Source organism: Duganella paludis (genome assembly GCF_054461335.1).
In genome coordinates this window covers 3,625,306-3,681,377 of sequence record NZ_CM136922.1, presented here as the reverse complement: position 1 = coordinate 3,681,377, position 56,072 = coordinate 3,625,306, and the positions used below count along the sequence as shown (strand labels likewise).

Annotated in this window: 50 protein-coding genes (2 of these 50 only partly in view); 12 read left to right on the top strand and 38 right to left on the bottom strand. The window is 64.4% G+C overall.

Going from position 1 to position 56,072, the window contains the following annotated elements; all coding sequences use genetic code 11:
- Window positions 1–958: the 5' portion of a DUF3108 domain-containing protein gene (locus tag ACXZ1M_RS16350; RefSeq protein WP_459048723.1), read on the bottom strand. The gene continues 215 nt to the left of window position 1, outside the view; the window shows 958 of its 1,173 coding nt (coding positions 1–958); it begins with the start codon at window positions 956–958; its stop codon lies off the left edge, out of view.
- 119 nt (window positions 959–1,077) lie between these two features.
- Between ACXZ1M_RS16350 and ACXZ1M_RS16345 the strand changes: the two genes are divergently transcribed.
- Window positions 1,078–1,797, top strand: a complete 720-nt coding sequence (locus tag ACXZ1M_RS16345) for a PhaM family polyhydroxyalkanoate granule multifunctional regulatory protein (protein WP_459048722.1) — start codon at window positions 1,078–1,080, stop codon at window positions 1,795–1,797.
- A 6-nt stretch (window positions 1,798–1,803) separates the two neighbouring features.
- Here the strand turns inward: ACXZ1M_RS16345 and ACXZ1M_RS16340 are convergent, their stop codons facing one another.
- The 7 genes from ACXZ1M_RS16340 to ACXZ1M_RS16310 all read right to left on the bottom strand — a co-directional run bounded on the left by ACXZ1M_RS16340 (window position 1,804) and on the right by ACXZ1M_RS16310 (window position 10,527).
- Window positions 1,804–2,019 carry a hypothetical protein gene (locus tag ACXZ1M_RS16340; protein WP_459048721.1) on the bottom strand — a complete coding sequence of 72 codons (216 nt, stop codon included), beginning with the start codon at window positions 2,017–2,019 and terminating at the stop codon, window positions 1,804–1,806.
- Between the two features lie 148 nt (window positions 2,020–2,167).
- Window positions 2,168–3,886, bottom strand: a complete 1,719-nt coding sequence (locus ACXZ1M_RS16335; RefSeq protein WP_459048720.1) for a tetratricopeptide repeat protein — start codon at window positions 3,884–3,886, stop codon at window positions 2,168–2,170.
- A gap of 23 nt (window positions 3,887–3,909) precedes the next feature.
- Window positions 3,910–4,632, bottom strand: a complete 723-nt coding sequence (locus tag ACXZ1M_RS16330) for a sensor histidine kinase (RefSeq protein ID WP_459048719.1) — start codon at window positions 4,630–4,632, stop codon at window positions 3,910–3,912.
- Window positions 4,633–4,717: 85 nt separating this feature from the next.
- Window positions 4,718–6,421, bottom strand: coding sequence for an FAD-dependent 5-carboxymethylaminomethyl-2-thiouridine(34) oxidoreductase MnmC (gene mnmC / locus ACXZ1M_RS16325; protein WP_459048718.1), 1,704 nt, complete (start codon window positions 6,419–6,421; stop codon window positions 4,718–4,720).
- Window positions 6,418–6,978, bottom strand: a complete 561-nt coding sequence (locus ACXZ1M_RS16320; RefSeq protein ID WP_459048717.1) for a DNA-3-methyladenine glycosylase I — start codon at window positions 6,976–6,978, stop codon at window positions 6,418–6,420. The genes mnmC and ACXZ1M_RS16320 overlap by 4 nt, the downstream gene beginning before the upstream one ends.
- Window positions 6,979–6,982: 4 nt before the next feature.
- Window positions 6,983–9,823, bottom strand: a complete 2,841-nt coding sequence (locus tag ACXZ1M_RS16315; RefSeq protein ID WP_459054027.1) for a diguanylate cyclase — start codon at window positions 9,821–9,823, stop codon at window positions 6,983–6,985.
- A 206-nt stretch (window positions 9,824–10,029) separates the two neighbouring features.
- Complete coding sequence (locus tag ACXZ1M_RS16310) at window positions 10,030–10,527, bottom strand: winged helix-turn-helix transcriptional regulator (RefSeq protein ID WP_459048716.1); 498 nt, start codon at window positions 10,525–10,527, stop codon at window positions 10,030–10,032.
- Window positions 10,528–10,923: 396 nt separating this feature from the next.
- Here ACXZ1M_RS16310 and ACXZ1M_RS16305 point away from each other — a divergent pair, with 396 nt between their 5' ends.
- Window positions 10,924–11,214 (top strand): hypothetical protein, encoded by a 291-nt coding sequence (locus tag ACXZ1M_RS16305; protein ID WP_459048715.1) that lies wholly within the window; start codon window positions 10,924–10,926, stop codon window positions 11,212–11,214.
- A 112-nt stretch (window positions 11,215–11,326) separates the two neighbouring features.
- Here the strand turns inward: ACXZ1M_RS16305 and ACXZ1M_RS16300 are convergent, their stop codons facing one another.
- The 3 genes from ACXZ1M_RS16300 to ACXZ1M_RS16290 are packed head-to-tail and all read right to left on the bottom strand — an operon-like array spanning window position 11,327 to window position 15,387.
- Window positions 11,327–12,337: a Csu type fimbrial protein gene (locus tag ACXZ1M_RS16300; RefSeq protein WP_459048714.1), complete on the bottom strand. Its 1,011-nt coding sequence runs from the start codon at window positions 12,335–12,337 to the stop codon at window positions 11,327–11,329.
- Entirely contained in the window at window positions 12,334–14,613 is a 2,280-nt protein-coding gene (locus ACXZ1M_RS16295; protein ID WP_459048713.1) for a fimbria/pilus outer membrane usher protein, read from the bottom strand. Before ACXZ1M_RS16295 ends, ACXZ1M_RS16300 begins: the two co-directional genes overlap by 4 nt.
- Before the next feature lie 45 nt (window positions 14,614–14,658).
- Complete coding sequence (locus tag ACXZ1M_RS16290; RefSeq protein ID WP_459048712.1) at window positions 14,659–15,387, bottom strand: fimbrial biogenesis chaperone; 729 nt, start codon at window positions 15,385–15,387, stop codon at window positions 14,659–14,661.
- 184 nt (window positions 15,388–15,571) lie between these two features.
- Here ACXZ1M_RS16290 and ACXZ1M_RS16285 point away from each other — a divergent pair, with 184 nt between their 5' ends.
- A complete protein-coding gene (locus ACXZ1M_RS16285; RefSeq protein WP_459048711.1) occupies window positions 15,572–16,360 on the top strand; it encodes a response regulator transcription factor in 789 nt (262 codons plus the stop codon).
- A 9-nt stretch (window positions 16,361–16,369) separates the two neighbouring features.
- On the opposite strand, the gene ACXZ1M_RS16280 is transcribed toward ACXZ1M_RS16285, so the two are convergent.
- Together ACXZ1M_RS16280 and ACXZ1M_RS16275 are read right to left on the bottom strand one after the other, a co-directional pair.
- Window positions 16,370–17,587, bottom strand: a complete 1,218-nt coding sequence (locus ACXZ1M_RS16280; protein WP_459048710.1) for a M48 family metalloprotease — start codon at window positions 17,585–17,587, stop codon at window positions 16,370–16,372.
- Window positions 17,588–17,656: 69 nt separating this feature from the next.
- The gene (locus ACXZ1M_RS16275) at window positions 17,657–19,648 is read right to left on the bottom strand and encodes a hybrid sensor histidine kinase/response regulator (RefSeq protein ID WP_459048709.1); all 1,992 of its coding nucleotides are present in this window, start codon (window positions 19,646–19,648) and stop codon (window positions 17,657–17,659) included.
- A gap of 150 nt (window positions 19,649–19,798) precedes the next feature.
- Here ACXZ1M_RS16275 and ACXZ1M_RS16270 point away from each other — a divergent pair, with 150 nt between their 5' ends.
- Window positions 19,799–20,560, top strand: a complete 762-nt coding sequence (locus ACXZ1M_RS16270) for a substrate-binding periplasmic protein (protein WP_459048708.1) — start codon at window positions 19,799–19,801, stop codon at window positions 20,558–20,560.
- Window positions 20,561–20,568: 8 nt separating this feature from the next.
- Here the strand turns inward: ACXZ1M_RS16270 and ACXZ1M_RS16265 are convergent, their stop codons facing one another.
- The 3 genes from ACXZ1M_RS16265 to ACXZ1M_RS16255 all read right to left on the bottom strand — a co-directional run bounded on the left by ACXZ1M_RS16265 (window position 20,569) and on the right by ACXZ1M_RS16255 (window position 24,965).
- Entirely contained in the window at window positions 20,569–21,678 is a 1,110-nt protein-coding gene (locus ACXZ1M_RS16265; protein WP_459048707.1) for a catalase family protein, read from the bottom strand.
- Between the two features lie 70 nt (window positions 21,679–21,748).
- Window positions 21,749–22,861 (bottom strand): HupE/UreJ family protein, encoded by a 1,113-nt coding sequence (locus ACXZ1M_RS16260; protein WP_459048706.1) that lies wholly within the window; start codon window positions 22,859–22,861, stop codon window positions 21,749–21,751.
- Window positions 22,845–24,965 carry a DUF3500 domain-containing protein gene (locus ACXZ1M_RS16255; protein WP_459048705.1) on the bottom strand — a complete coding sequence of 707 codons (2,121 nt, stop codon included), beginning with the start codon at window positions 24,963–24,965 and terminating at the stop codon, window positions 22,845–22,847. The genes ACXZ1M_RS16260 and ACXZ1M_RS16255 overlap by 17 nt, the downstream gene beginning before the upstream one ends.
- 181 nt (window positions 24,966–25,146) lie before the next feature.
- Between ACXZ1M_RS16255 and ACXZ1M_RS16250 the strand changes: the two genes are divergently transcribed.
- Window positions 25,147–26,379, top strand: coding sequence for an MFS transporter (locus ACXZ1M_RS16250; RefSeq protein ID WP_459048704.1), 1,233 nt, complete (start codon window positions 25,147–25,149; stop codon window positions 26,377–26,379).
- Window positions 26,380–26,385: 6 nt separating this feature from the next.
- Here the strand turns inward: ACXZ1M_RS16250 and ACXZ1M_RS16245 are convergent, their stop codons facing one another.
- Entirely contained in the window at window positions 26,386–28,029 is a 1,644-nt protein-coding gene (locus ACXZ1M_RS16245) for a right-handed parallel beta-helix repeat-containing protein (RefSeq protein WP_459048703.1), read from the bottom strand.
- A gap of 142 nt (window positions 28,030–28,171) precedes the next feature.
- On the opposite strand from ACXZ1M_RS16245, the gene ACXZ1M_RS16240 reads away from it, so the two are divergent.
- Window positions 28,172–29,116, top strand: coding sequence for a dihydrodipicolinate synthase family protein (locus tag ACXZ1M_RS16240; RefSeq protein ID WP_459048702.1), 945 nt, complete (start codon window positions 28,172–28,174; stop codon window positions 29,114–29,116).
- Complete coding sequence (locus ACXZ1M_RS16235; protein WP_459048701.1) at window positions 29,113–29,790, top strand: GntR family transcriptional regulator; 678 nt, start codon at window positions 29,113–29,115, stop codon at window positions 29,788–29,790. Before ACXZ1M_RS16240 ends, ACXZ1M_RS16235 begins: the two co-directional genes overlap by 4 nt.
- A gap of 247 nt (window positions 29,791–30,037) precedes the next feature.
- On the opposite strand, the gene ACXZ1M_RS16230 is transcribed toward ACXZ1M_RS16235, so the two are convergent.
- From ACXZ1M_RS16230 to ACXZ1M_RS16175, 12 genes are all read right to left on the bottom strand, one after another.
- Complete coding sequence (locus tag ACXZ1M_RS16230) at window positions 30,038–30,811, bottom strand: enoyl-CoA hydratase (RefSeq protein ID WP_459048700.1); 774 nt, start codon at window positions 30,809–30,811, stop codon at window positions 30,038–30,040.
- Between the two features lie 67 nt (window positions 30,812–30,878).
- On the bottom strand, window positions 30,879–32,075 hold the full coding sequence (locus ACXZ1M_RS16225) for an acetyl-CoA C-acyltransferase (RefSeq protein ID WP_459048699.1): 1,197 nt from the start codon (window positions 32,073–32,075) through the stop codon (window positions 30,879–30,881).
- Between the two features lie 10 nt (window positions 32,076–32,085).
- Window positions 32,086–34,488, bottom strand: a complete 2,403-nt coding sequence (locus ACXZ1M_RS16220) for a 3-hydroxyacyl-CoA dehydrogenase/enoyl-CoA hydratase family protein (protein WP_459048698.1) — start codon at window positions 34,486–34,488, stop codon at window positions 32,086–32,088.
- A gap of 18 nt (window positions 34,489–34,506) precedes the next feature.
- Window positions 34,507–36,297 carry an acyl-CoA dehydrogenase C-terminal domain-containing protein gene (locus ACXZ1M_RS16215; protein ID WP_459048697.1) on the bottom strand — a complete coding sequence of 597 codons (1,791 nt, stop codon included), beginning with the start codon at window positions 36,295–36,297 and terminating at the stop codon, window positions 34,507–34,509.
- Window positions 36,298–36,339: 42 nt separating this feature from the next.
- Entirely contained in the window at window positions 36,340–36,963 is a 624-nt protein-coding gene (locus tag ACXZ1M_RS16210) for a TetR/AcrR family transcriptional regulator (protein WP_459048696.1), read from the bottom strand.
- A 218-nt stretch (window positions 36,964–37,181) separates the two neighbouring features.
- Window positions 37,182–37,553 (bottom strand): RNA-binding S4 domain-containing protein, encoded by a 372-nt coding sequence (locus ACXZ1M_RS16205; RefSeq protein WP_459048695.1) that lies wholly within the window; start codon window positions 37,551–37,553, stop codon window positions 37,182–37,184.
- Window positions 37,550–38,716 (bottom strand): cardiolipin synthase ClsB, encoded by a 1,167-nt coding sequence (gene clsB / locus ACXZ1M_RS16200; protein ID WP_459048694.1) that lies wholly within the window; start codon window positions 38,714–38,716, stop codon window positions 37,550–37,552. The genes ACXZ1M_RS16205 and clsB overlap by 4 nt, the downstream gene beginning before the upstream one ends.
- Window positions 38,717–38,726: 10 nt before the next feature.
- Complete coding sequence (locus tag ACXZ1M_RS16195; protein WP_459048693.1) at window positions 38,727–39,542, bottom strand: endonuclease/exonuclease/phosphatase family protein; 816 nt, start codon at window positions 39,540–39,542, stop codon at window positions 38,727–38,729.
- 66 nt (window positions 39,543–39,608) lie between these two features.
- Window positions 39,609–40,061, bottom strand: coding sequence for a dihydroneopterin triphosphate diphosphatase (gene nudB / locus ACXZ1M_RS16190; RefSeq protein WP_459048692.1), 453 nt, complete (start codon window positions 40,059–40,061; stop codon window positions 39,609–39,611).
- Between the two features lie 47 nt (window positions 40,062–40,108).
- Entirely contained in the window at window positions 40,109–41,908 is a 1,800-nt protein-coding gene (gene aspS, locus ACXZ1M_RS16185) for an aspartate--tRNA ligase (RefSeq protein ID WP_459048691.1), read from the bottom strand.
- 38 nt (window positions 41,909–41,946) lie between these two features.
- On the bottom strand, window positions 41,947–42,573 hold the full coding sequence (locus ACXZ1M_RS16180; protein WP_459048690.1) for a DUF502 domain-containing protein: 627 nt from the start codon (window positions 42,571–42,573) through the stop codon (window positions 41,947–41,949).
- Window positions 42,574–42,603: 30 nt separating this feature from the next.
- A complete protein-coding gene (locus tag ACXZ1M_RS16175; RefSeq protein WP_459048689.1) occupies window positions 42,604–42,900 on the bottom strand; it encodes an FmdB family zinc ribbon protein in 297 nt (98 codons plus the stop codon).
- A gap of 242 nt (window positions 42,901–43,142) precedes the next feature.
- Here ACXZ1M_RS16175 and ACXZ1M_RS16170 point away from each other — a divergent pair, with 242 nt between their 5' ends.
- A complete protein-coding gene (locus tag ACXZ1M_RS16170; RefSeq protein WP_459048688.1) occupies window positions 43,143–43,343 on the top strand; it encodes a hypothetical protein in 201 nt (66 codons plus the stop codon).
- A 79-nt stretch (window positions 43,344–43,422) separates the two neighbouring features.
- On the top strand, window positions 43,423–43,788 hold the full coding sequence (locus tag ACXZ1M_RS16165; protein ID WP_459048687.1) for a YXWGXW repeat-containing protein: 366 nt from the start codon (window positions 43,423–43,425) through the stop codon (window positions 43,786–43,788).
- A gap of 3 nt (window positions 43,789–43,791) precedes the next feature.
- Here the strand turns inward: ACXZ1M_RS16165 and ACXZ1M_RS16160 are convergent, their stop codons facing one another.
- The 5 genes from ACXZ1M_RS16160 to ubiE all read right to left on the bottom strand — a co-directional run bounded on the left by ACXZ1M_RS16160 (window position 43,792) and on the right by ubiE (window position 48,322).
- Window positions 43,792–44,385 carry a methyltransferase domain-containing protein gene (locus ACXZ1M_RS16160; RefSeq protein WP_459048686.1) on the bottom strand — a complete coding sequence of 198 codons (594 nt, stop codon included), beginning with the start codon at window positions 44,383–44,385 and terminating at the stop codon, window positions 43,792–43,794.
- A gap of 5 nt (window positions 44,386–44,390) precedes the next feature.
- A complete protein-coding gene (gene ubiB, locus ACXZ1M_RS16155; protein ID WP_459048685.1) occupies window positions 44,391–45,959 on the bottom strand; it encodes a ubiquinone biosynthesis regulatory protein kinase UbiB in 1,569 nt (522 codons plus the stop codon).
- Window positions 45,960–46,580, bottom strand: coding sequence for a ubiquinone biosynthesis accessory factor UbiJ (locus ACXZ1M_RS16150; RefSeq protein ID WP_459048684.1), 621 nt, complete (start codon window positions 46,578–46,580; stop codon window positions 45,960–45,962).
- A gap of 81 nt (window positions 46,581–46,661) precedes the next feature.
- Window positions 46,662–47,573: a Tim44 domain-containing protein gene (locus tag ACXZ1M_RS16145; protein ID WP_459048683.1), complete on the bottom strand. Its 912-nt coding sequence runs from the start codon at window positions 47,571–47,573 to the stop codon at window positions 46,662–46,664.
- A 14-nt stretch (window positions 47,574–47,587) separates the two neighbouring features.
- Window positions 47,588–48,322 (bottom strand): bifunctional demethylmenaquinone methyltransferase/2-methoxy-6-polyprenyl-1,4-benzoquinol methylase UbiE, encoded by a 735-nt coding sequence (gene ubiE, locus ACXZ1M_RS16140; protein WP_459048682.1) that lies wholly within the window; start codon window positions 48,320–48,322, stop codon window positions 47,588–47,590.
- A gap of 107 nt (window positions 48,323–48,429) precedes the next feature.
- On the opposite strand from ubiE, the gene ACXZ1M_RS16135 reads away from it, so the two are divergent.
- The gene (locus ACXZ1M_RS16135) at window positions 48,430–48,804 is read left to right on the top strand and encodes a lysozyme inhibitor LprI family protein (RefSeq protein ID WP_459048681.1); all 375 of its coding nucleotides are present in this window, start codon (window positions 48,430–48,432) and stop codon (window positions 48,802–48,804) included.
- Here ACXZ1M_RS16135 and ACXZ1M_RS16130 read toward each other — a convergent pair whose 3' ends face one another.
- From ACXZ1M_RS16130 to ACXZ1M_RS16120, 3 genes are read right to left on the bottom strand one after another with little or no spacing between them, the layout of a single operon-like run.
- On the bottom strand, window positions 48,805–50,106 hold the full coding sequence (locus ACXZ1M_RS16130) for an alpha/beta hydrolase family protein (RefSeq protein ID WP_459048680.1): 1,302 nt from the start codon (window positions 50,104–50,106) through the stop codon (window positions 48,805–48,807).
- A gap of 8 nt (window positions 50,107–50,114) precedes the next feature.
- Complete coding sequence (locus ACXZ1M_RS16125; RefSeq protein ID WP_459048679.1) at window positions 50,115–51,380, bottom strand: LLM class flavin-dependent oxidoreductase; 1,266 nt, start codon at window positions 51,378–51,380, stop codon at window positions 50,115–50,117.
- On the bottom strand, window positions 51,380–53,614 hold the full coding sequence (locus tag ACXZ1M_RS16120) for a TonB-dependent receptor (RefSeq protein WP_459048678.1): 2,235 nt from the start codon (window positions 53,612–53,614) through the stop codon (window positions 51,380–51,382). The genes ACXZ1M_RS16125 and ACXZ1M_RS16120 overlap by 1 nt, the downstream gene beginning before the upstream one ends.
- Before the next feature lie 199 nt (window positions 53,615–53,813).
- Between ACXZ1M_RS16120 and ACXZ1M_RS16115 the strand changes: the two genes are divergently transcribed.
- Complete coding sequence (locus ACXZ1M_RS16115) at window positions 53,814–54,866, top strand: LacI family DNA-binding transcriptional regulator (protein ID WP_459048677.1); 1,053 nt, start codon at window positions 53,814–53,816, stop codon at window positions 54,864–54,866.
- Between the two features lie 9 nt (window positions 54,867–54,875).
- On the top strand, window positions 54,876–55,781 hold the full coding sequence (locus ACXZ1M_RS16110; protein WP_459048676.1) for a sulfonate ABC transporter substrate-binding protein: 906 nt from the start codon (window positions 54,876–54,878) through the stop codon (window positions 55,779–55,781).
- 40 nt (window positions 55,782–55,821) lie between these two features.
- On the opposite strand, the gene ACXZ1M_RS16105 is transcribed toward ACXZ1M_RS16110, so the two are convergent.
- On the bottom strand, window positions 55,822–56,072 hold the 3' portion of the coding sequence (locus ACXZ1M_RS16105; protein WP_459048675.1) for a gamma-butyrobetaine hydroxylase family protein. 199 nt of this gene lie beyond the right edge of the window; only the last 251 of its 450 coding nucleotides appear in the window; its start codon lies off the right edge, out of view; its stop codon occupies window positions 55,822–55,824.

Genomic DNA, 56,072 nt, shown 5'->3' with positions numbered 1-56,072 from the left:
AGCGGAACATGGTGGCTTCCTTTTCCTCGCCCACCTGGATGTCGATGTCGCCGCCGAACTGATTCAAATCGGCGCGGCCGATGCCGCCCAGCTGGAACGGCACCGTGGCCTTGTCCTGCGCGCCAATCAACAGCGGGTAGCTGCGTTCCGATGCCGAGAAGCTGATGGTGCCGGCGTCGCGATTGAAATGGGTCGCGGTTTCGGGACGGCGCGCGCGCTTTTCGGTGGCGGTGATGGGGGCGATGCCGTAGTCGTCGATTTCGCCCTCGCTGCGCAGCACCAGCAGGTTGATACGCGTGACCAGCAGGCTCACGCCCGCCTCCACCGAAGCCTTGTAGCGGCTGCCGTCAGTATGCCACGTCATGGTCGCGGCCCCCGTCCATTTGGTGCCGTCGGCGTCGACCCGGTCGACCGTCATCTCGAAGATGGCCGATGGCGGCAGATTGACCTTGTAGCGGCGGCCGGCCTGGCGCGGCGCGGCTTCCGGCACGGCCACGGCCGGCGTCTCGCCCTGCGCCATCGCCGGTGGCGGCGTGCCGGTTTGCGCCTGCTCGGCCCCGGCCTGCTGTACCTTGTCCAGCGCTGCGCCGACTTCCGACGCCACTTGTTCCACCACGGTCGACGCGCCGGCGGCGGACGGATCGCCGGCGCCGCCCACATCCACCGCCGGCCTTGCGGCCACCGGCTCCAGCACCGACTGCGGCTTGCGGCGGGCGGCCGGCCGGCGCGGCGCGGCAGCCAGCGGCTGCACCTCCTCCACCGGCTTGCTCTCGACCCGCTTGGGCAACGCCAGCCGCAACTGCGCGCTCATCAGCGACGGCGGCAGCTCGGAAGCGCGATGCGTCTGCGCGCTCAGGCGGCCTCCCACCCAGTCGATGGCGGCATAGTGCAGCGCCAGCGTAGCGGCGCACAACACCAGGACACGCCGCTGTCGGGCAAGGAAGGAAGCAATCGTCATGGCCGCTAGTGTAAACGGGATCGGCAATATCGGCGCGACCACTGTGGAATGTTGTCAAAACCTTTTGAATGCAAAACAAATATCTGCTACGCTAACCGCACATCCCACAGGAGAATCTCATGCCGCAACCACAAATGCCGAACATCCCTGGCGCTGGAGTGATGAACGACACTCTGGACTTCGTCAAGAACCTGTGGGGCAGCATGAGCGTGCCGGGGCTGACCGCGCCCACCCTGTCGGTGGAGGAGCTGGACAAGAAAATCAACGACCTGAAAGCCGTCGAGTCCTGGCTCAACCTGAATATGAGCATGCTGCGCGGGACCATCCAGGCGCTGGAAGTCCAGCGCGGCACCATCGCCACCTTGAAATCGGTGGGTGCCAGCCTGGCCTCCGCCGTCAACACCGGCGTGAACGACAAGTCGATCTTCGACGCCAATCCTTACGCCTCGGCCTTCTTCCACCATGCCCGCGAGGCCGACAAGACCAAGGCCGCGCCGCCACCGCCACCTGCGGCCGAAGCCAAGGCGCCGCCTGCGCCCGAGCCCAAGCCCGAGGCGCCCAAGCCGGCCGCCGGCGCTGGCGCCGCCGCCCAGCCGAACGCCTGGTGGAATATGCTGCAGGACCAGTTCAAGCAGGCCGTGTCCACGGCCATGGCGTCCGAATCCATGATGACCGACGCCGCCGTCAAGTTTGCGGCAGCGGCCACCGGCGCCGCCGCGAAACCAGCAGCCGCTCCGGTAACGCCGGCAGCGGCCAAGGCCGCGCCGGTAAAGAAGCCGGCCGCCAAAAAGCCGGCCGCGAAAAAAGCCGCAGCCAAGCCGGACCCGCAAAAACCGTAGGGGAAACTACGCCAGCCGCTGTATGCGGATGGCGTCGATCAGGCCGTCGGCCTGACGCTGCACTTTCTCGATATCGATCAGGCCCTCATCTTCAAGCTGCCTGGCGCTGTCGTGCGCGGACTGGAAACTGTCCATCGTATCACCCTTGGCGGCGACCGGACGGATCCAGGCCACGCTGCCAACCTTCATTTTTTTATACACTTCCCTGGCGATGTCGCGCATATTTTTTGTGCCCTTAATTTGCCCTCAATATTGACAGCGAATCAAGCGCAGACGGGACTGCGCTGAAATCAGTGTAATCATTTGGCGTGGTTGAAACAAGCGCGCTGTTGCGTGGCGCCGTCAGTTTTCGTATCTGCAGGTGTACTGCTCAGCCGCCGCTCCAGCGCGGCTCCGGCACCGGGCCGTTGGCGGCCTCGTACTCGCTGGCGGCAGCGGCGGCCACCGCGCCGGACACCGGCGCCAGGAGCGCCAGCTGCTCCATCAGCTGCGCAAAGCGCTGCTGTCCGGGCGCGATGGCGTCGACATGCATCAGCACCGTAATGGCTTCGTCGGCCAACGGTTTGTCGTAGCCCATTTCCTGCAAATGGGAGATCAGGATCTGCGCCGAATTGAAGAGGATGCGCATATTGTGCGGCAGCTTCTTGCGCGCGTCGCGCATCCACACCACCGCTTCCGGCAGTTTGCCGGTCTTCCACAGCAGCACGCCCTTGTTCATCAAGTCCGCCGCTTCCTGGCGCGAGTTCTTGATCAGCTCCTGCCCCTCTTCGGTCATGCGCGCCTTGTCGAAGATCTTCTGCACGTCGTCCAGCAACGGCGCGTTGTCGTGGTTGTTGCGGGTGACGTAGCACAGCAGGTTGACCGGCGCTTCCTTGACGCCCACCGCGAACAGCAGGGTCGCCATGTCGAGGCAGGTGTCGGTGTCCGGACGCTGGCGGTCTTCGTCGGCCAGCATGGCTTCCAGCTCGTCGCCGGACTTGCGCGCGCGGCGGAAGTCGCCGCTCTCGTGATACACCAGGCCCTCGGTGATCTTGGCGCGCAGCGTCACCTGGTCGCCGCCGAACTGGTGGACCGCCGCATTGAGCAGGCGGATCGCTTCCTTGGTGTCGTTCTTCTGGCCACACACGCGCGCCAGGCCGAGGTAGGCGTCCACGGTTTTACGCACCGAGAATTCGCCGATCTCGATGCACTTGCGGAAGGCCTTTTCCGCCACCGGAATGTTCTCCAGCTTGAGCGCGGCCTGGCCCAGCGCGCGCTGGCGCGGCACGGAATTGGGCGACAGCTTGGCAGCCTTCTGCAGCACGTCGAAGGCTTCCTCGGTCTTGCCTTGCAGCTGGAACGATTCGGCCAACTGGTCGAAAGCATCGATGTAAAAGCGGTTGTCGGCGATCACGGCCTGGAACATCAGGCGCGCCGCATCGAGGTCGCCGTTGGCCATGCGGATCTTGCCCAGGCCGCAGCGCGCCCAGTTGTACTCGCGCTCCTGCAGCACATCCTCGTAGACCACGCCGGCGCGATCGGGATCGCCGCTCTTGAGCAGCAGCGTGGCGCGCATGCGTTGCAGGTCGATGGCGTGCAGCGGGTGATGGGCGATCTGCTCTTCGCACAGCTTGGCCGCGCGCAGGTAGTCCTTGTCGGCGAAGGCCTGGTCGATTTCGCGGAAGATCTGCTTGCGCACCCATACGCGGTTCAGGCGCGTGAGCAGCACGCCTTCGGTGATCGGCTTGATGATGTAGGCGTCCGGCTGGTGCTCGGCCGCGCCCATCACCGACTCCACGCTTTTTTCGGCGGAGACCATCAGCCATACGCTGGAAGGCAGCATCAGGTTGCGGATACGCGCTTCCTCCAGCACCTGCTGGCCGTTCTTGCCGTCGCCGAGGTTGTAATCGCACAGCACCACGTCGTAGCGGGTCTTCGACAGCAGCACCATGGCTTCACCACCGCTGGAGGCCTGGTCGATATGCTTGGCGCCGAGGTTGCGTAGCGATTCGCGCAGCAACTGGCGGATGCCGACGAAGTCGTCGATGATCAGGTAGCGCTTTTCAGCCCAATCGATGCCGCTGGCGGCAGGATTGGCGGAATTGCTCATGATTTCCAGGGCTCCGCTCATGGTCATGGCAGGCGCAGTACGAAGCAGCCGCCGCCCAGCGTGCCGCCGTTTTCCAGCACGATGCCGCCCTGGCGTTGGCGGTGCTTGTGCATCTTCGCCACTTCGCTGGAGAAGTACAGGCCAAGGCCGCTGCTGTTGCTGAGGAAGTCGATGTGTGCGCGTTGCGGGTCCATGGCGCTGATGCCCGCTTCGAGCAGCGCGGCCGGGAAGCCGCTGCCGTTGTCCTCGACCCGCAGTTCCAGGTAGTCGCCGTCGACGCTGATGGCCAGGCGCACGCGGTCGCGCGTGTAGCGGATGGCGTTGTTGATGGCGTGGACCAGCACACCGATGACCAGGTCTTCGTCCAGCGTCCAGATGGCGTGCTGCGGGAATTCCACGTCCAGGGTGATGCCGCGCGATTGCAGCAGCGTGCGGGCCTGGCCCGAGACCTGCTCCACCAGTTCGCGCACGCTGCGCGGAGCGGGATCGAATGGGTAGCCGGGTTTGCCGACGTCCTTGTAGAGCGCCAGCAGCTGGATCAGGTTGTCGTTGAGGCGCTTGGTCTGGTACAGCATGTGCGACATCTGGCCGTACTGCGGATCGCTGCTGGAGGGATGGGCGGAAATCAGGTTCTCCAACGTGCCACTGAGGACGCTGATGGAGTTCTTCATATCGTGCACGGTCGATGCCAGGAACATGAACAGTTCCGGCGAGCCTTCGTGCTGGGGCGCTTCTTGTTCATCCATTGCGGGGCCTCTCCATCGACGGCTCGATTATAGCCTGTAGGCCCTTGGGTCGCCAATGCAGGGCGTGTGCGTGAACGCAACAGGCTTATTGGCTGCGGCGGCGTTGTTTGAGCAGGAAGCGGCCTGGGTCGAGGGCGTCGACCAGCGTTGCTTCCAGCGGTGGCGGCGTGCCTTCGAGCCGGGACACCAGCAGTTCGGCCATCAGCGGCGCCCAGATCAGACCTCGGGAGGCGTAGCCCAGCAGGCAGTGCAGGCCCGGATGGCGCGGGACTTCGTTGAGGAATTCGATGCGGCCAGTGTGGTCGTAGTCTGGCAGCGCGCCGGCCAGCGGCAGGCGGTCCGGCGCGGCGCAGCGGAAGCCGACGCGGCCCGCCAGCGGCGCGCTGTGGGCCAGCGCGGCAACGGCGTCGCCGGGGATGATCTCGGCCAGGCGCGTGAGGTTTTCCATCTGGCTGTCGGCGCGCAGGGCGGGATCGCTGTCGTTGTCGTAGGTGGCGCCGGCGCAGACGATGCCATGCGACGGCGGCGTGACATAGGCTTCGCGGCAGACCACCAGCGGCAGCACGGGCGGCGGCTGCGTGGCGTCCAGCGCAAGGTGCGTGACCTGGCCGCGCAGGGCGGACAGCGGCAACGCCGCCGCCTGCGCAAGCCCGCCTGCGCTGGTGCCACAGGCGACGATGATGGTCGGCGCTGCGGCGATGGATGCGCCGCGCGCGCCATGCACGTGCCACTCGTCGCCGACGCGCTGCAGGCTCAGTGCCTCGGTGTTGAACACGCGCTGCAAGCGGTCGCCGCATGCCGCCAGCATCGCTTCGCACAAGGACGACGGTCGCACCCAGCCACCCTGCTCGAACAGCCAGCCGCCGTGTGGCGTAGCCGCGCCGATCAAGGTGCTGGCTTCCTGCGCGTCGGCCCAGCGGGAAAATTCCGTCGGGTAGTTCCATGTGGCCAGCGCTTCCTGCTGCACGGCCGCATGGCGCTCGTCGCGCGCCAGTTGCAGCACGCCACACGCTTGACCTTCAAACGCGCTTCCAACACCACCAAGACGACGCCACTCGTGTAGCGCGAACAAGTAGGCGGCGCGGCTCAGGCGCGTGGGAATGTTGTCGTCCTTGGACAGCAGCGGCATGAAGATGCCGGCCAGATTGCCAGACGCCTCCTGCGCCGGCTGGGCGTGACGCTCGATCAGCGTCACCTGCCAGCCGCGCGCGCACAGCCGATGCGCCGCCGATGCGCCGGCCAGTCCAGCGCCAATCACCACCGCGCGCCGGTCCGGCTGCGAGGCCATTGCCGTCGGCATCGCCATCGCCGGCTTCTGCCTGCGGCCACGATAGACCGCCGCGACGTCCGGCGCACCAGCCGCATCGTCTATCTCGTCGTCTGCGAGCCGGCAAACGAATCCTGCTGCCGTGAGCGCCCACACCAGCGCCTCGTCGGCCGCGCGTGCGTGCAGCTCGGCACCTTGTACTGCAAGCCTTGCGAACGTGCGCGCCGATGCCGGCGTGGTGCCGGCTGAGATGTGGTATTGGTCCACGCGCGCCATGATCTGCGGCAGCGTGGCATCGACAGCGCCGACCAGCAGGTCAAGCGTGACATCGTCGTTCAAAATGATGCGATGGAAGCCAGGCACATTCAGCGGCCACGCGGCGCGCAACCCGGCGTCGGCAATCGCCTCGGCCGGCGGCAGGTCCGCCAGCATGCCGATGTAGTGCAAACGCCCGCCTTGCGCGCGCGCCGCCGCAAAGCGCTCTTCACCAAACTCCGTGTCGAGCACCACGCGCGTATTCACTTGCGCTTCTTCCTGCAAAAACAATCAGGCGCATGATCATCCACCATGCCGATGCCCTGCATATACGCGTAAATAATCGTCGAACCGACAAACTTGAATCCCAGCTTGGCCAGATCCTTGGAGATCCGGTCCGACAGCTCCGTCTTGGCCGGACGCGGCTCCTTGCCGCGCACCATCGGCTTGCCGCCGACATACGACCAAAGCAGCTGATCCAGACTGCCGCCCCCCTCCACCAGCCGCAGGTAAGCCTGCGCGTTGGTGATCGCCGCCGCCACCTTCAAGCGATTGCGCACGATGCCGGCGTTGGCCAGCAGCTCCGCCACCTTCTCCGGCCCATACGCCGCGATCTTCTTCGCATCCCACTGGTCGAACGCCGCGCGGTAGTTCTCGCGCTTATTGAGGATGGTCTCCCAACTCAAGCCGGCCTGCGCTCCTTCAAGATTGAGCATCTCGAACAGGCGGCGTTCGTCGTGACACGGCACGCCCCACTCGGTGTCGTGATATTCCAGATACAGGGGATTGGCCGGATTGGCCCAACTGCAGCGTGTCTTTTCCATGGTCTCAACCAAGTTCCAGGTCGCTGGACAAACCGATGCGGCGACGCTCGCCGCCCAGCACCAGCGGGCCGGTCAAATTACTCACCACGCGCACCTCGCCGTCGGCCACCGCCTGGTCGAGGCGCTGCATCAAGCGCGGGAACACACCGTCGGCGCGCGTGGCAGCAGTGCTGTACAGCGCCGCCCACGCGTCGCGGCCGGAACGCTTGGCGATATACAGGCCCTGGTCGGCCAGCTCCACCACCTGCGACCAGGACAACAGGCGCGGTTGCTCCGGCAGGAAGGGGAAGCAGGCGAAGCCGATCGAGCAGGTCTTGGACAAACGGCCGCCGTCCGGCAGCTCGAAGTCGCGCTCGGCCACCGCGCGGCGCATGCGTTCGGCCACGCCGGCCGCCTCGTCGCGATGGGTGGCGCGCGCCAGCACCAGGAATTCCTCGCCGCCCCAGCGAATCACATAATCCGATTCGCGGAACACCTCGCGCAGGCGCTCCTGCATCTGCACCAGGATCGAATCGCCGGCGGCATGGCCATAGCGGTCGTTCACTTCCTTGAAGTGGTCCAGGTCGACCATGAAGAACACCAGATCCTTCGGCGTCTGCATATCGCATTCGGTCAGCTCGCGGTGCTGGCCGGCCTCGTAGCCGCGCAGGCTCATGGCGACGTCGGCATCGACGTTCTGCAGGAAGAAGCGGCGGTTGCGCAAGCCGGTCAGCTGGTCGGTCAGGCTGACTTCCTCCAGCGCCTTGTAGGCCTGTTCCAGTTCCACGTTCTTTTCCAGCAGCTGCGCCTGCGTCGCCGCCACTTGCTGGTAGGCGCGCGCGTTGTCCAGCGCGATGGCGCCGTACGCGCACAGCGTGCGGAAGATCAGGCGTTCGCGCTCGCCGTAGGAGCGCGCCTGCAGCGACTGCACCGTCATCGCGCCGAGCACCCGCGTGCCCACGCGCAGCGGCGCAAACAGCAGGCTCAGTGTCGGCAAGGTGCCGGGGATCAGGTTGGGCGTGACGCCCTGCTCATCAAGCTCGATCAGGATCTCGCGCTGCTCGCGCACGCAGCGCGCCGAATTGGCGCCGGAGGTGGCCAACGGAATACGGATCGGCAGCAGCGCCTTGCCCGCCTCCACGCCGAAGGCGCACACCAGCGTCTCGCCGTCCGGCTCCAGCAGGAAGATCGAGAAGTGAGTGGCGTCCAACAGGCCGTGCACGTGGCGGTCCAGCGCGCGGAATACAGCCGCCGCATCCAGGTGGGCGGTGATCTCCTGGCCGATAGCGCTCAAGTGCTCCAGCGTGGCGCTGGTCTGTTGCAGCACCTCGGCGCGCTGCGCCTCGGCCGCCGCCAGCTGACGGTGATGCTCGCCCTCGGTCTGCGCGCGCTCGGTCTGGTACTGCACCTGCATGGCGATGGCGCGGTTGGTGGCTTCCTTGCTGTGGGTCTGGTCGCGCGCGGCATTGGCGCGCAGAGCGATGGTGTAGGCCTGCTGGTGGTCGCCGATGGCGGCATACTCGCGCGCCGCCGCGTCGAGCAGCGCGCCCGGCACGGTGTAGCCTTCGATGGTGGCGGCGATCTCCAGCGCCAGCTGCAGGTAATGCAGCACGGCGTTGGGCGCCATCAGCGGCGCCGGCGCCGGCAGGTCGTGGCGCGCGTGGATGTCGGCCAGCACGTTGAGCGCGGCGATCTGGCTCGAGGCGTCGCCGTGGTCGCGCGCCAGCACCAGCGCGCCCTGGGCGGCGGCCAGCGCCTCGTCCGGACGCGCCAGGTGCGACAGCGCGTGCGCCTGGCCGCGCCGCGCGCTGCTCTGGAAGTCGCTCTGGCACAGGGCGTCGCCGCGCGCGGCCAGGCGGGTGAAGCTGTCCAGCGCCGCCACGTGGTTGCCCAGGTCCAGCGCCAGGTCGCCCTGGTACTCCAGCGCCACCGCGTAGGCGCGCGATCCGGACAGCGGCGCCAGCGTGTTGAGCGCCTCGCGCAGCAGGCTTTGCGCGGCGTCGCGCTGGCCCAGCTGGCGCAGAGTTTCGGCGGTCTGCATCAGGCACATGCCGATGCTCAGCGGCCAGCCGGTCGGACGCGCCAGGTCCAGCCCGCGCTGCATCCAGTCCAGCGCCGCTTCGTGCGCGTTCAGGCTGGTGAAGCCGTTGCCGATATTGGTGGCGACGATGATGGCGCGGCGGATCTGGCCGGTGGCCAGCGCCGTTTCAAAGCTCAGCATCAGGTGGCCGATGGCGCGGCCGTATTCGCTGCGCTGGAACGCGCAGGTGCCGAAGAAATCGCTGATCCAGCCGGCCGCGATCGCCGGCGTATTACTCAGGTCGGCGCCGAAGCGGCCCTGCCAGCGTTGCTGCGCGGCCTGCCAGTCGCCGAAGGCGTCGCAGATGCCGGAGGCGGCGTCGATCACGTCGATGCGCATCGGGTCCTGCGCCACGCGGGCGGCGGCGGCGGCCTGGCGCAGCCAGCTGTCGCCGGCGGCGCTGTCGCCACGGTCGTTGGCCACCCAGGCCAGGGTCCAGCAGGTGTCGGCGCGGCAGGCGGCCACCGCCACGGCGGACGCCACCGGTGCCGCCTGTTCGCACAGCAGCAGCGCCTGTTCAAGATGGTATTGGGCGGTGTCGAGTTCGCCGCGCAGCCATTCCTGCTCGGCGCCGATCAGTCGCAGGCGGGCGCGTTGCAGCGCCACCTCGGCCGGGGGCAGCAGGTCCAGCAGCGCGATCACGTCGGTGGATAATTGCGCGGCGCGCGCAGGGTCGCGCTGGCGCAAATGCCAGGCCAGCGCCGTCAGCAGCCGGGGCCGCTCCGGGCCTTGCACTTCCAGCAATATTGCATTCCATTGCGCCAACTCGTCGTTGAGCGCGAACATGTCCACCAAGTGACTTTCCTCTACTGTGTTGCAGCAGCGCGCCTCGCGCCGTTACCGCATTATTCCACAGTTTGCAGAGAGGCCTGACGGCCTCCCTTAAGTGCCTGATATCAAAGCGTTTTTAGTTCCCGTTAGAAACTTGTTTAACGAAAGCAACACCAAGCGCCGCCTTGCCAATGATCGTTTTGGCAAGGCGGCGACGGTGCTCAGGTGCCGGCCGGACGGTTGATCTGCACCAGGCGGGTCCGCATTCCCTCCGTGGCGGCCGGGCCCGGTGCGAACATATAGTCCTCGTCGTTGATGGCCAGGCCGCTGTTGGCGTCCACCAGCACCTGGTCGGCCGGCTTGCCGGTCTCGCGGCTCACCACCAGCAGGCTGGCGCCTTCCGGCGCCAGGTGGTCGTTGCCCCAAGCGACGAAGGCCAGCAGCACCGGCTTGAAGTCACGGCCGGCCTTGGTCAGCAGGTATTCATAGCGTGGCGGCCGCGCGCTGTACTGGCGGCGCTCCATCAGCCCGCCTTCGACCAGCCCGGCCAGGCGGCGCGTCAGCATGTTCGGGGCGATCTTCAGGCTCTTTTCGAACTCGTCGAAGCGGGTCAGTCCATAGAAGGCGTCGCGCAGGATCAGGATGCTCCACCACTCGCCTACTTTACCCAGGCTGCGAGCGATCGGACACGGCATGCTGCCAAAGTCGGTATGTTTCATTTTTCTACTCCTCAAAGGGTGCTCGGGGGGTTACTTGCAAGTTAGATGCAATAAAGTGTGACTTTTTTAGGTGATGCGACCTGCGTGACAATGTGTGTATATTTGAGCGTCAATTTGGTCTCCTCTTTTGTCCTGCGGTTTGACATATTTCTCCTATGAAAACTCCCGGTTTTTGGCACTTTTCAGACTGGCTCAACTGAGGCTCGAAACGGCCCCGAAATCTCTCCGAAAATCACTTTGTTTCCACAAGTAAATTTCTGTGTAGAATGTGAACATTCGCGAGAGTGTTCTTTCAGGATAAGATTCTTCCTGTAGATTAACTTTCGCGGCTGGTGATTACCTCAACGACGTAAGCACCTAAACAAAATGCCGCGCACCTCAAAAACGTGTGTAAATATGAAAACTTTCACTCAAATCATCGCAATCACGCTGTGCAGCCTGCCGCTGCTGGCCAATGCCGCCGGTAAATCCTCCAGCGCCGCCATGCAGGTGAGCTTTGAGGTCAAGGAATCCTGCACCGTCCAGACCGCCGACAAAGCCGCCAAGGCCGCGCCAGCAGTCACCTGCCAGCTCAAGACCCCTTACCAGCTGCGCGATGCCGCACCGGCCGCCGCTGCCGCCACCGACGCCAAAGCCGGCGCCATCCGCCAGGAAGCCGCTCCCGGCGAGTGGACCCTGTACTTCTGATTCAAATCCCGCTCAATTAAGCTCCGTCGTTCCCGCGCAGGCGGGAACCCATGTTGAGCTTGTCCCGCAAATGCCGCCTGGATTCCCGCTTTCGCGGGAATGACGGCGGTGTTCAAAACTGCACCGTCGCCGTAATCGTGTCCTTGTAATCCCCCGGCGACGGCGTGGTTTGCGACGGCACCCGGCCGAACACCTTCACCGTCGCGCTGCTGCCGTCTCCCGTCCCCGTCACCACCACCGTCCCGCTGCCGCCATCGCCCCAGTTCGTCCCATCGAGCGTGTTGGAGAGCTGGTAGGACACGGTTTCCGCATTGCTCAGCTTTTTCATCTTGCGCGCCGTCGTCGAGCCGGCATTGTCGCCATACGACAGCAAGATCCGGTAAGCCGTGCTGTTGCTGCAGCGGATGTTCATGTTCGCGGTCGAACGCAGGGTGCTGGTCAGCAGGCTGGCGTCGGGGAAGGTCAGCGCGCCGACGCTGATGTTGCAATCGTTGATCACCCGGCCGCGCACCTGGAACGGAATCGCCACCGTCGGTCCCAGCGCACAGGCCTGCGTCGCGCCGATAAAGAAGATGTACTGCATCAGCCCGCTGCCGCTGCCGAAATCCGAAGTCAGCGTCAGGTCGTCCGCGCCCACCGCGTTGGCCGACAGGGTGGCGTCGGCGGTCAGTTTGCCGTACAGCGGAATCACCTGCGACAGCGCGCCGACACCGCCGGTCTTGGTCATGGAAAAGGTGATCGGCGTGGACGCCGTGCTGGTGCCGACCCAGCCGCCCCAGATCTTGGACGCCGCATAGGTGGCGTCGGTGTAGATGTTGTAGTTGGCCTTGATCGCGCCGTTGCCGATCTGGCGCGGCGCCGTCACCGTGGTGGAGGAATTGCTGCCAGCGCCCAGGTACAGGCACACCGTCACGTTCGGCGTCAGCAGATTGGTGAGGAAGTTGGTCCAGGTGCAGGTGACGGTCATGTTGACCGAACTGGCGAACACGTCGCTGGAGGAAATCGAGCTGACGTTGGGAAACACGATGTCGCTGGGCGTGATGGTGCAATTGTCGGCGCGCGCCTGGCCGGCCAGCAGCGCCAGCAACAGGCCCAGCAGCATGGTCCAGCGGCGCGCCATCATTGCACGCCCCGGCAGCTGTACGGGCCCAGCGTCGGCATCGCGTTGCCCTTGACCGCGACATAGGGAAACTCGATCAGGCACGGCTTGCCGTCCAGCTCCAGGCGCAGATGGTTGAGCGGCTGCAGATGGTCGATGAAGGCCACGCCGTCGTAGCCGACCACCGTGCTGTCGCCGCTTTCCACGTGCAGCACCGACACGCCGGCCGCCAGCGGCTTGCCGGCGCCGTCATGCAGAATCACGCTGGCGGCCGAGTAGGTCTCCACCGGGAAGCGCACCAGCACGCCCGAGCCGCGCGCCGGCACCACGCCGCGGCCGGTGCTGGCGATGCGGGCGTCGAGCGGCAGCTTGCTCGGATCGATGCCGATCTGGTTGCTCAGGTAGGGATTCAGGTTGGGCACCAGCAGATAGCCGGCGCTGCTGGTCTTGCCGATCACCTGGTTTTCCTGCAGCACCGGCACGCCGCCGACGCCGTCGGTCGACACCAGCGCGAAGCCGCCGCCGACCTGGCGTGCCGCGTGCACGCTGCCATCCATCATCACCAGCGCGCCGGTGACATCGAGCGAGGTGTTGCGCCGGCCGCCGGTCTCCTGCACCAGCGCGGTGACCTGGCCGTAGTTGCCCAGATACGTGCCCTGCGCCGCGCGCAAGGTGGCGCCGTTGTTGTTGAGGGACTGCAGGCCCCAGCCGAAGCCGCCACCATAACCGGCCGAGCGCCCTATGGTGGTGGTGGTGCTGCGCACATCGTTTTGGCGGCTGCGGCTGACGCTGGCGGAAACGCGGTCGCCGAAGCTGCCGCTGACGCTGAAGAACACGCCGCGCGCCTTGTCGTCGAGGGCATCGCGGAAGGCGCTCACGCTGAAGAACAAGCCCCAGCCCAGGCTGGCCGAGTACGACAACGCCCTCACCCGCGCCGGCGGTACCAGCGGCGAGCGCAGGTTGATCATGCTCAGGCCCAGGCCGTGCCCGGCGAACAGCGACAGGTTCAGCGTCACGCGGTCGCTGGCGCGCACGCCGGCGGCGCCGTCCAGCGTGCCGAGGTCGCTGTAGCCGGCGCTGGCGCGCAGCGACTGCAGGTCGATGCTGAAGCGCGGGCTCAGATATTGGTAGCCGAGCGTGGCCTGGCCGCCGCGCCGGCTGGCGCCGTTGCCGTCGCCGCCGCTGCCGGCCAGCGAGGCGCTGACCACGCCGGCCTGCCCCAGCCGCCACAGCAGGCCGCCGCCACCATTGATCAGGCCGTTGCCGCCCTCGCCGTGCGTCTCCACCGTCAGGCTGTCGCCGACGCCGTGACGCAGCGAACCGCTGACCACCGGCGTGCGCGCATAGCCGAAGGAATCGGTGGTGTAACGCCGCCGCAGCACGCCCAGCTCGACCGAGTAATCGGTCAAGCCCTCGGCCAGCATGCGGGTATCGACGTACAGCGGCAAGGTGGTGCTGATGGCGCGCCCGGCCGGATCGCGCGTGACCAGCGTGGCCTGGCCGGCGCCGTTGATGCCGGCCACCTGGTTGATGATGAAGGGACCGGACGGCACCGCCGTCTCCACCTGGCGCACGCCGTTGATGTAGAGCGTGACCGCGCTCGGCACCACGGCCGAACCGGACAGCGCGGCGGCCGGGAAGGTCAGCAGGTCGGGCCGCAGGTCGAAGCTGCGCTTCCACTGCACGCCGCCCATGCGCAGCGAGCGCGACCAGGTCAGCGAGGAGGAGATCAGGTCGCCCACGGTCCAGGTTTCCAGGGTGTCGGGATCGGCGTGCACCCAGGCCGTATCGAAGCGCACGTACTGGCGCAGCTGGCGGCTGAGGTTGACGGTGCCGGTGCTGGTCAGCACGCCGTTGGCGTTGAAGTAGCGCAGCTCGTGGCTGATCACGCTGCTGCGGTTGCGGCCCAGCACGCTGAAGGCGTCATAGTTGAGCACCGCGCCCGGCGTCACCGTGGCGACGTCGGGCTTGCGCACGCTGCGCCCGGACAAGGCCAGCGGCGCGCGCAAGGCGTCGTCGATGCGCAGCGCAATGCTCTGGCGCGCGGCGTCGTAGGCGTAGCTCAGGCCCTTGATGCCGTCGAGGTCGAACTGCTCCAGCTGCTCCACGCCGAACAGCTTGGGATCGAGCTCGAGATCGCGCAGATTCTGCACGGAACTGCGCAGCCCCGAGCTCTTGCCACGGGTAAAACGCAGTATCAGGCCGGTCGATTCGCCGTTCAAGACTACCTCCAGAAAAAGCTCTTCCTCTTGCGGTGGCGGCGCCGGCGGCGTCTGCGCCAGCACGCCACTCATGAACATCCATGTCCAACACCATAGGCAGAACCAGCGCCGCGCCATCCGGGCTTAGTCCACCCTGGACACGGTACTGGCGCTCGACGGCCGGGCATTGATGTTGGCTTTCACCGCCAATGTCCCGTTCAGATCGGCATCGCCAGGCGTGGGCAAGCGCCATTCACGCACCTTTCCCGCCAGCACATACCCAAACAAGCCCGGCGCAATCACAAACTGCTGCCCGGCGGCGTTGCTCAGTTCCAGCGCGCCGATCTGTGCGCGCTGGGTGCCGCTATTACGGACCCGCAACATCCAACCACCTTCTTTCCGGTACACCGCCCAGGCCAGCGCCGGCGCCGCGCGGTCGTCCGCCGGCAGCACGAACAGCGGCACCGAGTAGCGCAAGCGGATATCGACGCCGCTGCCCGGCGTGTTCTCTTCCTTGGGAATTTCATCGATCAGGATGCGGTAGCACAGCTCGCTGACCGGCAGCTGGTCGCTGCGCCGCACCAGCCGGATCACCTGGCTGGTCTTCGGCGCGATCTGGATGATCGGCGGGCTGGCCACCACGTCCTGGGTCGGCGTCAGCACGTCGTCGCCGTCCTTCTGCTCCCACTGGTAGACCCGCACCTGGCCGTACACCGGCGTCTCGCCCAGGTTTTGCATATTGATGCCGGCCGCGCCCTGTCCGGCGCGCAGGTTGATCATCACCGGCGAAATCTGCAAATTCGCAGCGAGCGCCGGCCACGCCAGCACTTGTGCCATCATCAGCCCTGCGATCCATGCGCGTGCCCCAGTCATCCGGCCTCCAAGGTTGCCCTCGCTCAACTCGGTTCCATTATTAGTGATCTGAAAAAATCATGCTTTTGGTGGAAGAGACAACTATTTTGCAAGCGTAGAAAACTATCAAAAATATTTCCAGGATAGGCGTAATAAACAACAACAGGAAGTGATAAAATTTTATTAACCAGCCGCCGGGGGCGCCATGCCGACTACCCTAGAACACAACCGTGCCAAAATTCTCATCGTGGATGATTCCGCGTTTGAGCAGCGCATGCTGGTGGACCTGCTCAGTGAGCTGCCGTACAAGGTGTCGGTCGCCTTCAACGGGCTGCAGGGCTACCAACTGGCTGTGGCCAACCGGCCGGACCTGATCCTGCTTGACGTGCGCATGCCGAATATGGACGGATACACGGCCTGCCGCCTGCTCAAAGCCAATCCGGTGACCGAGGACATCCCGGTGATCTTCCTCAGCGGCGCCGACGCCGACGACGACCGCATCCTCGGCCTGTCGATTGGCGGCGTCGACTACGTCTCCAAGCCCTTCTCGCCGGGCGAACTGGCGGCGCGCATCCAGGTGCACCTGAACTTGGCCAAGCGCCAGCAGCAGGCGCCCGCCACCGAGGCCGACGATGAACAACCACTGGAAGCCGAAAGCGATCCTGACGCGGTGCTGGTCAACGCCGTCAAGCGCCTGATCACCGACAACCTGGCGGCGCTGCCGGGGCTGGCGGAAATCGCCCGCAGCGTCGGCACCTACCGGGAAAAACTGTCGCAGGTGTTCCGCGAACAAACCGGCATGACGGTGTTCGGCTTCATCCGCGAGGAACGCATCCGTCGCGGCGAGGAATTATTGAAGGACACCGATATCGACGTGCAGGACATCGCGCTGCTGATCGGTTTCAACAACGCAGGAAATTTCGCCACCGCCTTCCGCGAACGCATGGGCGTGACGCCCACCGCCTACCGCCACGCCATCCACAAGAAAGCTTAGTGGGGAAACTTAATTGAGGTCGCGCCGGCACTCGGCCGGCAGCACGCGCGCGGGGATCTCGTCGCTGGCGCATTGCCAGACCACGCGCTTGTTCTCATCCACGCTGGGCTTGAACGCGATGGCCTTGCCGCGATAATTGAGGTCGGATGGGAACACCCGCACCATGCCGTTACCGGCATCGACGGTGATGTCCTGCACCACATGGCTGGGATCATCCATGGCATAGCCGGCCTGCTCCAGCGTGGCCGGGCCGCGGCCGTTGGCGTAGAAATAGCGCTCCACCGCCGCCGTCGCTCCGTGTCCCACGCTGACCGCCTGCGCCATGCGCGCCTTGGCCGTGTATTCGCCGTAGGCCGGCACCGCCACCGCCGCCAGCACGCCGATCAAGGCCACCAGCGCCAACACCGAACCGGCACCGCCGACGCCCAGGCGCGGCACGCACAGCGCCAGCAGGTAGGCCAGGCCGTGGCGTCCCGGCGCCGGCGCCTCGTTGCCCTGCGCCAGCGCGCGCACCACCGCCATGCGCTTGACCAGCCACGGGTAGTCACCCACCAGTTCGTGGAACGACATCCAGAAGCCGCTGCTCTGCTGCGCCTGTGCGGTGTAGTTGCTCACGCTCAGCTGGCGCCAGCGCTTACCGCCGGCCGCCAGCGCGGCCAGCCCGACCTGCGCACTTTTCAGGTCGTCGCAGGCGTGGAAACCATGACGGTCGCAGGTGTACTCGCGGGCGCGCGCATAGGCCGCGCCCAGCAACGGCAACACCGCCGCCGGCGCCAGCAGCGCCGACCAGCGCAGGTGGTTGCGCTTGATGTGGCCGATCTCGTGGCCGATGTAGAAATTGATGGCGTCCGGACGGTCTTCCAGCGCATCGACCACGTCGGAATACAGGACGATGAAATTGGTGCCGAGGAAGCGCGTGGCAAAGGCGTTGAAGGCGCCGCCCATCTGCAGCAGGTAGGCTTCCGGCACTTGCTCCAGGCCCAGGCGCTGGCAGCACGCTTCGATGCGCTGATGCAGGTCGGGAAATTGCGCCGGCGTGATCTGCACCGCCGTGCCCTTGAGGTAGGACACCAGCGCCGATTGCGCGAAGCAGTAGCTGATGAAGAACAGCAGCAGGTACAGCAGCGCCATGCCGGCCGTGAAGATCACCAGCGCCGCCCAGATCAGCAGCGACAGGGCCGCCATGATGCCGAACAGCGTGTTTTCATTCCTGTAGATCAGATTCATGCGGCTCCCGGCGCGGTAAAAGTTTCCCGGAAGCTATTCTAATCGTCAATTTACGAAAAATGCAACTCTTTATGACAACGAAATTTGTAAATCCGCGATATTGATCGGTTTCACCAGGTGGGCAGCAAAGCCGGCCTCGCGGCTGCGCGTCTTGTCGTGCTCCTGGCCGTAGCCGGACAGGGCCACCAGTTTGAGGCCGGGACCGTCCGGCAGCTTGCGCAGGTGGCCGGCCAGTTCGAAGCCGTCCATGCCGGGCAGACCGATGTCGAGGATGGCCACCTCCGGCATGCCGGCGGCGGCCAGCGCGATCGCCTGGGCCGGATCGTAGGCCACGGTGGGCCGGTAGCCGAGCGCGCCCAGCAGGTCGGCCAGCGAGTCGGCCGCATCCTGGTTGTCGTCCACCACCAGCACGCGCAGGCCGGCGCCCTGCTCCGGCGGCGCGGCGTTGGTGTGCACCACCGGCGCCGACGCCTCGCCCACCACCGAATCCGGCAGGGTGAGGGTGAAGGTGCTGCCGCGCCCTTCGCCGGCGCTGTAGGCGCTGACTTCGCCGCCGTGCATCTGCACCAGGTTGCGCACCAGCGCCAGCCCGATGCCGAGGCCGCCCTTGGCGCGGTCCAGCTGGCGGTTGCCCTGCACGAACAGATCGAAAATATGCGGCAACAGCGCCGGCGCGATGCCGTTGCCGTCGTCGGTGACCTGGATCTGCACCGTATTGCCCTTGATGCGCGTGCCCAGCGTGACGTGGCCGCCGGCCGGCGTGTAGCGCGCCGCGTTGCTCAGCAGGTTGGACACCACCTGCGCCAGCCGCGCCGGATCGCCGTGCCAGCGCACGGTGGGCACGTCGACCAGCAGCCGGTGCTGCTTCTGCTCCAGCAGCGGGCTGGCCATTTCGATGGCCTTGTTGAGCACATCGGCCAGCGGCAACGTTTCCTTGCGCAGCTCGACCTTGCCGCTGGCGATGCGCGAGACATCGAGCAGGTCGTCCACCAGCCGCACCAGATGGTCGACCTGGCGCTGGATCACGGCCTGCTCCTGCACGGTGTCGCCGCCGGCGCCGCGCAGCTTCATCAGCTTGAGCGCGGTGACGATGGGCGCCAGCGGATTGCGCAGCTCATGGCCCAGCATGGCCAGGAATTCATCCTTGGTGCGCGAGCTCAGGTTCAGGTCGACGTTCAGGCGTTCGCTCTCAGCCATGGCCTCGGCCAGCGCGCGGTCGCTTTGCAGGCGGCTCAGGGCGCCGCACACGGTGGCCGTGTATTGTTCCAGGAACTGACGATAAGCATCATCCAGCGGCAGGCGCGGCGAGACTTCGAAGGCCAGCGCCAGCTCGGCGCATAGTTGCAGCTCGGCGCCACGGATCACCAGCACCTCGCCGACGCCGCCCAGGCCGCCCGCCGCGCGCGCCAGCGCCGCTTCGCCTTGCAGCAGGCGGATGCCGAGCAGGTCGCCGGGATTGTCGCCGACCGACAGCTGCACCACGCCGTGCACGTCCTGCTCGCAGCGGCAGTCGAGCAGACGACGCCCCAGCAGGTCAAGCGTGTGACGGCGGCGCTCGGCCAGCACCTGCGCGGTGGTTTCGGTGCACACCACCAGCACGCCGCCGACTTCGTCCAGTTCGTTGAACACGGGGGTGTAGGTGTAGCTCCAGAATACGTCTTCGATGCGGCCGTTGCGGTAAATGGGCACCAGGTTATTTTCATACCAGCGCGCCTCGCCGCCGCTGCGCACGTCGGCGATCTGCGGGCCGATGATGGGCCAGATCTCCGGCCAGCACGCACGCCCGGCCTGCCCCAGCGCCGCCGGATGCTTGCCAAGGCCGAAGCACGGCACGTAGGCATCGTTATAAATCTGCGTCAGCTCCTCGCCCCACCACAGGAACATCGGGTTCACCGCGTGCATCACCACGCTGACGGCGCTGCGCAGCGAGGCCGGCCAGCCGTCGATGGCGCCCAGCGGCGTGTCGTCCCAGCGATGCGCCTGCACCATCTCGCGCATGGGGGTGCCGCTGCCGATGAAGCGTGGCGAGGTGGAGCACGGCGTGACAGACTGGGCCAGCATAGAGATTTTTCCAAGATTGAAAGTCAGATACTATCAACTGTACCGTACGGCGGCGCACAATAGGTGTCTGTCCGGTAGGAAATCTCTGTACGCTTGACATTCCGCGCACATCTGGCAAATTGTAGCCATAGATCAAGAAAGGGTTGCGCCATGCAAGCGCGTTACGTGTTATCCGCCATTGCCGTGTTCGGCATGGCCGCGCAGGCCTCGGCATGTCAGCTCAGCATGGCGCTGGAGCAATGGCCGCCCTACCTGTACACCCAGCCGAACGCCGCGCCGGCGGGGCTGGATTGGGAACTGGCCCAGGCCATTTTCAAGGAAGCGGGCTGTACGCTCGAGTTGCGGCCGGAACTGCCGACCGCGCGCCGCCAGCGCCTGTTCGAACAGGGCAAGCTGGACCTCATGCTATCCGCCTCGCACACCGCCGAACGGCGCCGCTACGCGCGGTTCAGCATCGCCTACCGGCACGAGACCGTGGGCGTATTCTCGCGCGGCAACGCGCAGCGCCGCTACCAGCACGTCAACAGCTTCGACGTGCTGATCAAGGACCAGCTGTCGCTGCTGGCGCCCAAGGTGGGCTGGTACGGCGCCGGCTATGCGCGCGCGCAGCCCGGTCTGGCCGTGCAAGGCAAGCTCAGCACCTTCACCAATTTTCAACAGGGATTGCGCATGCTGGACGCCGGCCGGGCCGACCTGATCCTGGGCGACAGCGGCGCCCTGCGCCACGAGGCCAAGGCGCAAGGCATCACGATCAGCGCGCTGCCGTTGGTGGCGATGCGCGCCCCGGTGCATCTGATGCTGAACAAAGCCAGCACCACCCAGGCGGAACTCGACCGCATCAACGCCGCCATCACCCGCCTTGAACACCAGGGCGTGCTGGGCGCGATTCGCAGCCGCTATGGCGAGCCGTAGTCAGCGGCTCAGTGTTCGCGCCACTGGTCGAGGTTGTGCGGCTCGGCCACCGGTGCGCGGTTGCGCTCGGCGCGGAAGCGGGCCGAGGCGGCATACACGGCGCGCCGCACCCGCATGATGGAGCCGAGCGGCCGGTGCGCGGCAATGCAGTGCCAGGGATTGAACTGCATGCCATCGTCGACCAGCACCGACAGGCCATGCGTCCAGCCGGCTTGCGCGGGAGCGCTCAGGCGCGCCACGGTCACCCAGTCGCTGGTCCACTCCACTGTGGGGTCTTCGATCGGCATGGCGGCCAGGTCGGTGCATAGCTGCACGCGCAGCTCCCACTCGGCGCTGTGCTCGGTCATGAAATCGACCACGGCCGCGCGCACGCCGTTGGGCTTGTGTTCCAGATCGACCGGCTGGTCTTTGAGCGCGCGCAGTGCCGGCGATACCGGCACCAACGACAACTTGGCCATGTGGCGACCGTACAGGATCGGCACCACGGTAAAGAAGGTCTCGCCGAGGATATTGGTTTCGGCGTGGCCGCCCAGGCCTTTCAGCGTGGCGCTCTCGCCGCCGACCGCCTCCACCACTTTTTCCACGCCACGCAAGGCGGCCGACAACGCCTTCTTCAGGCCGGGGGCCTTGTCGGTGGTGGAGGCCAGCAGCTTGACGCTGCCGAGGAATTTCTTGGCCGTGGGCGCCTGGAAGATCGGGCCGTTGACCATCACAAAGTCCTGCGTGACATCACCTTCGCCGTCCTCCAGGCGTGCGCCCGGCACGCCGACGATCTTGATCGCCATGCCGCGTGGGGTCGAGACTTTATCGTCCAGCATGTCGCCGGGCGTGGTCGAGAGCCGCATCACCACCGGCCAGGCGGCGCCGGCATGGCTGAACAGCCCTTGCGCGTAATCGGGCGGCAGGTTGTCGAGCACGCGCAGCTCGCCGCGCAGGATGCCGTGGCTCTTGGCGTGCACGCCGCGATGGGCGTGGCCGGTGTCGTCGTCGACGGTGGCGGCGATGTGATGCATGGCCTCGATCAGGCCGGTGACCGTTTCGGCCTCGTCTTCTTCCGGTACTTCATACGACGGGTCGTATGACAGGGGTTGGTGCAAGTGGCGGGTAGGGAAATCCATGGGGCGTCCTTGTTGGGTGGCTCGCCCCATCTTCGCCCTGCCCGCTCCGCGCGTCTGTGGTGTGACGCACTCACACGCGCTGCGCCATCCAGATCACGGCCATGGCCGCCGACAGCAGCGCGGCCGCCTGCCGCACGCGCCGGTAGGATGGCCGGCGCGCCAGCAATATCAGCAACGGTGCGGCCAGCAGGATGATCAAGGTCTGCATCGCTTCGATGCCGAGGTTGAACGACAACACGCCGGCCACCAGCCGCGCGCCATTCAGCTGCAGCTCGCGGATGGCTGTGGCGAACGCCTGCCCGTGCACCAGGCCGAAGCCGAAGGCGATCCAGGCTTCGCGACGCGGGAAGATCGGCCGCCATGCATGTACCGCCGAAAACAGGATCGACAGTGCAATCGCAAATTCCACCGGCTGTTCCGGCAACTGGATGGTGCCCAGCGCGCCCAGCATCAAGGTGATCGAGTGGCCCAGCGTGAATGCGGTGACCACTTTCAGCAGGTAGACCAGCAGATGGCGCGCGCCGCCGTAACCGGCCCAGTTGCCATCCTTGACCAGCAAGGCGGCCGGCAGCAACAGCGTCAGCAGGAACAGCAGATGGTCGGTGCCTTCGGCGATATGGTTCATGCCCAGTTGGAACAAGTCGCCAACACCACTCCACCAGCGTGGATCGGCGCCGCGCACTTCCAGGCTGCGCTGGCCGTAGTGCAGCGTGCCCAGCACGTGCGACGGCGCATCCGGCCCGCTGCGCAAGGCCACCACGGTCAGATGGCTGGGCACCTGGTGCGCGATGGCGTCGTCGCCGAAGGTGAAGCGGTCCAGTGGAGCGCCGGCTGGCGGCCGCAGCGTCATGGTCGCCAGCAGATCGGCCGGTTGCTGCGACAACATCCAGCGCAGGCGTTCCACCTTGACCACCCACGCCCGCCCGTCCGGCGCCACCGGACGGATATGGGCCGCGAGGTAGGCGGCCATGTCGGCATCGCCCTGCGCGTAGGCTTTCGGCAGGCCGCCGGGCAGCGCCAGCTTCAGTTCATCCAGCGGTAGCACCAGCTCGGCGCGAATGAAGTCCTGGCCGCTTTCCAGCAACACTTCCGACTGCGGCGACGGATGCGCCACTGCCGCAGTCCACACGCCGGCCCACAGCAGGATGCAGGCCGCGATCAGGCGCTTAGAAACTGCCGCCATAGTCGTTGGTCTTGTCGCGCCAGATGGTGTGATAGTGGACGTCGGTGCCGTAAACGATGCCCTGCTGCACCACGAACTCGATCCACACGCGCGGGCCGTCGATGCGGATATACGAACGCTGCGCTTCCAGCGGCGACGCCAGCGAATTCGGATACGCGCTGAAGTCGGCCTTCACGCCGTTCTGGCCGACGCCGTAACCAACATAGGTGGCGGCCAGCGCATCGTCAGCCAGGTAGGCGCCCAGCAAGGCGGCGGCGACATCGGAGGCCTGCGTGTTGACCCACGCTTCAATCGCCGTCCGCACATAGGTCTGCTGCTTGGCGTTCATGGCCGAGTATTGCAGGCCACGGCCGCTGGTCGGATACACCAGCGATTTGAAGTTGCCATCGCTGTTGCCGGATGCGCCCATGATCACATCGGTAAAGGTGCCTGGCAGTTTGGCCGCTGCCGCACTGGCGCTGTCGGCGTAGATCGCTTCGGCCAGGTTGTAGACGGCGGCGCGCTGCTTCTCCATCGGCGCATGCTGCTTGCCGGCGCTGCCGGCGTTGGCTTTGACGTTCACCGTGCCGTCGGCGCCCACCGTCCAGTTGGGCGGCTCGACGCCGACGAAGTTCGGCGTGGCGCTGACCTTGCCGGTGTTGTAGGTGATGTTGTAGGCCAGATGGTGGCCGGCGATCTGCAAGATCCAAGGCGAGGTCGCCGACGGCGTGCCGACGAAGGCGATCGAATACAGGTCGGTGCCGTAGTCCAGCGCGAAGCCGGTGCCGCCCGCCCCTGCACCTGCGCCGCCGCCCGGCATTGTGCCCGCACCACCGCCCGGCGCAGCGCCGGCGCCGTCGGCCGGTGGCGTGAAGGTGCCATCCGTTGGCGGCGTGAACGTGCCGTCAGCCGGCGGTGTTCCCCCGCCGCCGCCACCTGCACCACCGCCGCTCGCCATGCCACCCGCCAGCACCTGGTCCGCCGCGCGCAGCTCGTTCAGCAGCGTGATGCCACTGGCGCTCAGCGCCTTGGCGATGACGGTATTGGCCGCCGCCAGCTGGGCCGCGCTCAGGGTAGTAGTATTCAACCGCAGCCCATGGCGCGAGCCCGGCAGGTTGGTCCACTGGTTGGCATTCGCCAGCGCATAGTCGAACAGCACGGTGGTCGACGAGGTGGCGGAAGTCGCCACCGTCTTCTGATCCGCCGCCAGCGTCGCCAGGAAAGCGTTGGCCGCATTCACCACCGCCGGCGTATTGGCGCCGGCGCTGACCACATTGACCGTCAGCGCCACGCTGGAGCTGGTGGCCGTGCCGGCGGTATTGCTGACCACCACCTTGTAGTTGCCCGCGCTGTTGGCGTTGGCGGTATTGATCTTGTAGATGCGCTCGGTCGCGCCGGCAAGCGCCACGTCATTGCGATACCACTGATACGAAAGACTGACACCATTCACCGCCACCCACAAGGTGGCACCGGCGCCGGCGTTGACGGTCTGCGCCACCGGCTGCACATTGATGGCCGGCGCCGTTACCGACGACGACACCGCAATCACGGCCGCCGAACTGGTGGTGGCGCCGGCGGTGTTGGTGACCGCCACGGTATAACTGCCCGCCGCCGATGCCGCGTAGCTCGGATGGGTGGCGCCGTCGATGGCGCTGCCGTCCTTGTACCACTGATAGCCCATTTCCAGACCGTCCGCCGTCACGGACAAGGTCTGGCTGGTGCCGGTGAGGATGGTTGCGCCGGAAGGCTGCGCGGTGATCACCGGCGCGCTGATGACCGTGATCACGGCATTCGCGCTGGTAACGGAACCGGCCGACGAAGTCGTCACCACATAGTAGGTGCCGGCTTCGGTGGCGGTGTAGTTGGCGGCGGTCGCGCCGGCAATGGCAGTGCCACCCAGATACCACTGATAGCTGAGGCCGCTACCCTCAGCCACCACCGACAGCACGCTGTTGGAACCGGCGGCAATGGTCGCGGAAGCCGGCTGCAGGCTGATGGCGAGGCCGCTGGTGCTGGTGGCGGCAGTGGTCGAGGTGTTCGGATCCGAACTGCCGCTGCAGCCCGACAGCAGCAGCGACAGGGAAGTGGCGTAGACGGCAAGCGCCCGGTTCGAGATGTGCGTCATGCGCTTTCTCCAAATGTAAGGAAAGCGAACTTTAGCCAAGCATTCAGCGAAAAACTCACCCGGCGTTGCCGTTTTGCCTAGATTTACGCCCTTTAACAAGCTGGGTTGTACCGTCCCCGACGGCAGTTGCTCAAACATGCTAAGGTTGACCCCTTTTGCCCGCAGTTTTGCGTCACTTACCATGCACCACGAACAGATTTCCGACACTCCCCTCATCACCGCGCCGCACGGCGCCGGCTTGGCCAACCTGGCGTTGGCCATCGGCGGCCTGGCCATCGGCACCGGTGAATTTGCCTCGATGACCATCCTGCCGGTGGTCGCCGGCGACCTGCACGTCAGCCTGCCCGACATGGGCCACATGATCAGCGCCTACGCGCTGGGTGTGGTGTTCGGCGCGCCGCTGATCACCATCTTCCTGGCCCGCATGCCGCGCCGCGCCATGCTGATCATGCTGATGTCGCTGTACGCGGTGGGCAACCTGCTGAGCGCCGCCGCGCCGGGCTACGGCTCGCTGATCGTGGCACGCTTCATCGCCGGCATTCCGCACGGCGCCTACTTCGGCGTGGCCGCGCTGGTGGCAGCCGCCATGGCGGTGCCGGAAAAGCGCGCGCAGGCGGTGTCGCGCGTGCTGCTGGGCCTGACCATCGCCAACGTGTTCGGCGTGCCGCTGGCCACCTGGGTGAGCCAGGGCTTCGGCTGGCGTTCGACCTTCCTGGTGGTGGGCGTGCTGGGTGCGATCACCGCCTTCATGGTGAGCCGCTACGTGCCTTACATTGCCGCCGGCAACGCCAGTCCGCGCCGCGAACTGGGCGTATTCCGCCGCTTGCAGGTGTGGGTGACGCTGCTGATGGTGTCGGTCGGCTTCGGCGGCCTGTTTGCCGTCTACACCTACGTCACGCCGACGCTGCTGGAAGTGACCAAGGTGTCGCCGGCCATGCTGCCGGTGTTGCTGGCCCTGATGGGCGTGGGCATGACGGTGGGAAACCTGGTGGGCGGCTGGTTTGCCGACCGCTCGCGCCTGTGGACCATCTTCGGCGCGCTGGTGTGGAATGCGACCGCGCTGGCGGCGTTCTACTACACCAGCAGCAATGTCTGGGCGGTGGCGCTGAATCTGTTCGCCATCGGCTGCGGCATCGCCGTCTGCCCTGCCGTGCAAACGCGTCTGATGGACGTGGCGGGCGATGCGCAGACCGTGGCGGCCGCGCTCAACCACTCGGCCTTCAACTGCGCCAACGCCGCCGGCGCCTGGTGCGGCGGCATGGCCATCGCCCACGGCATGAGCTTGCAATCGACCGGCCCGGTGGGCGCGCTGCTGGCCTTGGGCGGCATCGTGGTGCTGGGCGTGTCGGTGCTGCTGGAGCGGCGGCAGCGTTCGGCGCCGATGCCGCTGCCTGCGCCACAAGCGGCCGCCTGACCGTACTCAGCGCCGGTAGCTGCGCTCCGCGAAACCCGTCGTTGCGAACCAGTTGCGGGCGGCGGCTTCAGGATCGAAGCTGGCTGCGGGCTGGACGATATTGGCGGCATCGCCCTCAACAAACTGCGCGGCCTTGAATTCGCTGGTGGACTGGTAGCCGTAGAAGCGGTTGCCGCTCCAGCGGATGTCGTTGTGGCGCAGCGCCGGGTTCATCACGCGGAACAAGGTGCCCGCATTGCCGCCGTGATAGAACACATTGTTGCGGATATCGCCGGCGTTCATGCTGCCCATGCCGGTGTTCTCGGCCGCCGGCGACACCAATCCCGGCTGCGAGTTCAGCAGCAGATTACCGCGCACGATGGCGCTCTGCGAGCCGGCAAACACGATAACGCGGCGGCCGTCGTTGATGCTCAGGTTATTCTCCACCACCGTGCCGGACGATTGCGCCGGATTGCCCAGACCATCGTCGCCGCAACCGCAAAACAGCATGAAGCCGCCTTCGTTGTCGTGACTGTAGTTGGCGACGACTTGCGTGTCGCGCGTGCCGAGGTCGGCGTCGAAAGCCATGCCATCGCCCGGCTCCCATGGTTGCTGGTAGCGCACGTGATGGATTTCGTTGTACTGGAAGCGCGCGCCGTCGGTGTTGATGGCCCAGGCGCCGGCGCTGTTGCCGGCGGCGCGCAGCCAGATGTCGTGCATCAGATTGGCCTCGACCAGCGGCTTGCTCGCCGTGCGCACCACAATGCCGTCGCCGCCGATGTCGTGGATGTGATTGTTGCGGAACACGATGTTGCTGGACGGCGTGTAATCGTCGGCCGCCGCCGCGCTCAGCGCCACCTCCTTGCTCTTGTACGGAGCATAGTCACCACACGGCGCACCGCCGATGCGGCACATCCACGCCGAGCGCGTCGACAGGCCGATGGCGTCCACGTGGAAAATTTCGCTGTTCTCCACCAGCACATCGTCAAAGCGCGTCTTGCGCTGATTGACGCCGTGACGCGTGATATTGAACAGGATGCCGCCAGTCTCCTTGTAGACATGCTCGCTGCCCGGCGCATCCTTCAGATAGCCGCGCACATGGTGCACATACACATCGCGCACGCGATAGTGGCTGCCGACGCCAAAGTCCTCCAGCTGCACCAGCAGGCCAACGCGCGCGCCTTCGCTGAGGCCGTCATTGGTCAGCTCCAGCCCTTCGATCTCCCAATGCTGAAGGTTGCGCAAATGAATCGCCGCCCGCGCGACCGTACCGCCATCGCTGCGGCATAGCGAACGGTAGGGACTGATGCCGCGCGCCGTGCGCGCCGCCCGCGTGATGGCCTGATCGTGATCGGCCACCCCCTCGCGGCAGCCGGCCGCAATCGCCGCCCTGCCCGCCGCGCGGTCGCCATAGCTGCCCACCACAATCGGCTGGCCCGCCACGCCGGAGCTGCCCGCCTGCGGCACGAAGCTGCCGTAGCAGGTCACACCGCGCCTGAACAAAATCCGCGTGCCGGGCGCGAAGCGCATGGCGTTCAATTGCGCCAAGCCGCCCACCACCGGCGCGGCGCTGGCGCCGGAACAATCGACCTGCACCACAGGTGCTTCGGCGGCGCTGGCCGCGCCCAATTTGAATGCAGCGATCAAGACTACCCAGCTCAATTTGCTCATGGCATCGATCCATCATAGACATTAAGTTAACGATACCATACATCCCGCCAACCCCTGCGAAATTTTCAGATTGTATAAAATATCCAAAATAGGTATGATCGCTGCACTCCCCCTCCATCCAACGCAGCCCGAAGGAAACACCATGAGCGACAACATTTTCACCGGCACCATTCCAGCCCTGATGACGCCCTGCACCGCAGAGCGCACGCCCGATTTCGACGCCCTGGTCAAAAAAGGCCGCGAACTGATTGATGCCGGCATGAGCGCCGTGGTGTATTGCGGTTCGATGGGCGACTGGCCGCTGCTGACCGAAGCGCAGCGCCAGGAAGGCGTCGCCCGCCTGGTGGCTGCCGGCGTACCGACCATCGTCGGCACCGGCGCGGTCAACTCGCAGGAAGCGGTATCGCACGCGGCGCACGCGGCCAAGGTCGGCGCCCAGGGCCTGATGGTGATTCCACGCCTGCTGTCGCGCGGCTCGTCGCCGGCGGCGCAGAAGGCGCACTTCTCGGCCATCCTGGAAGCCGCGCCAAGCTTGCCGGCGGTGATCTACAACAGCCCGTACTACGGCTTCGCCACGCGCGCCGACCTGTTCTTCGAACTGCGCGCCAAGCATCCCAACCTGATCGGCTTCAAGGAATTCGGCGGCGCGGCCGACCTGCGTTACGCGGCCGAGCACATCACCAGCCAGGACGACCAGGTCACGCTGATGGTGGGTGTGGACACGCAAGTGTTCCACGGCTTCGTCAACTGCGGCGCGACCGGCGCGATCACCGGCATCGGCAATGCGCTGCCGCGCGAAGTGCTGCATCTGGTTTCCCTGTCGCGCAAAGCGGCGGCGGGCGATGCTGTGGCTCGTCGTCAGGCGCGTGAGCTGGAGGCTGCGCTGCTGGTGCTGTCCTCGTTCGACGAAGGCACCGACCTGGTGCTGTTCTACAAATACCTGATGGTGCTGAACGGCGACACGGAATACACGCTGCACTTCAATGCCACCGACGCGCTCAGCGCCAGCCAGCGCGTCTACGCAGAAACGCAATATGCGCTGTTCCGCAGTTGGTACGCCAACTGGTCGAAAGAAGTAAACGCGTGAAAGGTATCGGCTTTGCAGTGACCACCGTCGCCGAGCAGGCGGCGGACGCCCTGCGCCGCAAGATCATGTCGGGCGAACTGCCGGAAGGCTTTTCGCTGCGGCAGGACGCCCTCGCGGCCGAGTTCGGCATCAGCCGGATTCCGGTGCGCGAGGCGCTGGTGCAGCTGGAGGGTGAAGGACTGGTGAAGATTATCGCGCACAAGGGCGCGGTGGTGTCCGGGCTGTCGATCGACGAAATCAGCGAACTGTTCATGCTGCGCAGCCTGCTGGAGCCGGTGCTGCTAAAGAAATCCGCGCCCAAGCTGACGGCGGAAGATTTCGCCGAACTGGACGCCATTCTGGCGGAATACAAGGTGGAATTGCATGCCCAGCATACGACCCGCTGGGGCGAGCTGAACACGCGCCTGCACGATTTGCTGCTGTCACGCGCAGAGCAACCACGCACTGCGGCGATCGTCGCCACGCTGCTGCAACAAACCGACCGCTACACCCGCATGCAACTGTCGTTAAGCGCCGACAGCATCCGCCAGGCGCAACAGGAACACGAAGAACTGGTGAACCTGTGCCGCACCGGCGAAGTCCGCGCCGCCGCAGCACTGCTCAAGCGCCACATCGAGCATGCCAGCAAGGATCTGGAACAATTTATTCTATCGCAGCGGCGGTCATCAAAATAATTGTGAATTTCATTCGCCGAACTACGCCGCCCTGGCAGTCGGCGAAAGGCGCTCAATCTTTGGCCGCTGTAATTGACTGGCTTGGTATAAATCGTACTCCAGCTGAATGCCAGCCCAAAGGTCCGGAGTGGTCCCCAAAGCGTCGCCCAGCCGATAAGCCATATCGGCAGAGGTGCCTCAGAAATCAGTCGAGGAAAAAAAACCCGCCAAAGGCGGGCTTGCACTTCCTATTTACCTACTCAACGACTCAGGCGAATTGCTTGAAGTCCGGCTTGCGTTTCTGGAAGAAGGCCATGAAGGCTTCTTTTGCTTCCGGGGCGGTGAGCATGTTGCCGAAGTGGGTGTTTTCGGCGGCGATGGCGTCGGCCACTGGCGCGGTGCGGGCAGCTTTCATTAGTTGCTTGGTGGCGCGGATCGAGCTCGCCGGCAAAGCGACCAGCTTGGCGGCCTGGCCTTCTGCAAACGCGCGCAGTTCTTCCACCGGCAGCACTTTCGAAATCAGGCCCATCTCCAGCGCTTCCTGCGCGCCGAAGGCTTCACCCAGCATCAGCTTTTCAGCCGCGCGCGGGTAGCCGGCGATTTGCGTCAGCAGCAGGCTGGAACCGAATTCAGGGCACAGGCCCAACTGCACGAACGGCATCGAGAACTTGGCGTTGTCGGCGGCGTAAACCAGGTCGCAGTGCATCAGCAGCGTGGTGCCGATGCCAACCGCATTGCCCGATACGGCGGCCACCACCGGCTTGCTCGAACCGCTCAGGGCCATCATGAATTTGTACACGGAACGGTCTTCGATCGCGCCGCCTGCGGGAGCGGTTTTCATGAAGTCTTCCAGGTCGTTGCCGGCCGTGAAAATCTCCGGCTTGCCGACGATCAGGATGGCGCGTACCGAGGCGTCGCCTTCGGCGTCGGTCAGGGCGTCGGCCATGGTCTGGTACATGGCGGCGGTGATCGCGTTCTTGCGTTCCGGACGATTGAATTCCAGGGTCAGGATGCCGTCGGTAATGCTGCTCAAAATTTCCATGCTTGTCTCCAAATTGAAAGGGCGCTGGGTAAAAACCTCAGCGCCCTTTTTTATTGCAATGTCGTGATTACACGCGTTCGATGATGCCTGCTGCGCCCATGCCTGCGCCTACGCACATGGTGACCATGCCGTACTTCAGGTTGTTGCGACGCAGTGCGTGCACCACGGTGGCTGCACGGATCGCGCCGGTTGCGCCCAGCGGATGGCCCAGGGCGATTGCGCCGCCCATCGGGTTCACTTTCGCTGGATCCAGGCCCAGGTCGCCGATGACGGCCAGCGCCTGCGCGGCAAACGCTTCGTTCAGTTCGATCCAGTCCAGTTGGTCCTGGGTGATGCCGGCGGCTTTGCACGCCTCTGGAATCGCGAACTTAGGACCGATGCCCATGATTTCCGGTGGCACGCCTTTAACGGCGAACGACGAGAACTTGGCCAGCGGCGTCAGGTTGTGCTCGCGCAGGAATTTCTCGGAGACCACCAGCAGCGCGCCGGCGCCGTCGGACATCTGCGAGCTGTTGCCGGCGGTGACCGAACCTTTGGCCGCGAACACCGGCTTCAGCTTGCCCAGGGTTTCCATGCTGGTCTCTGGACGCGCGCCTTCGTCGGTATCGACGGTGCGGGTCTTGACCTTGATCTCGCCGGTCGCCAGGTCCGGCGTGCGGGTGATGATCTCGACCGGCGTGGTTTCGTCCTTGAAGAAGCCGGCTTGCTGCGCGGCGATGGCGCGGCGGTGCGATTCCACCGAGAACGCGTCCTGCGCTTCACGCGAGACTTTCCACTGTTCCGCCACTTTCTCGGCGGTCAGACCCATGCCGTATGCCATGCCGACGTTTTCGTCGGTGAACATATTCAGGTTCATCGAAGGGTGGTGACCCATCATTGGAACCATCGACATCGACTCGACGCCGCCAGCCAGCATGGCATCGCATTCGCCAACGCGGATGCGGTCAGCCGCCATGGCCAGGGCGGTAATGCCCGAAGCGCAGTAACGGTTGATGGTCACGCCGCCGACGGTCTTCGGCAGGCCTGCCAGCAGGACCGCTTGACGGGCGATGTTGAAGCCTTGTTCCGCTTCCGGGAACGAGCAGCCGATGATGGCGTCGGTGATCAGGGCCGGATCCAGGCCAGGCGCTTGCGCCAGGGCCGACTGGATCACGCGCACCAGCAGATCGTCCGGGCGGGTTTTGTTGAACATGCCGCGCGGCGCTTTGCCGATTGGCGTACGGGTAGCGGCGACGATGTATGCGTCTTGAACTTGTTTGCTCATTGTCTTTTCCTTAGTTGCGGACTGGCTTACCGGTTTGCAGCATGCCCATGATGCGTTCCTGGGTCTTCGGATGGTTCAGCAGCTCCAGGAAAGCCTTGCGTTCCATATCCAGCAGCCACTGCTCGCTCACGAAGGAGCCTTGGTCGATATCACCACCGCTGACGATCTGCGCGATCATGTCGCCCAGTTTGAAATCGTGCGCCGAGATGAAGCCGCCGTCGCGCATATTGACCAGTTGCGCCTTGATGGTGCCCCAGCCGTAACGGCCGGTCACCTGGATCGGCGCCTTCAGCGGCGCGCGGTAGCCCTTGTCGAACATGGCGCGTGCTTCGGTTTTCGCCACGTGCAGCAGTTCGTACGGGTTGAACACGATCACGTCGTCTTCTTTCAGGTAACCCATGGCCTGTGCTTCCAGAGCCGATTTCGACACGTTGGCGGTAGCCGCGTTGGTGAAGCCGGTTTTCAGGAATTGCAGGATGTCGGTGCCCTTGGCTTCCTTGGCCGCGCGTGCGGCCGCTTCTTTCAGGCCGCCGCCGGCAGGAATCAGGCCCACGCCCACTTCCACCAGACCGATGTACGACTCGATCGACGCTACGCGCTTCGATGCGTGCAGGGCCATTTCGCAGCCGCCGCCCAGTGCCAGGCCAGCAACCGCAGCCACCACCGGCACGTTCGAGTATTTCATCGCCATGAAGGTGTCTTGCAGTTCCTTGATGATCGGGTCCACCGCTTTGGCGCCGCCGCTCATGAAGGCTGGCAGTGCCGATTGCAGGTCGGCGCCGGCCGAGAAGGCGCCGCCGTCGGCCGCGTCCGCGCTCCAGATCACCAGTCCCTTGAAGTTTTTCTCAGCTTCGGCCAGTGCTTTACGGAAGCCGGCGATGACGCCTGGACTGATCACGTGCAGCTTGGTTTTCAGCGAGATGACCAGCACGTCGTCGCCCGAGTGCCACAGGCGCACGTCGTCGTCTTCATGCACGGTGGTGCCGGCTTTGCGGCCGTCCAGTTCGCCCGAACCCAGTACCGGGGCGCGGAATTCCTGGCGCTTGTACACGGCCAGTTCCGAACGTGGCACAAACGATTGCGATACCGCCGACCACGAACCTTCCGGCGTGTGGACGCCGCCTTTTTCAGCGACCGGACCTTCGAATACCCAGGCTGGCAGCGGTGCGTTGCACAGTGCGTGGCCGGCGTCGATGTCTTCCTTGACCCACTGGGCCACCTGGGTCCAGCCGGAGGCTTGCCAGGTTTCGAACGGACCGACGTTCCAGCCGAAGCCCCAACGCATGGCGAAGTCGATGTCGCGGGCGTTGTCGGCCACGGTGTCCAGGTGCACGGCGATGTAGTGGAAAGCGTCGCGGAAGATCGCCCACAGGAATTGCGCTTGTGGGTTGGTCGATTCGCGCATGGCCTTCATCTTCTTGACCGGATCCTTTTCTTTCAGGATGCGGGCGACGATGTCGGCTGCCTTGGCGCCGCCGGCGACGTATTCACCGGTGGCGAAGTCCAGGCGTTGAATCTCTTTACCTACTTTTTTGTAGAAACCGGCGCCGGTCTTCTGGCCCAGCGCGCCCTTCTCTACCAGCTTGGCCAGTACGGCCGGGGTTTTGTAGACGGCTGCGAACGGATCGTTCGGCAGGTAGTCTTGCATGGTTTTGATTACATGGCCCATGGTGTCCAGGCCGACCACGTCCGCAGTGCGGAAGGTGCCCGACTTGGCGCGGCCCAGCTTGGCGCCGGTCAGGTCGTCGACCACGTCCACCGACAGGCCGAATTTCTCGGCTTCGTGCACGATGGCCAGGATGCCGAACACGCCAACGCGGTTAGCGATGAAGTTCGGGGTGTCCTTGGCGCGGACCACGCCCTTGCCCAGGGTCGAGGTCAGGAAGCCTTCCAGCTGGTCGCTGATTTCCGGCTTGGTGAACTCGGTCGGGATGATTTCAACCAGGTGCATATAGCGCGGCGGGTTGAAGAAGTGCACGCCGCAGTAGCGCGATTTCAGATCCGCGTCGAAACCTTCCGACAGCTTGGTGATCGACAGGCCCGAGGTGTTCGAGGCGAAGATGGCGCTAGGAGCGATGTGCGGCGCGACCTTTTTGTACAGGTCGTGCTTCCAGTCCATGCGCTCGGCGATGGCTTCGATGATCAGGTCGCACTCGGCCAGCTTGGCCAGGTCGTCTTCGTAGTTGGCCACTTCGATCAGCGCCGCGTGTTCCTTGTTGCCCAGCGGTGCAGGCGACAGTTTTTTCAGGCCTTCGATGGCTTTCAGTACGATGCCGTTCTTCGGCGTGCCTTCTTTCCCCGGCAGGTCGAACAGAACGACTGGCACTTTGGCGTTGATGCAATGGGCAGCGATTTGCGCGCCCATCACGCCGGCGCCCAGCACGGCTACTTTTTTAACGATGAAATTGGTCATGTCGTTTCCTCTGGTTGCTTAGAACAGGTCGGCGTCGAGTGCCATCAGGTTGGCGGAGCCCGAGCGCGCCTGACGGATCAGGGTTGCGGTTTCCGGCTGCAGGCGGGCGAAGTAGAAACGCGCGGTCGCCAGCTTGGCTTTGTAGAAGGTATCGGTGCTGTCTTGCTTTTCCAGCGCGATCTTCGCCATTTGCGCGAAGAAGTAGCTGTACACCAAGTGACCGACCACGCGCAGGTAAGGCACGGCGGCGGCGCCCACTTCGTCGGCGTTCTGGAAGGCCTTCATGCCGATTTCCATGGTCAGCTTGGTGACTTTGTCGCCCAGCTCGCCCAGTGGGGTGATGAATTCGCTCAGGTTCTCGTCCAGGCCGTTTTCTTCCACGAACGATTTGATCTTCTCGCCGAACTTGCGCAGCTTGGCGCCGTTGTCGCCCAGGATCTTGCGACCCAGCAGGTCCAGCGACTGGATGGTGTTGGTGCCTTCGTAGATCAGGTTGATACGGGCGTCGCGCACGTACTGCTCCATGCCCCACTCGCTGATGTAGCCGTGGCCGCCGAACACTTGCATGGCTTCCGAGGTGGCGATCCAGGCGTTGTCGGTGATGAAGGCTTTGATGATCGGGGTCAGCAGCGCGACTTCGTCGGCGGCTTCCTTGCGCACATCTTCGTCAGGGTGGTGCAGTTCGCGGTCGATCTGCAGCGCCACGTACGAGGTGAAGGCGCGCGCGCCTTCAGCGTAGGCTTTGCCGGTCAGCAGCATGCGACGGACGTCCGGGTGCACGATGATCGGATCGGCTGGCTTCTCAGGATTTTTCGGGCCGGTCAGCGAGCGCATCTGGATGCGGTCCTTGGCGTAGATCAGCGCGTTCTGGTAAGCGACTTCGGTCAGGCCCAGCGACTGCATGCCCACGCCCAGGCGGGCCGCGTTCATGAACACGAACATGGCGTTCAGGCCTTTGTTCGGCTGGCCGATGATCCAGCCACGGGCGCCGTCCAGATTCATCTGGCAGGTCGAGTTGCCGTGGATGCCCATTTTTTCTTCGATGGCGCCGCAGGTGATCGGGTTGCGTTCGCCGACCGAGCCGTCTTCTTTCGGCCGGTACTTCGGCACCAGGAACAGCGAAATGCCTTTCGAGCCTTCCGGTGCGTCCGGCACGCGGGCCAGCACCAGGTGCAGGATGTTTTCGGCCATGTCGTGTTCGCCGGCCGAGATGAAGATCTTGTTGCCGGTGATCAGCCACGAGCCGTCTTCCTGTGGCAGCGCTTTCGAGCGCAGCATGCCCAGGTCGGTGCCGCAGTGCGGTTCGGTCAGGCACATGGTGCCGGTCCATTCGCCGGAAACCAGCTTCGGCAGGTAGACTTTCTTCTGGTGGTCGGTGCCGTGTTCTTTCAGGCACTCGTAGGCGCCGTGCGACAGGCCAGGGTACATGGTCCAGGCCTGGTTGGCCGAGTTCAGCATTTCGTAGAACGAGTTGTTCATGACGACGGGCAGGCCTTGGCCGCCGTATTCAGGATCGCAAGCCAGCGCTGCCCAGCCGCCTTCGACGTACTGCTTGTACGCTTCCTTGAAGCCCTTCGGAGTGGTCACGGTGTGGGTCGCGGCGTCGTGCTTGCAGCCTTCGCGGTCGCCGGAGTGGTTCAGCGGGAACAGCACTTCCGAGGTGAACTTGCCGCCCTCTTCCAGCACCTGGTTGATGATGTCGGCATCGATTTCGCTATAGTTCGGCAGCGTTTTCAGCTCATCTTCCACTTTCAGCAGCTCGTGCAGAACGAATTGCATATCCCGGATTGGCGCGACGTATTGACCCATGGTTTTCTCCTGATGACTACTTTAGTGTTTGAATGAATTCGTTTAGTTTTGCTGTGCCAGCACCGCTGCCGGCGACTGCGGATTGCGATACGTTTCGACCAGGCGCTCGAAGCCCTTGCCCGCCCGCTCCAGGCTGCCCGGAATGCGCAGGAAGCGCGCATCGTGGTGCAGGGCCAGGATCAGGCCGTACATCTCGTAGACCAGCTGCTGCGGGTCGGTGTCGGCTTTCAGATCGCCGCATTCGACCGACTGCTTCACGCAGCGCAACAACGCGCCCTGCCAGGCGCCGACCATCGCCATCAGCTCTTCGCGGATCGGACCTGGACGGTCGTCGTATTCGACCGCGCCGCTGATGTAGATGCAGCCCGAGGCCACCTCCACGCTGACGCGTTTGACCCAGCGCGCAAACATGGCCTTGAGGCGGGCGATGCCGCGCGGCTCTTTGACGCTGGGGAAGAACACTTCCTGCTCGAAACGGTGGTGATACAGCTTCAGCACTTCCAACTGCAAATCTTCCCGCGACCCGAAATGCGCGAACACGCCGGATTTGCTCATGTTCATCTTATCTGCGAGCAATCCGATGGTCAGGCCTTCAAGACCGTCGCGACTGGCCAGATCAAGGGCCATGTCCAGGATTGCAGCGCGGGTTAGCTCGCCTTTGCGCATAAATTTAGTTGAGGTATTAATAAGATTGCATCCCAAAGTAAATGAATCATTGGAGAGAAAGGAATATTCTGCTCCACTTAAATTTACTCTGTGTGAAAAGAATTGCGAACGCTCGTACTATTATCCACTTGGGGGTGAATGTCAAACAGTACCGTTAGAGGTGGCGTTCTATTGCTGCGCCGCAGCAATAGAAGCAGTCATGCAGGCCAGAAACTTCTTTACATTTTGCCCAACTGGCGGCGGTCGCGCTTGGTCGGACGGCCCTTGAAATCGGCGCTCGGCTCGCGGAACATGCGGCGGTTTTCCGCCACGGCGGCGCGACGCGCCACGCTGACGTCGGTTTCCTCGTACAGGTTGCGGGCGATCGGCGCGGCGGCGCGCACGTCCGACAGGCCCATCACATCCACTTCCCAGCGGTCCGAGCCGTTGTCGATTTCCAGCACGTCGCCGATGCGCACAGCGCGCGCCGGCTTGACGCGGTCGCCATTGACGGTGACCTTGCCGCGATCCACCGCATCCGTCGCCAGCGAGCGCGTCTTGAAGAAGCGCGCCGCCCACAGCCATTTGTCCAGTCGTACACCTTCGCTCACGCGTATTTCCCCACAGCGAAAACTCTCATCAATATCTTGTAAAACACAAACGCGATCTCGTAGCCGATGCGGCGCACATGACCGACGTGCTCGAAGTCATCATAAGTGATGACCTTGCCGTCGGCAACCGCCTGTTCGATGTGCTGGCGCAGGCTTTGCGCAAACGCCGCATCCTTGATGACCACGTTGGCTTCCTGGTTCAGGAACAGGCTCAGGCCGTCGACATTGCTGGAGCCGACCGTGGCCCAGTCGTCGTCGATCACGGCCACCTTGGCGTGCAGCTGCGTCTTGTGATATTCCACCACTTTGACGCCGGCCGCAAGCAGCTTCGGGTAGAACGAGTGCGCCACCGCGTCCTGCAGCCAGATTTCGCCGACGCCGATCAAGAGCACCACCTCGACGCCGCGCTCGGCGGCCGAGGCCAGCGCCTGGCGGAACTTGCGGCCGGGCGCGAAATAGGGATTGGCCAGCAGCACGCTCTTGCGCGCACGGCCCAGCGCCTGCAGATAGGCGCGCTGGATGGTCCTGCGGTTGCGCAGGTTGTCGCGCACCACGAAGCCGGCCTGCACGGCGTGGCTGGCGGCGATCTTCTCCACCTTGCGCATGTCGCGGTACAGGCCGATGCGCTTCATGATGCTGAGCTTGCCGAGGCGGCGCCATTGCGTCACCGCTTCCGTCTGGATATCGACCACCAGCGGGCCGCGCACCTGCACCGCGAAATCCCAGCGCGGCGCCGACAGCGCCTTGCTATGGTCATAGTCGCAGAACATGTCGTCGTTGATGTTGATGCCGCCGACGAAGGCCACCTGGCGGTCCACCACGCAGATCTTGCGGTGGGTGCGCGTGACGCCGCGCCGGAACCAGGGATTGAACATGCGGTGCTCGACGCCGCCGGCCGCAAGCTGCTCGTGCATGCTGTTGACCTGGCGGCGGCCGGTGCCCCACCAATCGGTGATCGCGCGCACCTGCACGCCGCGCTGGGCCGCGCCGATCAGGGCGGCCAGCACTTTCTGGCCGGTGTCGTCGCCGGCGAAGATATAGGTCTCGAAATAGACTTCGTACTGCGCGCTCTCGATGGCCTCGATCAGCGCAGGGAAGTAATCGGTGCCGGTGTGAAGCAGCTTGACTTCGTTATCGGCTAAAAAATTGACGGTGGTGCGCATAGTAAGTGGTTCATGACAGCGTCAGCGAGGCGACGATGGGAGCGTGGTCCGAGAGCTTGGCCCACAGGCTACCATGCATTACCTCCGCCGTCTCCACCTTGAAGCCGCGCACATAAATGCGATCGAGGCGGAAGAACGGCAGGCCGGCCGGGAAGGTGCGGGCCGGCGCCACGCTGGCCTTGCGGCGCAGCTTGCGCAGGATCTCGTCGAGCGCCGAGTTGCCCTCGATTTCATCGAAGGCCTCGCGCACGCCGAGGGCGTTGCGCAGTTCCGCGCTCAGGGTGTTGCGCCAGTCGTTGAAGTCGCCGGCGATCACCACCGGTTCGCCGTTGGGCGCGGTTTCCTGCACCGCCGAAATCAGCGCCTGCGTCTGGCGCCGGCGACCGCTCTCGAACAGGCCCAGATGCACCACGTAGCAATGCACCGGCCCATGCGGCGTGTGCAGCACGCAATGGAGGATGCCGCGTTGCTCGTAGGCGTGGTCGGATACGTCGCGGTTGACCTGACTGGCGATCGGGAAAGCACTGAGCAGCGCGTTGCCGTGGTGGCCGTGGTCGTACACCGCGTTCATGCCGTAGGCGGCATGCAGGTGGCGCGACTCGCCGGCGAAATACTCATGCTGCGCCGCAGCGGGCCAATGCCGGTGCCCGAGGTGCTCGGCCCCGTATTTGGCGGCCTTCAGGTCGTGTTTGCCCTGTACCTCTTGCAAAAAAACCACATCGGCATCGAACATGCCGATCGCCTGTTTCAGCGCCAACACGCGCGGCTCGGCGCGGATGGAGGACACGCCCTTATGAATATTGTAGGTAGCGACTCGGATTTTCATGCAACCATTCTACCCCCGAGATCGCCCATCCCGGTGTGCGGCTGCGCACATAGCATCGCGCTGCGTTTAGCGCAGCTGCCGGGGGAGCTGGAGGATGGCTTCGGCGTTGGAGGAGGAGAAGCATTGGTCGGCCGCTTCGAGGTAGGGCAGCCAGGCGTAATTCAGGTGTTCGCGCGGGCTGAGCGTGATGGCGATGTCGCGCGGCACTTCGACGCTGAAGACGTGCTCGGTGTTTTCCGTCACGCCCGGCGCGTAGCGGTGGCGCCAGACCGGGTAGATGGTGTAGATGTTGGCCAGCTGCCAGTCGCGCAGCACGATGCGCTCGCCGTCGGCGACGATGCCGGTTTCTTCGAATAGCTCGCGGGTGGCCGTGGTCAGCAGCGGCTCGTCGACCGCGTCCAGCGAGCCGGTCACCGACTGCCAGAAGCCCGGCTTGTCGGCGCGCTCGATCAGCAGCACTTGCAGGTCGGCGCTGTGGATCACCACCAGCACCGATTCAGGAATCTTGTAGGGCTTCATAAGTCCGATAAAAGAAAAGGCGCCGAGGCGCCTTTTCCATTGCTACATTAGCCAGCCACTTTAGGCTCGGCGGCGCGCAGACGGATGTGCAGTTCTTTGAGCTGCTTCTCGTCCACTTCCGACGGCGCGTGGGTCAACAGATCCTGCGCGCGCTGGGTTTTCGGGAAGGCGATCACGTCGCGGATCGAATCGGACTTGGTCATCAGGGTCACGATGCGGTCCAGGCCGAATGCCAGGCCACCGTGCGGCGGCGCGCCATATTGCAGCGCGTCGAGCAGGAAGCCGAACTTCAGGCGGGCTTCGTCGGCATCGATCTTCAGCGCGCGGAACACTTTCGACTGTACGTCTTCGCGGTGGATACGGATCGAACCGCCACCCAGTTCCCAGCCGTTCAGCACCATGTCGTAGGCCTTGGCGATGCAGGCGCCCGGATTGGTTTCCAGCCAGTCTTCGTGGCCGTCTTTCGGCGCGGTGAACGGGTGGTGGGTCGCGGTCCAGCGATCCGCCTCTTCGTCGTATTCGAACATCGGGAAGTCGATCACCCACAGCGGCGCCCAGACGTCGTCGAACAGGCCGGCGGCCTTGCCGAATTCCGAGTGGCCGATCTTCACGCGCAGCGCGCCGATGGCGTCGTTGACGACCTTGGCCTTGTCCGCACCGAAGAAGATCAGGTCGCCGTCTTCGGCGCCGGTCAGTTCCAGGATGGTGGCCAGGGTGGCGTCGTCGATCGACTTGACGATCGGCGATTGCAGGCCGTCACGGCCCTTGGCTTTCTCGTTGACCTTGATGTAAGCCAGGCCGCGCGCGCCGTAGATGGCGACGAACTGGGTGTAGGCGTCGATTTCCGAACGCGGCATCGAGCCGCCTTTCGGCACGCGCAGGCCGACCACGCGGCCGTTCGGCAGGTTGGCGGCGCTGTTGAAGATCTTGAACTCGACGTTCTTGACCACGTCGGTCAGTTCGGTGAACTGCAGCTTGACGCGCATGTCCGGTTTGTCCGAACCGTAGCTGCCCATGGCTTCCGAGAAGTTCATCACCGGGAATGGGTTAGGCAGGTCGACGTCCATGGTGTTCTTGAACGTTTTGCGGATCATGTCTTCGAACAGGTCGCGGATTTCCTGTTCGGTCAGGAACGAGGTTTCGCAGTCGATTTGGGTGAATTCCGGCTGGCGGTCGGCGCGCAGGTCTTCGTCGCGGAAGCACTTGGTGATCTGGTAGTAGCGGTCGAAGTTGGCCACCATCAGCAGCTGCTTGAACAGCTGCGGCGACTGCGGCAGCGCGAAGAAGCTGCCGGCGTTGACGCGCGACGGCACCAGGTAGTCGCGCGCGCCTTCCGGGGTCGACTTGGTCAGCATCGGGGTTTCGATGTCGATGAAGCCCAGGTCGTCGAGGTACTTGCGCACTTCCATGGTGACCTTGTAGCGCAGGCGCAGGTTGTTCTGCATCTGTGGACGACGCAGGTCCAGCACGCGGTGGGTCAGGCGGGTGGTTTCCGACAGGTTGTCGTCGTCCAGCTGGAACGGCACGGCCACGGAGGCGTTCAGCACTTCCAGTTGCGAGCACACCACTTCGATCTTGCCCGATTTCAGGTTGTTGTTGACGGTGCCGGCCAGGCGATCCTTGACCACACCGGTCACGCGCAGGCAGAACTCGTTGCGCACGGCTTCGGCGGCTTTGAACACTTCAGCCTGTTCCGGATTGCACACTACCTGCACCAGGCCTTCGCGGTCGCGCAGGTCGATGAAGATCACACCGCCGTGGTCGCGGCGACGATGTACCCAGCCGCACAGGCTGACGGTTTGGCCAAGCAGCGCTTCAGTGGTGAGGCCGCAGTAATGAGTACGCATTGAGGACATGTTTATTTCTCGGTTCAGGTTAGTGTTACTCAGTTAATCTTGGTTTCTTGGAGGATGACTTTGGGCGCATCTTCAGGCGCCACCACCCCCATCGAAACAATGTACTTCAGGGCCGCGTCGACACTCATGTCGAGTTCGACCACATCCTTCTTGGCCAGCATCAGGAAAAAGCCCGAGGTCGGATTCGGCGTGGTCGGCACGTACACGCTGACGAAGTCGCCGACCAGGTGGTTCTTCACGTCACCGCCCGGCGCGCCGGTCAGGAAGGCGATGGTCCACGAATTCTGGTGCGGGTACGGAATCAGCACCGCCTTGCGGAAGGCGTTGCCGGACGACGAGAACAGCGTGTCCGACACCTGCTTGACACTCGAATACAGCGAGCTGACCACCGGAATGCGGGTCAGCAGTTTTTCCCACAGCTTGACCACGTAGTTGCCGACCAGGTTGTTGGTCAGCAGGCCGGTCAGGAACACGATGAGGATGGTCAGCAGCGTGCCCAGGCCCGGGATATCGAAGCCCACCAGGGTACGCGGCTGCCAGCGCTCCGGCACGAACAGCAGGGACTGGTCCATGGTGCTGATGACCAGATTCAGCACCCAGGCGGTAATCGCCAGGGGCACCAGAATCAGCAGGCCGGTAATGAAGTATTTACGCATCGAATTCCTAGGGTGGTGGATGGAGTGCTTTCAGTTGTCGCTGGAACCGCCCGATGGCTTAGGCGTGGGGGCGGCCGAAGGCGCGGCGGCAGGCGCGGCGTCGCTCTTGGCCGGACCGGTCGCGGTGCCGGTCGCCGGCGGCGTGCCGCCACGGAAATCGGTCACATACCAGCCCGAGCCCTTGAGCTGGAAGCCGGCGGCGGTCACTTGCTTTTTAAACGACTCCTTGCCGCACTCGGGGCAAACAGTCAGCTGCGGGTCGGACATCTTCTGCAAAACATCCTTGGCAAAACCACATGCCTCGCAGCGGTACGCGTAGATCGGCATCAATTACTCCGCAAAAATCATCAAAACCCTGAATTATAAAGCCTTTTGCGGCCTACCTGACTGTTTCCTGAAACCCACAGCTTGGGGGTAATCGATTTCATAGCAAAAATCTATTCGCATATTGATGCTAGGCATGATTTAATGCTGCCTGTAACGCGTAGATTTCCCAACCCCTGAATCGCGCCTGGTTTTGCTGTCCTCGATCGACGACGCGCCAACTCTTTGATTCTTTGGGAAATATCATGAAAAAATACGCATACGCCGCGCTCCTGAGCGCCACCCTCGCCGCGCCAGCCATGGCCGCCAATAAATTCGCCGCACAAACGCCGGAAGAGCCGCTGCACCGTCGCGCCATCCTGCTGTGCGTCGCAGTGGTGGTATGCCTACACGCCTGCCGGCACCGTCCGCCCCTGCCCCATAGCGCCATGTCGAACCACATCTAGGATTATGCGGCCGCACGCACAGATCGGTGCGGCCAAGCTCCGTATAACGTAAGTACAACCTTACAAAGAGGAGCTCAACATGATCAGGAAAATTCTGTTTGCGGCCGCCCTGGCGGCATCCGCCGGTACTGTGACCGTTCCAGCCTCGGCTGCCGTGATCGTGGTGCAAACCGCGCCACCTGCCCCGCGTGATGAAGTGGCGCCTGCGCCGCGCCGCGGCTACGTCTGGGCGCCCGGCTACTGGGACTGGCGCAACAGCCGCCACGTCTGGGTTCGCGGCCACTGGGAGCGCGAGCGCCGTGGCTACGTCTATCACCAGCCGGCGTGGGTGGAGCGCAACGGTCACTGGGAAATGCAACGTGGGAACTGGGCCCGTCGCGACAGCGACCATGACGGCGTGCCGAACGGCCGCGACGACCACCCCAACAACCCGCGCCGCGATTAAATCCTAGCGCCGCCGCCAGATCATCCAGCGCTCCTTGCCCGCGAAAATGGGGATGGAGTCGCTGGGCGCCTGGTCGGCGATACATTCGAAATCGGCCTGCAGCAGTTCGTCGAGCTGCGCGCGGGCGATGCCGAAAGGCGGCCCCTTGGGCGCGTCGTCGAAGAAAAAATACCCTGCCAGCAGCGCACCGGGCGCCAGCAGTTGCGCCCAGCGCGCCGCCACCTGCGGCCACATCGCGCGCGGCATGGCGCACAGGAAGGCCCGCTCGTAGATCAATTGCAGCGGCGCCGCTGGCTGCCACGCGAAAAAATCTGCCTCGACCACCCGCGCCGCATGCACACCCACGGCCGCCCTCGCCTGCGCCACTGCGGCCGGCGAGAAATCGATGGCGGTCGCATCCCAACCCAATTCCGCCAAAAACGCCAACTCATAGGCCGCGCCACAGCCCGGAATCAGCGTCGTCAGCGGTCCGGTGGCGGCGGCGAAGTTGCGCAACGCCTGCGGCACGCCGCCCTGGTCCCAGGGCGTGAAGTGGCGCTCGAAGCGCTCATCCCAGAACGCCGGCGACAATGGATCGCGCTGCTGGAAGTCCGTCATGGCCGTTACAGCAGATGGTGGTAGCGCAGATACAGCTGAAAGGCCGCAACGCCCAGCCCGACCGCGCCGGCGACGTAGATCACCAAGGCCAGCAGGCGGTTGGTGCGCTGCTGTTCGCTGATCAAGACTTTGAGCAGCTCGCTGTTATCGGACGGACGCTCCGCATGGCGCTCCAGCGCCTGATGCACCAGGCGCGGTAGCTGCGGGAAGATGTGCGCGTAGCGCGGCGCTTCCGCCTTCAAGCGCTGCATGAAGCCGGTCACGCCGACCTGCTCGGCCATCCAGTTTTCCAGGTACGGCTTGGCGGTCTTCCACAGGTCCAGGTCGGGATCGAGCTGGCGGCCCAGGCCTTCGATATTCAGCAGCGTCTTTTGCAGCAGCACCAGTTGCGGCTGCACTTCCACGTTGAAGCGGCGCGAGGTCTGGAACAGGCGCAGCAGGATCTGGCCGAACGAGATGTCTTTCAGCGGCCGGTCGAAGATCGGTTCGCAGCAAGCGCGCACGGCCGATTCCAGCTCGTCCACGCGGGTCTCTTTCGGGGCCCAGCCGGATTCGATATGGGCTTCGGCCACGCGCTTGTAGTCGCGGCGGAAGAAGGCCAGGAAGTTCTGTGACAGGTAGTCCTTGTCGAAATCGTTGAGCGTGCCGACGATGCCGAAGTCGAGCGCGATGTAACGGCCGAAGGTCTCCGGCTCCACCGATACCAGGATGTTCCCCGGATGCATATCGGCGTGGAAGAAGCCGTCGCGGAACACCTGGGTGAAGAAGATCTCCACGCCGTCGCTGGACAGCTTTTTCAGGTCCACGCCGGCCGCTTCCAGGCGGTCGATCTGCGACACCGGAATGCCGTACATGCGCTCCATCACGATCACGCTGGACGAGCAGTAGTCCCAATGCATCTCCGGCACCAGCAGCAGCTTGGAATCGGCGAAGTTGCGGCGCAGCTGGCTGGCGTTGGCCGCTTCGCGCATCAGGTCCAGCTCATCGTGCAGGTATTTGTCGAACTCGGCCACCACCTCGCGCGGCTTGAGGCGCTTGCTGTCGGCCCACAGGTTGCTGATCCAGTCGGCGGCGATGTGCATCAGCGCGACGTCGTCGTCGATCGACTTCTTCATGCCGGGACGCAGCACCTTGACCGCCACCTGACGGCCATCCTTGAGGGTGGCGAAGTGCACTTGCGCGATCGAGGCCGAGGCCACCGGCGTACGCTCGAAGGCGGCGAACAGCTGGTCCGGATGAGCGCCCAGCGACTTGCGGATCTGCGCGATGGCCAAGTCGGAATCGAAAGGCGGCACGCGGTCCTGCAGGCGCGCCAGCTCGATCACCAGGTCGGCGGGAATCAGGTCGCTACGGGTCGACAGCACCTGACCGAACTTGACGAAGATAGGCCCCAGCTCCTCCAACGCCATGCGCAAGCGCACGCCGCGCGGGGCCGACAGGTCGCGCCAGAAAAACACCGTATCGATCAGCTTGGTAATACGCGGTTTCTTCAAACCGGAGATGGCAATTTCATCGAGGCCGTAACGCACCGATACCCGCAGGATTTTCAGCAGGCGCAAGAATTTCAGCATCATTTATTGGGATCCCAGTTTCTGTTCCAGCTTTTGTTCCAACTTCGCCAGGCGCTTGGCGGCGCGCTCGACGTCGTCGCGCAGGCGCGTCACGTCGGCCGAGTAGGCTTCCACGGTGTGGGGGCGCACCAGCACCTGTTTTTCGTCGAGCAGGAACTCGGCGACGTTTTCGGCCAGCTTCTGGTGGCCGTTCCTGATGGCGGCGAAAGCGGCCTTGGCGCCGGAGACGGCGCGCACGGCGGCGATCGGGCCGATCACTTTTTCCAGGTCATGCTCGGCTTCCCAGCGCAGCGATTTGCTGAGGTTGGAGATGGCGTTGGCGAATTCGGCATCGCCCTCGATCTGCACATAGGAAAAAGCGCGCTCGCGGTTTTGCGCGATCAGCGGCAGGTCCGACAATTTCACGCGGATGGTCACGCGCGCCGGCTCGTCTTCCGGGGCGGCCTCAAGATAGCCGTCAGCGGTCACGCGCAGGCGCAGCGCAACCGAGCCGGCGTCGATGCAGGCGATCTTGCCGGCGTGGCGTTGCAACTCTTGGCGCGCCCACGGCTCCTGCGCCAGCAAATGGTTAATGGCGGCACTAGCCGGCGCCGCAGAGAAACTACCGGGATTCAATGAAATCATGTTCTAGCCGTTCAAAACAAAACCGCCCGGAAATACGGGCGGCTTCGATCTTACCAGTTTACCGGACGAATCCGGTGTTGCTTACGCCAGTTGCTGAATACCGCCCAGCAGCCAACCGCTCGCACCGTTGATCGGTTTCACCAGGTTCCACACCTCGTGGTACGGCTCGGCCAGCGCGTCCGGCGCAGGCTTGATCATGCCGGTGAACTTGACGCTCGCCAGGTACTCGGTGGCGCTGGTTTCAATCCCCAGCAACTCAGCGTCGATACTCACCACATCGGTGTAATCGGCCTGGGTGCGCTCGCTGATCTGCAGCTTCATCTCGGCAAACACTTCCGGGGTGGTGAATTCGCGGATATCGGCCACATCGCCTTTATCCCACGCCGCTTGCAGGCGAATGAAATTACTCTTCGCCACGCGCAGGAAGCTCACCGCGTCGAAATCGGCCGGCACGCCCCAAGGGGTGTGGGCGACAGGCGCAGCTTGCTGCACCGGCGCCGATTGCAGGCGCGAACCGATTTCCGGCGTGGCCGAACCACCTTGCGGCGGCATTGAATACACGTTCTGGTTACCGCCGAACGCAGCCGGCGCAGCGGCTGGCTGCGACTTGCTGCGGATCAGGCGGAAGATGAAGAACACCACGCCGGCCAGCAGGGCCAGCATGATGATCGAACCAATCGCGCCGCCCAATGCACCGCCGAGGCCGAAGTGCGAGAACAAGGCGCCCAGGCCCAAGCCCAGCAGCGCACCGCCGAGGATACCCTTCCACATGCTCGGCTTAGGCGCCGGTGCTTGCGGCGCATTCGGCGCCTGCGCAGGCGCGGCCTGGCGCGGTGCGGCTTGCGGCGCTTGCTGGGCTGGCATGCGGTTGACGTTCTGCGACTGGCGGCCGATCGAGCGTCCGCCGCCGGCAGGGCGCGCGGTCGCTTCGGCCAGCATCGACATGGCGGAGATGGCAATTACAGCGCCAATCAGGATTTTTTTCATGTTCATGGTAATTCCAGTCATTACATTTTGATACCGGTGTGTAAAGCGGCCACACCTGCCGTCAGGTTGTAATACGTTACGCGTTCCAGGCCCGCCTCTTCCATCATCGACTTCAGGGTGTCCTGGTCCGGATGCATGCGGATCGATTCGGCCAGATAGCGGTAGCTCTCGGCGTCGTTGGCGATCTTCTCGCCCATCCATGGCAAAATCTTGAACGAATAGACATCATACGGTTTTTGCAACGGCGCCGCCACCTTGGAGAACTCCAGCACCAGCAGCTTGCCGCCCGGCTTGAGCACGCGGTGCATTTCCTTCAGCGCCTGATCCTTGTGCGTCATGTTGCGCAGGCCGAAGGCCACGCTGACGCGGTCGAAATAATTGTCCGGGAACGGCAGCTTTTCGGCATCGCACAACAATGTGGGGGTCAACAGGCCGCGATTCAAGAGGCGATCGCGTCCCACGCGCAGCATCGATTCGTTGATGTCGGTCAGCCAGACCTCGCCGGTGGGGCCGGCCTGCTTGGCGAAGACCTTGGCCAGGTCGCCCGTGCCGCCGGCGATGTCCAGGCACTTGAAACCCGGGCGCACGGCCGCGTTGGCGATGGTGAAGGTCTTCCACAGGCGATGCAGGCCGGCCGACATGACGTCATTCATGATGTCGTACTTGGCGGCGACGGAATGGAAAACCTTGGCAACTTCGCGAACTTTATCTTCTTCCGCGACGGTCTTGTAACCGAAGTGAGTGGTATTGGTCATGGTATGCAGGCCTGTTAAGTTTGACCGCATTATACAAGCTGACAGCCTTGTAGGCCCTCAGGAAACATGGCAGACTTAACAACTCAACATCACTTGGGAGTGTCACAATGAAGAAAATCGTTGCAGCCCTGCTGTTCTGCGCCTCTGGCGCGGCCTTTGCCAATTCCGCCTGCGACGTGCCAAAAAATGACTTCGACGGCCTGTATTGCCTGAACAAGGTCTATCAGGAAGCCGACAAGGAACTGAACACCAATTACCAGGCCCTGAGCGGCAAGCTCGATGCTGGCGGCAAGAAGTCGCTGAAGGATGGGCAACTGGCCTGGATCAAGAATCGCAACGACACCTGCTCCAAGCGCGAAGGCAGCGCCTTCTACGTCAATCTGGATTGCGCTACAAATACCACCATCAAGCGCTCACAGTTTCTGCAGGACCGCGTGCGCGAGTGCAGTAGCGCCGGCTGCCAAAACAGCAAGCTGAATTAATCACTGCGCCGGCTGATGGCGCCACGTCAGCCCCAGCGCGGCGCGCTTTGAGAAACCCTTCCAATCGTCGTTCGCGTGCGGCGACAATTGCAGATAAGTTTGCAGCGGCTGCTTTTTCAGGTGCACGCCGAGGAAGGCGGTCACGAAGTGCTGGTTGATGTTGTTGATGCGGCGGCTGTCCCATACCGGCTCGGAATAGGACTGGAAATCGTCGGGATTGCTCCAGTGGGCCGGCGATGGCGGATTCGGCGCCGAGTTGTGGCGGCCGCCGACATAGGTCAGCAGTTGGCGGTCGGCGTTGACGGCGCCTTCGAACAGCTTGAGCACGCCGTCCTGGTAGCCAGCGACATCGTCCTGGTCGCCGGTGATGAACAGGGTTGGCGTGCGAACGCCGGCCAGTCCGGCGGCATCCCATACTTTTTGCTCACCGCCCCACGGCGCGAAGGCCACCACGGCCTTGATGCGCGGATCGCGCGCCGATTCGTATTGCTGGTTGCCCTGCTGGTTGACCGCCAGCTTACCGCCGGGGACAAACGCCGCCGCCGAGGCGCTGATGCCAGCGCCGACCGTGTTCAGCGCGCCGTAGCCGCCCATCGAATAGCCGACCAGCGCGACATTGTCCGCATTCACCACACCGGCCAGGAAGTGGCCGCTGCCCGGCTTCGACCACGCAGCCACAGTGTCCAGCACGAACAGGTCGTCCAGGCGGCGGTTCAGCAGCGTGCTAGGGAAGCCCGCCTTGTCGGCGCGCGTGGACTCGGGATGGTCGATGGCGACCACCACATAGCCTTTGGACGCGAGGTTCTCGGTGAGGTAGCTCATTTGCAGCCGCGAGCCCGGATAGCCGTGCGAGACGATCACCAGCGGATAGCGGATGCCGCCCGCCGCCGATGCCGAAGCACCGGCCTGCGCGGGCGCCGGCGCCGGCGGGAGCGGCATGGCATCGCGCGCGGCGCGGCCGTTGAACTGGAACGGCGTGTTGGGACGCTTGGCATCATTCGGGCCGGAGCCCAGGACATCGGTATAAACCGTATGCTCCGTTTGCCCCGCCGCCAGCCGCGCCGGATACCACACCTCCAGCGTCAGCTTGCGCGTGTAGCGTGGATTGGGCGTACCTGCGCTGGCCTTCAGGATATCGAGTTGGTCCTTGTGCTCGGCGACCAGCGTGCGCACGCCCACTTGCAGCGGACCGCGCGCAGCCAGCTCCGGCGCATCCGGACGCGCATCGCCAAAGTATTCCTGCGCGCCCCCCAACGGCGCTGCGGCCAGCGCCGCAACCAGTACCAACATCCTGCCGAACATGCCTTCTCCTATAAACCCAAATGCCCACGCAAAGTGCCGCCCTCGTAGGCGGTGCGGAACAAGCCGCGCCGCTGCAGTTCGGGTATCACCAGCATGAGGAAATCATCCAATCCGCCCGGCAGCGCCGGCGCCATGAAGTTGAAGCCGTCCGCCGCGCCCTGTTCAAACCACTGCTGCATCTGATCCGCCACCACCTCCGCCGTGCCGACCACAGTGAAGTGACCGCGTCCGCCGGCGATGCGTTCGTACAGCTGGCGTATCGTCAAATTCTCGCCCTGCGCCAGATCGGTCAGCAACTGCTGGCGGCTACGCTGGCCGTCCTCGGTCTGCGGCAGCTCCGGCAGCGGACCATCGAGCGGATAGGCCGACAGATCGAAGTTGCCGATCATGCGGCCCAGCAGCGCCAGGCCAGCCTTCGGTTCGATCAGCGCCTGCAACTCGGCGAACTTCGCATCGGCTTCCGCCTGCGTGCGGCCGACCACCGCGAATAATCCCGGCATGATTTTCACCGAATCCCGGCTGCGGCCTTTCGCCGCCACGCGATCCTTGATATCGCGGTAAAAGGCCTGCGCCTTGGCCAGCGTGGGCTGGGCGGTGAACACCACCTCCGCCGTGCCGGCCGCCAGATCACGCCCGGTCTCGGAACCGCCGGCCTGCACCACCACCGGCCGCCCCTGCGGACTGCGCACCACGTTCAACGGACCCGCCACGCCGAAATGCTCGCCGCGATGATTCAGCTTGTGCAGCTTGGCCGGATCGTATGGCTGTGAACCGCCTTTATCGTCCAGCAGCGCATCGGGGTCCCAACTATTCCACAGTCCTGTGACAACTTGATGAAATTCCCGCGCCCGCGCATAGCGGTCGGCGTGGGCCACGTGCTGCTTGCGGCCGAAGTTGGCCGCTTCCGCCGCGTTGTCGGACGTGACCAGGTTCCACCCTGCCCGTCCGTCCGACAACAGATCCAGCGACGCGAACTGCCGCGCCACCGTGTACGGCTCGTTGTAGGTGGTGGTGGCGGTGCCGATCAAGCCGATATGTTCGGTCGATGCGGCCAGCGCCGACAGCAGCGTCAAAGGCTCCAGCGACGGCGCACCGGTCAGCGCCACGCTGTCGGCAAAGAACACCGCGTCCAGGCAGGCACGCTCCGCCGCGCGTACCTGCTCGCGGAATACCTTGAAAGGATTCGACAGCAGGTCCGTCTCCGGATGCCGCCACGCCGCAACGTGGTGGCCGTAACGCATCATGAATGCGGCGATACTCAACTTGCGCGACATCAGAACTCCTTGCGCGCGGTGATGCCGAAGTAGCGCTCGTCGTCACGCGGCACGCCACGCGTGACATAGCCGGTCGAGGTGACCAGGTTGGTGGCGTAGGACTTGTTCGCCAGGTTCTTGCCCACCAGCGCCACGCGCCAGCCGCCCACCGGCGATGACAGCGCCACGCCGGCGTTGATCACGCCATACGCGCCCTGGATCGCATCGACCGACTGGAACAGGTCGTACTGGGTCTTGGCCTGCCAGCTGTAGTCGGCCGACAGGTCGACGATCAAGCCGCTCTCCAGCGGCAGCGCGTAATTGGCGCGGGTGAAGGACTTCCACTTCGGCGAGAACGGCAGCGGCTTGCCATTCAGGTTGCACGACGCGGCGGCGGCCGGCGGGCAGTTGAAGCTGTCGATGGTGGCGTCGGTGTAGGCCAGCGATGCGCTCAAGGTCAGCGCGCGCGTTGGACGGGCGTTCAGGTCCAGCTCCACGCCCTTGGTCGATACATCACCGGCGTTGATCAGGCGCGTCACGACGGCGCCGGCCACGGTGTCATAAAAATTGGCCTGGTAGTTGGCGTACTTGGTGTTGAACACGGCCAGGTTGGCGGTCAGCTTGCGGTCGAAGGCGCTGGCTTTCAGGCCCAGTTCAAACGAATCGGAGGTTTCCGGTTTCAGCGCCAGCGTGTCGCGGCTCAGCATGTTGAAGAAGACGTTGTAGGCCGGTCCCTTGTAGCCGCGCGAATAGGTGGCGTAGGCGTTCACGTCACGCGAGATGTCGTACTGCAGGCCCACGCGGCCCGAGAATCCATCCTCGCTGGTGGAGCCGGCATTCTGCACCGCAGGTTGCACGCCGGGGAAGGCCACGGTCTGGGTCGAGGTGCGCGCGTGGTCGTAGAACAGCTCGTCCTTGGTCCAGCGCGCGCCGGCGATGGCGCGCCATACCGGCGAGAAGTTCAGCGTGCTCTCGCCGAACAGCGAGTAGCTGTCGCTCTTGACGCCATAATCTGCGCGGCCGGAGTTGATGGCCGCGCCGTTGTTGACGATGCGCTGGTAGGTCTCGCGGTCCTTGCCGTGCAAGTGGAAGGCGCCGGCCACGTACTCGGCAAACTCGCCCTTCGGTGAAGCCAGGCGCAGCTCCTGCGAGACCTGACTGAATTCCACCGTGCCGATGTCGCGCGTGGCCGGGAAGGCCGCCGTGATGCGCGCCACTTCCGCCGCGTTGCCGATGGCCGAGGTGCTGGTGTACTGGGTGTTGTCCCAGTCGCGCACCGCCGTGATGGACGTCAGCGTGTAGCCGTTGAAACGGTAGTCCACCTGCGCCGACAGGCCCTTGTTCTTGTCGCGGATATCGCTTGGAATGTCGGCGTTGACCTGGCGGTTCTCCGGCCCGGCGACCACCGGCGCGATGCCGGCGTTGAAGGCGGGAGCGGTCGATTTGTAGGCAGTGAAGCTCGGTGATGCTTTCGAGCGCACGTAGTCGGCAATCAGCGCGATATCCAGATCCTTGTTCGGCGTTATGTCGACGCGGGTGCGCACGCCTTTGCGGTCGTAGCCGTTCAGCTTGCCGCCGCCGGTGTGCACGTTATCGATATTGCCGTTGAAGTCCGCATACAGGCCGGTGACGGAGGCGCTCACCACGCCCGGCTGAATCGCGCCGGACACGCCGGCGCGCACGCGCTTTTCATTGCCCTCGTACCAGGACGCATCGACGAAGCCCGTGGTCTGCTCGGACGATTTGCGGCCGATCACATTCAGCACGCCGGACGATGCATTCTTGCCGAACAGCGTGCCCTGCGGGCCGCGCAGGATTTCAATGTGTTCGATGTCCAGCAGGTCCAGCGTGGCCTGGCCGGGACGCGCGTACACCACGCCGTCGATCACAGTCGACACGGTCGGCTCCACGCCCGGCGACGTGGAAATGGTACCGATACCGCGCACGAAGATGGTCGTGTCCTTGTTGCCGCCCTGCTGGCGGAAGGTCACGCTCGGCACTTCCTGCACGATGGTGTCGATGCTGGTGCGGTTGGCCTGGGTCAGCGCATCGCCATCGAGCACCGATACCGCCACCGGCACCGACTGCAGCGAAGCGTTGCGGCGCGTGGCGCTGACCGTCACGCTGGGCACGGAGGCGCTGTCGTCGCGGTCCTTGATGGGCGTTGCATCGCTCTCCTCCGCGCCCGCATATGCCGTTGACACCAGCAAAGCGCCGATGGTCAGCGCGCCAAAAATTTTCTTATTGCTCTTCATGCTGTCCCTTGATTTGAAAGCGCCCTTTGCGCCATATACGGAAAACCTGCTTTGATCGGCGAAGAACCAGCTTAGTGTGCGAGAAGTGGTTCGCTACAATAAAAGTGGTACCGGTACCCTTTTTTTAGTGTCGCGGCGGGCTGGATTGAAGTCAAAGAATTAAAAAAATCATCGATATGTTATTTCGGAATAAGCGCAAATGAGCGAACCAACAGCACCAAGAAAACGACGTGGCTCGGGCCGCGCCACCATCCACGATGTGGCGCGGCTGGCGGAGGTCGGGTCGATCACCGTGTCGCGCTACTTCACCGAGCCGGGACGCGTGGCGGCCGCGCGCAGTGCGCGCATCGCGGCGGCTGTGAAGGAGTTGGGCTATGTGCCCAACCTGGCGGCAAGCGGCCTGGCGTCCGCACATGGACGTGTGGTGGGCATGGTGATCCCCAACATCTCCGGGCCGATCTTCGCCAACACCATCCAGACCTTCAGCGACACCTTGAACCACCACGGCTACCAGTTGCTGCTGGCCTCCAGCTACTTCTCGGCCAAGCAGGAGGAGAACGCGGTGCGCGCCTTCCTCGGCTGGAAGCCGGCCGCGCTGGCGTTGGTGGGCCGCTTCCACAACCGCGCCACAGAGAAGCTGCTGTCCACGGCCGGCATTCCTGTGGTCGAAACCTGGGACTACCAGCCGCGCCGCAAGCCGATACAGGTCGGCTACTCCAACAACGCGGTGGGCGAGCAGGCGGCGCGCTACTTGTACGCCAAGGGCTACCGCCGCATCGCGTTTGTGCAAAACAGCCTGAAAGGCGACTTGAGCGCAGTGGACCGCAGCGACGGTTACGCGGCGGTGATGCGAGAGCATGGCCTGGAGCCGATCATTTACGCGCCCACGGCGGAAGCGCCGTTCGACGCCGGCAAGCAGGCGATTGAAGCGTTGGCCTTGTCGCCGGCGCGGCGCGCGCGGCCGGCCGAAGCCATCATCTTCGCCAACGACAATCTGGCGGCGGGCGCTTTGCTGGCAGGCCAACGGGCCGGCCTGAAGATCCCGCAGCAATGCGCGATCGTGGGCTTTGGCGACTACGCGTTTTCGCCGCTGCTGTTGCCCAGCCTGACCACCATTCGCCCGCCGGGACGCGAAATCGGCGAGATCGCCGCGCTGCGCATATTGGAACAACTGGGCGTGCTGCCCGCATCGACACAGGACTCGCGTCTGAACCTGCTGGCCTGCGAATTGATAGAGCGCGAAAGCGCATAAGGACTCATGATGAAAAAATGGATTTACATACTGTTCGCGCTTCCGCTGCTGTCGCAGGCGGCGGAGATCAAGATCGGCTTTCAGAAAAGCGCCGGCTTGCTGAGCATGATGAAGACGCAAGGCCTGTCTTTGCCTGGCCATACGATCAAGTGGATCGAATTCCCAGCGGGCCCGCAGATGCTGGAGGCGCTCAACGCCGGCAGCATCGATTTCGGCAGCACGGGCGCACCGCCGCCGGTGTTTGCGCAGGCGGGCGGCGTGGACTTGCTGTACGTGGGCGCGGAGCCGGCGCCGGTGAACAGCGAAGCGCTGTTCGTGCCCAAGGATTCACCGGTGCGCACGGTGGCCGATTTGAAGGGCAAACGGGTGGCGTTCCAGAAGGGTTCCGGCTCGCACTTCCTGCTCGCTTCCGCGTTGCAGAAGGCCGGCTTGAAGTTCAGCGACATCACGCCGATTTATTTATCGCCGTCCGATGCGCGGGCGGCGTTTGTCAGCGGCGGCATCGATGCGTGGGTGGTGTGGGATCCCTACTTCGCCTCGGCGCAGAAGGCCTATCAGGTGCGCGTACTGAGCGACTACACCGGACTGCCGCAAGCCAACGGCTTCTACCTCGCCTCGCGCAAATTCGTGGAGCAGTCGCCGCAACTGGTATCGAGCTTGCTGGAGCAGGTGCGGCTGACCGGACAGTGGGCCAGCGCGCATCAAAAAGAAGTGAGCGCCCTGCTAGCGCAGCAGACCGGCGTACCGACGGACATCATCGCCACCTGGATGCAACGCACGCACTTCGGCGCCACGCCGGTTACGCCGGACATCGCCGCCAACCAGCAGCGCGTGGCTGACCTGTTCTATCAGCAAAAACTGATCCCCAAAGCCGTCAACATCGCCAGCCGTGTCTGGACCTGGCAACCGAAGTAGAGGTTTGTATGTGATGCGCGATCAGGTGACGCCGTGAGGCTTAGTGCTTGCAGCCGCCGCTGCCGCAACCGCCACCACCGTGCTGATGCGCGGTCGATGGGCCGGTGAGCGAGACGCCGGCTTCGCGGCCACTGTCGCCTTCGAAGCCGGAGGCGTGCAGGCGGTCCATATAGGTCGCCCACAGCACATCTTTCTGGCTGCCCAGCTTGTACAGGTATTCCCAGGTGAAGATGCCGGTGTTGTGGCCATCCGAGAACGTCGGCTGCACCGCGTAGTTGCCGACCGGTTCAA

Coding starts and splice junctions, on each gene's coding strand:
- ACXZ1M_RS16345 (WP_459048722.1), top strand. CDS start 1,078: ATGCCGCAACCACAAATGCCGAACATCCCTGGCGCTGGAGTGATGAAC.
- ACXZ1M_RS16340 (WP_459048721.1), bottom strand. CDS start 2,019: ATGCGCGACATCGCCAGGGAAGTGTATAAAAAAATGAAGGTTGGCAGC.
- ACXZ1M_RS16335 (WP_459048720.1), bottom strand. CDS start 3,886: ATGAGCAATTCCGCCAATCCTGCCGCCAGCGGCATCGATTGGGCTGAA.
- ACXZ1M_RS16330 (WP_459048719.1), bottom strand. CDS start 4,632: ATGGATGAACAAGAAGCGCCCCAGCACGAAGGCTCGCCGGAACTGTTC.
- ACXZ1M_RS16320 (WP_459048717.1), bottom strand. CDS start 6,978: ATGGAAAAGACACGCTGCAGTTGGGCCAATCCGGCCAATCCCCTGTAT.
- ACXZ1M_RS16315 (WP_459054027.1), bottom strand. CDS start 9,823: ATGTTCGCGCTCAACGACGAGTTGGCGCAATGGAATGCAATATTGCTG.
- ACXZ1M_RS16310 (WP_459048716.1), bottom strand. CDS start 10,527: ATGAAACATACCGACTTTGGCAGCATGCCGTGTCCGATCGCTCGCAGC.
- ACXZ1M_RS16305 (WP_459048715.1), top strand. CDS start 10,924: ATGAAAACTTTCACTCAAATCATCGCAATCACGCTGTGCAGCCTGCCG.
- ACXZ1M_RS16300 (WP_459048714.1), bottom strand. CDS start 12,337: ATGATGGCGCGCCGCTGGACCATGCTGCTGGGCCTGTTGCTGGCGCTG.
- ACXZ1M_RS16295 (WP_459048713.1), bottom strand. CDS start 14,613: ATGTTCATGAGTGGCGTGCTGGCGCAGACGCCGCCGGCGCCGCCACCG.
- ACXZ1M_RS16290 (WP_459048712.1), bottom strand. CDS start 15,387: ATGACTGGGGCACGCGCATGGATCGCAGGGCTGATGATGGCACAAGTG.
- ACXZ1M_RS16285 (WP_459048711.1), top strand. CDS start 15,572: ATGCCGACTACCCTAGAACACAACCGTGCCAAAATTCTCATCGTGGAT.
- ACXZ1M_RS16280 (WP_459048710.1), bottom strand. CDS start 17,587: ATGAATCTGATCTACAGGAATGAAAACACGCTGTTCGGCATCATGGCG.
- ACXZ1M_RS16275 (WP_459048709.1), bottom strand. CDS start 19,648: ATGCTGGCCCAGTCTGTCACGCCGTGCTCCACCTCGCCACGCTTCATC.
- ACXZ1M_RS16270 (WP_459048708.1), top strand. CDS start 19,799: ATGCAAGCGCGTTACGTGTTATCCGCCATTGCCGTGTTCGGCATGGCC.
- ACXZ1M_RS16265 (WP_459048707.1), bottom strand. CDS start 21,678: ATGGATTTCCCTACCCGCCACTTGCACCAACCCCTGTCATACGACCCG.
- ACXZ1M_RS16260 (WP_459048706.1), bottom strand. CDS start 22,861: ATGGCGGCAGTTTCTAAGCGCCTGATCGCGGCCTGCATCCTGCTGTGG.
- ACXZ1M_RS16255 (WP_459048705.1), bottom strand. CDS start 24,965: ATGACGCACATCTCGAACCGGGCGCTTGCCGTCTACGCCACTTCCCTG.
- ACXZ1M_RS16250 (WP_459048704.1), top strand. CDS start 25,147: ATGCACCACGAACAGATTTCCGACACTCCCCTCATCACCGCGCCGCAC.
- ACXZ1M_RS16245 (WP_459048703.1), bottom strand. CDS start 28,029: ATGAGCAAATTGAGCTGGGTAGTCTTGATCGCTGCATTCAAATTGGGC.
- ACXZ1M_RS16240 (WP_459048702.1), top strand. CDS start 28,172: ATGAGCGACAACATTTTCACCGGCACCATTCCAGCCCTGATGACGCCC.
- ACXZ1M_RS16230 (WP_459048700.1), bottom strand. CDS start 30,811: ATGGAAATTTTGAGCAGCATTACCGACGGCATCCTGACCCTGGAATTC.
- ACXZ1M_RS16225 (WP_459048699.1), bottom strand. CDS start 32,075: ATGAGCAAACAAGTTCAAGACGCATACATCGTCGCCGCTACCCGTACG.
- ACXZ1M_RS16220 (WP_459048698.1), bottom strand. CDS start 34,488: ATGACCAATTTCATCGTTAAAAAAGTAGCCGTGCTGGGCGCCGGCGTG.
- ACXZ1M_RS16215 (WP_459048697.1), bottom strand. CDS start 36,297: ATGGGTCAATACGTCGCGCCAATCCGGGATATGCAATTCGTTCTGCAC.
- ACXZ1M_RS16210 (WP_459048696.1), bottom strand. CDS start 36,963: ATGCGCAAAGGCGAGCTAACCCGCGCTGCAATCCTGGACATGGCCCTT.
- clsB (WP_459048694.1), bottom strand. CDS start 38,716: ATGCGCACCACCGTCAATTTTTTAGCCGATAACGAAGTCAAGCTGCTT.
- ACXZ1M_RS16195 (WP_459048693.1), bottom strand. CDS start 39,542: ATGAAAATCCGAGTCGCTACCTACAATATTCATAAGGGCGTGTCCTCC.
- nudB (WP_459048692.1), bottom strand. CDS start 40,061: ATGAAGCCCTACAAGATTCCTGAATCGGTGCTGGTGGTGATCCACAGC.
- aspS (WP_459048691.1), bottom strand. CDS start 41,908: ATGCGTACTCATTACTGCGGCCTCACCACTGAAGCGCTGCTTGGCCAA.
- ACXZ1M_RS16180 (WP_459048690.1), bottom strand. CDS start 42,573: ATGCGTAAATACTTCATTACCGGCCTGCTGATTCTGGTGCCCCTGGCG.
- ACXZ1M_RS16175 (WP_459048689.1), bottom strand. CDS start 42,900: ATGCCGATCTACGCGTACCGCTGCGAGGCATGTGGTTTTGCCAAGGAT.
- ACXZ1M_RS16170 (WP_459048688.1), top strand. CDS start 43,143: ATGAAAAAATACGCATACGCCGCGCTCCTGAGCGCCACCCTCGCCGCG.
- ACXZ1M_RS16165 (WP_459048687.1), top strand. CDS start 43,423: ATGATCAGGAAAATTCTGTTTGCGGCCGCCCTGGCGGCATCCGCCGGT.
- ACXZ1M_RS16160 (WP_459048686.1), bottom strand. CDS start 44,385: ATGACGGACTTCCAGCAGCGCGATCCATTGTCGCCGGCGTTCTGGGAT.
- ubiB (WP_459048685.1), bottom strand. CDS start 45,959: ATGATGCTGAAATTCTTGCGCCTGCTGAAAATCCTGCGGGTATCGGTG.
- ACXZ1M_RS16150 (WP_459048684.1), bottom strand. CDS start 46,580: ATGATTTCATTGAATCCCGGTAGTTTCTCTGCGGCGCCGGCTAGTGCC.
- ACXZ1M_RS16145 (WP_459048683.1), bottom strand. CDS start 47,573: ATGAACATGAAAAAAATCCTGATTGGCGCTGTAATTGCCATCTCCGCC.
- ubiE (WP_459048682.1), bottom strand. CDS start 48,322: ATGACCAATACCACTCACTTCGGTTACAAGACCGTCGCGGAAGAAGAT.
- ACXZ1M_RS16135 (WP_459048681.1), top strand. CDS start 48,430: ATGAAGAAAATCGTTGCAGCCCTGCTGTTCTGCGCCTCTGGCGCGGCC.
- ACXZ1M_RS16130 (WP_459048680.1), bottom strand. CDS start 50,106: ATGTTCGGCAGGATGTTGGTACTGGTTGCGGCGCTGGCCGCAGCGCCG.
- ACXZ1M_RS16125 (WP_459048679.1), bottom strand. CDS start 51,380: ATGTCGCGCAAGTTGAGTATCGCCGCATTCATGATGCGTTACGGCCAC.
- ACXZ1M_RS16120 (WP_459048678.1), bottom strand. CDS start 53,614: ATGAAGAGCAATAAGAAAATTTTTGGCGCGCTGACCATCGGCGCTTTG.
- ACXZ1M_RS16115 (WP_459048677.1), top strand. CDS start 53,814: ATGAGCGAACCAACAGCACCAAGAAAACGACGTGGCTCGGGCCGCGCC.
- ACXZ1M_RS16110 (WP_459048676.1), top strand. CDS start 54,876: ATGAAAAAATGGATTTACATACTGTTCGCGCTTCCGCTGCTGTCGCAG.